This window comes from Orientia chuto str. Dubai (assembly GCF_000964595.1).
In the GTDB taxonomy this organism is placed as follows: Bacteria; Pseudomonadota; Alphaproteobacteria; order Rickettsiales; family Rickettsiaceae; genus Orientia; species Orientia mediorientalis.
The window spans coordinates 1-41,495 of the sequence record NZ_LANP01000010.1; the positions used below are offsets into that span (position 1 = coordinate 1).

29 protein-coding genes, 1 rRNA gene and 7 pseudogenes are annotated in these 41,495 nt (G+C 29.6%); 21 read left to right on the plus strand and 16 right to left on the minus strand.

What is annotated here, in order from left to right:
* Together OCHUTO_RS02020 and OCHUTO_RS02025 are read left to right on the plus strand one after the other, a co-directional pair.
* Positions 1-373: pseudogene (locus OCHUTO_RS02020) on the plus strand (hypothetical protein); the annotation flags it as partial.
* A pseudogene (locus tag OCHUTO_RS02025) lies at positions 292-561 on the plus strand (DDE-type integrase/transposase/recombinase); the annotation flags it as partial. The pseudogenes OCHUTO_RS02020 and OCHUTO_RS02025, both read left to right, overlap by 82 nt.
* A gap of 11 nt (positions 562-572) precedes the next feature.
* Here the strand turns inward: OCHUTO_RS02025 and OCHUTO_RS06330 are convergent.
* Together OCHUTO_RS06330 and OCHUTO_RS07050 are read right to left on the minus strand one after the other, a co-directional pair.
* The gene (locus OCHUTO_RS06330; protein ID WP_306305439.1) at positions 573-698 is read right to left on the minus strand and encodes a hypothetical protein; all 126 of its coding nucleotides are present in this window, start codon (positions 696-698) and stop codon (positions 573-575) included.
* On the minus strand, positions 698-802 hold the full coding sequence (locus OCHUTO_RS07050) for a hypothetical protein (protein ID WP_370664238.1): 105 nt from the start codon (positions 800-802) through the stop codon (positions 698-700). Before OCHUTO_RS07050 ends, OCHUTO_RS06330 begins: the two co-directional genes overlap by 1 nt.
* Positions 803-1,546: 744 nt before the next feature.
* Between OCHUTO_RS07050 and OCHUTO_RS02030 the strand changes: the two genes are divergently transcribed.
* The 6 genes and pseudogenes from OCHUTO_RS02030 to OCHUTO_RS02055 all read left to right on the plus strand — a co-directional run bounded on the left by OCHUTO_RS02030 (position 1,547) and on the right by OCHUTO_RS02055 (position 7,825).
* Positions 1,547-2,218, plus strand: coding sequence for a histidine phosphotransferase family protein (locus OCHUTO_RS02030; protein WP_045797187.1), 672 nt, complete (start codon positions 1,547-1,549; stop codon positions 2,216-2,218).
* A 36-nt stretch (positions 2,219-2,254) separates the two neighbouring features.
* Positions 2,255-3,657, plus strand: a pseudogene (gene fumC, locus OCHUTO_RS02035) (class II fumarate hydratase).
* A 683-nt stretch (positions 3,658-4,340) separates the two neighbouring features.
* Positions 4,341-4,712, plus strand: coding sequence for a succinate dehydrogenase, cytochrome b556 subunit (sdhC, locus tag OCHUTO_RS02040; protein ID WP_232296937.1), 372 nt, complete (start codon positions 4,341-4,343; stop codon positions 4,710-4,712).
* A gap of 61 nt (positions 4,713-4,773) precedes the next feature.
* Entirely contained in the window at positions 4,774-5,118 is a 345-nt protein-coding gene (sdhD, locus tag OCHUTO_RS02045; protein ID WP_232296938.1) for a succinate dehydrogenase, hydrophobic membrane anchor protein, read from the plus strand.
* A gap of 83 nt (positions 5,119-5,201) precedes the next feature.
* Positions 5,202-6,992 (plus strand): succinate dehydrogenase flavoprotein subunit, encoded by a 1,791-nt coding sequence (gene sdhA / locus OCHUTO_RS02050; RefSeq protein WP_045797212.1) that lies wholly within the window; start codon positions 5,202-5,204, stop codon positions 6,990-6,992.
* Between the two features lie 47 nt (positions 6,993-7,039).
* A complete protein-coding gene (locus OCHUTO_RS02055; RefSeq protein WP_045797190.1) occupies positions 7,040-7,825 on the plus strand; it encodes a succinate dehydrogenase iron-sulfur subunit in 786 nt (261 codons plus the stop codon).
* Positions 7,826-8,163: 338 nt separating this feature from the next.
* Here the strand turns inward: OCHUTO_RS02055 and OCHUTO_RS02060 are convergent, their stop codons facing one another.
* Positions 8,164-9,456 (minus strand): APC family permease, encoded by a 1,293-nt coding sequence (locus tag OCHUTO_RS02060; protein WP_045797191.1) that lies wholly within the window; start codon positions 9,454-9,456, stop codon positions 8,164-8,166.
* A 434-nt stretch (positions 9,457-9,890) separates the two neighbouring features.
* Between OCHUTO_RS02060 and OCHUTO_RS02065 the strand changes: the two genes are divergently transcribed.
* A 16S ribosomal RNA gene (locus OCHUTO_RS02065) occupies positions 9,891-11,393 on the plus strand.
* A gap of 805 nt (positions 11,394-12,198) precedes the next feature.
* On the opposite strand, the gene trxB is transcribed toward OCHUTO_RS02065, so the two are convergent.
* The 5 genes and pseudogenes from trxB to grxD all read right to left on the minus strand — a co-directional run bounded on the left by trxB (position 12,199) and on the right by grxD (position 16,889).
* Positions 12,199-13,185 carry a thioredoxin-disulfide reductase gene (gene trxB, locus OCHUTO_RS02070; RefSeq protein WP_045797192.1) on the minus strand — a complete coding sequence of 329 codons (987 nt, stop codon included), beginning with the start codon at positions 13,183-13,185 and terminating at the stop codon, positions 12,199-12,201.
* Positions 13,186-13,285: 100 nt separating this feature from the next.
* A complete protein-coding gene (locus OCHUTO_RS02075) occupies positions 13,286-14,209 on the minus strand; it encodes an AEC family transporter (protein WP_045797193.1) in 924 nt (307 codons plus the stop codon).
* A 177-nt stretch (positions 14,210-14,386) separates the two neighbouring features.
* Positions 14,387-15,708 (minus strand): annotated as a pseudogene (tolB, locus tag OCHUTO_RS02080) (Tol-Pal system beta propeller repeat protein TolB).
* 246 nt (positions 15,709-15,954) lie between these two features.
* Positions 15,955-16,503: a NifU family protein gene (locus OCHUTO_RS02085; RefSeq protein WP_045797194.1), complete on the minus strand. Its 549-nt coding sequence runs from the start codon at positions 16,501-16,503 to the stop codon at positions 15,955-15,957.
* Between the two features lie 32 nt (positions 16,504-16,535).
* The gene (grxD, locus tag OCHUTO_RS02090; RefSeq protein WP_045797195.1) at positions 16,536-16,889 is read right to left on the minus strand and encodes a Grx4 family monothiol glutaredoxin; all 354 of its coding nucleotides are present in this window, start codon (positions 16,887-16,889) and stop codon (positions 16,536-16,538) included.
* A gap of 77 nt (positions 16,890-16,966) precedes the next feature.
* Here grxD and nth point away from each other — a divergent pair, with 77 nt between their 5' ends.
* From nth to OCHUTO_RS02105, 3 genes are all read left to right on the plus strand, one after another.
* Entirely contained in the window at positions 16,967-17,611 is a 645-nt protein-coding gene (gene nth / locus OCHUTO_RS02095; protein ID WP_045797196.1) for an endonuclease III, read from the plus strand.
* On the plus strand, positions 17,599-18,231 hold the full coding sequence (locus OCHUTO_RS02100; protein ID WP_045797197.1) for an alpha/beta hydrolase: 633 nt from the start codon (positions 17,599-17,601) through the stop codon (positions 18,229-18,231). The genes nth and OCHUTO_RS02100 overlap by 13 nt, the downstream gene beginning before the upstream one ends.
* A 306-nt stretch (positions 18,232-18,537) precedes the next feature.
* Complete coding sequence (locus tag OCHUTO_RS02105; RefSeq protein WP_045797198.1) at positions 18,538-22,002, plus strand: acyl-[ACP]--phospholipid O-acyltransferase; 3,465 nt, start codon at positions 18,538-18,540, stop codon at positions 22,000-22,002.
* Positions 22,003-22,058: 56 nt separating this feature from the next.
* Here the strand turns inward: OCHUTO_RS02105 and OCHUTO_RS02110 are convergent, their stop codons facing one another.
* Positions 22,059-23,066, minus strand: coding sequence for an Mrp/NBP35 family ATP-binding protein (locus OCHUTO_RS02110; protein ID WP_045797199.1), 1,008 nt, complete (start codon positions 23,064-23,066; stop codon positions 22,059-22,061).
* 167 nt (positions 23,067-23,233) lie between these two features.
* Between OCHUTO_RS02110 and hflK the strand changes: the two genes are divergently transcribed.
* From hflK to pal, 4 genes are all read left to right on the plus strand, one after another.
* Positions 23,234-24,280, plus strand: a complete 1,047-nt coding sequence (hflK, locus tag OCHUTO_RS02115) for an FtsH protease activity modulator HflK (RefSeq protein ID WP_045797200.1) — start codon at positions 23,234-23,236, stop codon at positions 24,278-24,280.
* Between the two features lie 22 nt (positions 24,281-24,302).
* Complete coding sequence (gene hflC / locus OCHUTO_RS02120; RefSeq protein ID WP_045797201.1) at positions 24,303-25,184, plus strand: protease modulator HflC; 882 nt, start codon at positions 24,303-24,305, stop codon at positions 25,182-25,184.
* Between the two features lie 4 nt (positions 25,185-25,188).
* On the plus strand, positions 25,189-26,592 hold the full coding sequence (locus OCHUTO_RS02125; protein ID WP_045797202.1) for a trypsin-like peptidase domain-containing protein: 1,404 nt from the start codon (positions 25,189-25,191) through the stop codon (positions 26,590-26,592).
* Positions 26,593-26,754: 162 nt separating this feature from the next.
* Positions 26,755-27,360, plus strand: a complete 606-nt coding sequence (gene pal, locus OCHUTO_RS02130; RefSeq protein WP_045797203.1) for a peptidoglycan-associated lipoprotein Pal — start codon at positions 26,755-26,757, stop codon at positions 27,358-27,360.
* Between the two features lie 940 nt (positions 27,361-28,300).
* Here pal and trxA read toward each other — a convergent pair.
* The 4 genes from trxA to OCHUTO_RS02150 form a co-directional block, all read right to left on the minus strand.
* On the minus strand, positions 28,301-28,648 hold the full coding sequence (gene trxA, locus OCHUTO_RS02135; protein ID WP_232296939.1) for a thioredoxin: 348 nt from the start codon (positions 28,646-28,648) through the stop codon (positions 28,301-28,303).
* A gap of 11 nt (positions 28,649-28,659) precedes the next feature.
* A complete protein-coding gene (gene bamA, locus OCHUTO_RS02140; protein ID WP_045797205.1) occupies positions 28,660-31,023 on the minus strand; it encodes an outer membrane protein assembly factor BamA in 2,364 nt (787 codons plus the stop codon).
* An 11-nt stretch (positions 31,024-31,034) separates the two neighbouring features.
* Positions 31,035-32,093: a M50 family metallopeptidase gene (locus OCHUTO_RS02145; protein WP_045797206.1), complete on the minus strand. Its 1,059-nt coding sequence runs from the start codon at positions 32,091-32,093 to the stop codon at positions 31,035-31,037.
* A 435-nt stretch (positions 32,094-32,528) separates the two neighbouring features.
* Positions 32,529-35,069 carry an AsmA-like C-terminal region-containing protein gene (locus OCHUTO_RS02150; protein ID WP_045797207.1) on the minus strand — a complete coding sequence of 847 codons (2,541 nt, stop codon included), beginning with the start codon at positions 35,067-35,069 and terminating at the stop codon, positions 32,529-32,531.
* 215 nt (positions 35,070-35,284) lie between these two features.
* Between OCHUTO_RS02150 and rimM the strand changes: the two genes are divergently transcribed.
* From rimM to OCHUTO_RS02165, 3 genes are all read left to right on the plus strand, one after another.
* Positions 35,285-35,779, plus strand: coding sequence for a ribosome maturation factor RimM (gene rimM / locus OCHUTO_RS02155; RefSeq protein WP_045797208.1), 495 nt, complete (start codon positions 35,285-35,287; stop codon positions 35,777-35,779).
* Positions 35,780-36,376: 597 nt separating this feature from the next.
* The gene (locus tag OCHUTO_RS02160; protein WP_156961274.1) at positions 36,377-37,054 is read left to right on the plus strand and encodes an amino acid ABC transporter permease; all 678 of its coding nucleotides are present in this window, start codon (positions 36,377-36,379) and stop codon (positions 37,052-37,054) included.
* Positions 37,047-37,778, plus strand: a complete 732-nt coding sequence (locus tag OCHUTO_RS02165) for an amino acid ABC transporter ATP-binding protein (RefSeq protein ID WP_045797209.1) — start codon at positions 37,047-37,049, stop codon at positions 37,776-37,778. The genes OCHUTO_RS02160 and OCHUTO_RS02165 overlap by 8 nt, the downstream gene beginning before the upstream one ends.
* A 224-nt stretch (positions 37,779-38,002) precedes the next feature.
* Here OCHUTO_RS02165 and OCHUTO_RS07055 read toward each other — a convergent pair.
* Positions 38,003-38,173: pseudogene (locus tag OCHUTO_RS07055) on the minus strand (MobA/MobL family protein); the annotation flags it as partial.
* A 35-nt stretch (positions 38,174-38,208) separates the two neighbouring features.
* Here OCHUTO_RS07055 and OCHUTO_RS07060 point away from each other — a divergent pair.
* Positions 38,209-38,613, plus strand: a complete 405-nt coding sequence (locus tag OCHUTO_RS07060; RefSeq protein ID WP_370664239.1) for an HD domain-containing protein — start codon at positions 38,209-38,211, stop codon at positions 38,611-38,613.
* Positions 38,614-38,868: 255 nt separating this feature from the next.
* On the opposite strand, the gene OCHUTO_RS05135 is transcribed toward OCHUTO_RS07060, so the two are convergent.
* Together OCHUTO_RS05135 and OCHUTO_RS05980 are read right to left on the minus strand one after the other, a co-directional pair.
* Positions 38,869-39,825, minus strand: coding sequence for a tetratricopeptide repeat protein (locus OCHUTO_RS05135; protein WP_084215335.1), 957 nt, complete (start codon positions 39,823-39,825; stop codon positions 38,869-38,871).
* A gap of 251 nt (positions 39,826-40,076) precedes the next feature.
* Positions 40,077-40,514 (minus strand): annotated as a pseudogene (locus OCHUTO_RS05980) (conjugal transfer protein TraD).
* Positions 40,515-40,742: 228 nt separating this feature from the next.
* Here OCHUTO_RS05980 and OCHUTO_RS02185 point away from each other — a divergent pair.
* Positions 40,743-41,495: pseudogene (locus OCHUTO_RS02185) on the plus strand (MobA/MobL family protein); the annotation flags it as partial.

The window sequence follows — 41,495 nt, forward strand, 5'->3', positions numbered from 1 at the left end:
GTTACAACAAAGAAGATATTTAAGTATTCTAGAAAAAATGAGAAAAACCAAAAAATTACCAAATAAGTTTTATGAAACTAAACCTTTAATAGCCCTTGACAGATCTATTGATCTTTATGATCATCCTTTTAGAACAGGGGAATATAGCTTATATAGAGGAATGCCAGGTGAAAAAATGGAAGAAAAAGAATATAATTTTATCTATGGAACAAATGCTTTGCAAGCAAGCGTGATAAAATATGACTTTCTAAGTCAGATAGATGGGACAGCAAGGTTTTTGATACATAAAAGAGTAATACTTTCGCTCTTACTGACTTTAATAAAAACTTACCTCGGAAACAAAAGATACAAATACTTCAAAATAAATATCTGAACAATCTGATAGAGCAAGATCATAGATTTATTAAGAAACGAACTAAGCCAATGCTTGGTTTTAAGAGTTTTCGTAGTGCTAAGATTGCTGGTATAGAAAATGTTCGTATGATTCAAAAAGGACAAATAGTCAGAGTTAACAATCAGGTATTTACTTTTGAAAACTTTAAAATGTTAATGGCATCATAACGTCTGAAATCTTAGATTTGAGTGCGAATCCTGAATGATGTATAGATGCGATAAAGCCCATAAATGTCTCCTTGTCCTGATAAATAATTGTTCTTTGGCGACCTCAAAAATCCAAATCCACCATTTAAGATTTCAATTACTCCTTCTTCAACAACTGTACCATTATATGCCCTACTACTGTTTTTAAAATAGCTGATATTAGCTCATCTTTAGATAGTAAATTTGCATCATCGATTCCCAAACTTTCAGCATAGCATTGTAGTGCTTTAGGAGACTTTCCCTTTAATTCACTTAAGTGAATTGTTATTTCAACTGGGGAGGTTGCAGTTTCACTACTAGGAGTTTTCTATTAGTGATAGCTACAGCTATAGTGCTTTTTGGTAGAGTGCAGCAATAGATAGTTCTAGAAATGGTTAGATTAAAGCTTGGAAGTTGATTCAAAATGTAGATATTTAGTGCATTACAGTAGATAAAGCTTACAATACAAGTATCATAGTGGAATTTGCTCAAAGAGCAAACATAATTCCTAATAATACCATCAAAAAGGAGCGAAAAATTCAACGTATCATATATATAAACTAAGGTATATTATTAAAATATTTAAGAATAGTAGATTAGCAATTAAGATACAACAACAATAAATTATAACTAGGTCTTTTCCTGAGGGAATTACTGATGCAGCCTCAAATCTTGATAACATATGCTAGAAAACCTCTAAAGAAAGCAATTTAGTGACTGTTATGATTCTTTTTTAGCTAAAGAGATTTTATATCTAATATAATGCTTTGAAAAAGTATTTTAGACAAAGAATATGTTTAACATTATATATTATGGAATAAGCAATGGGTATAGTACTTACCATTTATGTATCCTAGCATATTTTGATATCAAACTTAGCTATTTATTAATAATTTCTTAATGTTATAATATTGATTTTTCTATAAGAGCATTTTATAATTTGAGTAGTATTATATAAGCTTAAAATATGAATAATGTTAAATTAGCTCAATTTATTAGTGTTAAGATTTTTCATGATTTTGCTGGTGGATTAGGAGCTATAGCAAATGGAATAAAGTACTGTATAGATAATCAGCACCAGTTTGATACTAAGTTATATGGTTTAGCTTTTGATACAATCAAAATTGGCAGTGCCAGTTTAATTGCTAAATTGCACTTATATCGTCAAATATATGGTTCATCATATGGAGATAATAAGTCATTCTGTCAAGCAAGTTTTGATGAAATAAAATCAGTACTTAAAGCTTATTTACAAAGCCTAGCTAATACTGGGATTAAATTTATCTTTAAAGATGAAATTTTTCATGTTAAAGATACTAATATTGATATTAATACTGCTAAATTACTAATGTGTTTGGTTATATCTGCTCAGGAGTCCTTACCTCATGGTGGAGAAATAACTGTTAAAATATATCGAGAGCAAGATAAAAGTCAGGTTAATATTTTAGCAAAAGGTGATTTTATAAAAAAGAATGAAGAACAGAATATGATATTAACTGCTGCTACTGATCTTGAAGACAAAGATATTACATTATTTAATGTTCATGCTTACTATACATACTATTTTAAAAAGATGGCAAATGCTTCAATTACATGTAAGCATGGTGATGATTATATTCATTATACCATTGAGCAATAATTTTATTTTTATAATACTTAATTTTGTTATAAAATAATGGAAATTCCTAAAAAAATTAGAGCCGAAAATGATTCATTAGGTAGAATTGATGTTGATGACCAATATTATTGGGGAGCTCAAACACAGCGCTCAATGTTAAATTTCAAGATTGGGCATGAAAAAATGCCTGTTAGATTGATACATGCACTTGCATTACAAAAGCAATGCTCAGCAGAAGTAAATAAAGAACTTGGATTGCTTGAACCTAAAATAGCAGATGCTATTTTTAATGCTGCAAAAAATATAAGTCAAGGTAAGTATGATAATAATTTTCCATTATCAGTATGGCAAACTGGTTCAGGTACTCAAACAAATATGAATATCAATGAAGTAATTGCTAATATCGCTAACGAACAATTAGGAAGTTATAAAGGAGCAAAATATCCAGTGCATCCAAATGATCACGTTAATATGAGCCAATCTTCTAATGATTCTTTTCCAACTGCTATGAATATTGCAACAGCGATAATACTAGTTGATAAGTTAATTCCCAATTTAAAAAAAATGCATGCAACGCTTGAAGATAAAATCAAGAAATGGAATTCAATAGTAAAAATTGGTAGGACGCATTTACAGGATGCTATACCTTTAACTTTAGGGCAAGAATTTTCATCATATAGTACACAAATTAATTATGCAATTATACGTATTACGTCTGTTTTGGATAGAGTATGCCAACTTGCTCAGGGTGGAACAGCAGTAGGTACAGGCATTAATTGCCATAAAGAATTTTCAATTAATTTTGTTGAAAAAATCTCAAAATTAACTGGCATAAAATTTTATTCAGCTCAAAATAAATTTGAGGCAATAGCATGCCATGATACTCTTGTAGAGCTATCAGGTATATTAAATGTATTAGCTGTTAGCTTGATGAAAATTGCAAATGATATTAGACTACTTGGATCGGGGCCACGATGTGGATTAGGTGAAATAATTTTACCAATAAATGAACCAGGATCATCAATTATGCCTGGTAAAGTTAATCCAACTCAAGCTGAAGCTCTTTCAATGCTTTGTGCTCAAGTTATGGGAAATCATGTTACAATTACCATTGCTGGTTCTAATGGCCAGCTTGAGCTTAATGCATTAAACCAGTTATTATCTATAATTTATTACAATCAATTCAATTATTATCAGATGGAATTCTAAGTTTTAATGATTATTGTTTATCCGGTATTCAACCTAATATAGAAAGAATCAAGAAATTATGCGAAGATTCTTTAATGCTAGTCACAGTACTTAATCCACATATTGGATATGATAATGCAGCTAAAATTGCAAAAATGGCTTATCAAAATAATATTACTTTGAAAGAAGCTGCAATATCATTAAAATTAGTAACAGCTGAAGAGTTTGATTTATATGTTAAAGTTGAACGTATGATAAGCAACAAGGAATAATTTCTTGCGTGTTTGTTATTTGTATTTTTTTTTAAATGGTGCACTAAAATAATGCTGTTGTACTAAATGAATATTATATAGTCAAGATGTTAGGAAATATTTGTATGACTAAATTATTTTCATAGTCTTGATTTGAGTGCATTCTTATGTACTGCAATATATTCAGTAAGATGTTATTTTAGTTTTTCTCCAATTTTATCACCTCTGGTAATCTTAATTTTTAAATAAGCAATGAATTATTAGGTAGAGGATTTTTAGAGAGGTAAATTAAGAGTAGAATAATTTTTAAGGAAATGGTTATTTTAAGCTCAAGTGTATGCAAAGATACAACTCAGTATGAAATACTTTCATCCATATATTTATTTGCCTTAATTGCTTATTGCCTTAGGCATACTAAACCACTTTTATTAATTCTAAATTCTTGATTCAAAAGTTATAGGACCTAATTAGAGAGTTCGGATATGCTAATTATTCATTTTTAGTTTTGTAACTAATATGCGTTAATACTTATTATTTTTATTGAGATTATATTAGCTCTTTCAGGGTCTTGATGCGTGATATTCAGTGATTAGAATTGAAATTTTTTAAAAAAACTGTATATTTTTATTATTAGCAGTAATTTTATTTAGTTATAGTGTAGCTAAGTGTCCTTTACTAATATAAATCAAATATAGGGTATAAAATTGAGCAATAACTTATCTGTTCGTCCTACTTCACCTCATGTTACGATTTATCATATGCAAATGAGCATGATATTATCAATTTTGCACCGTATAAGTGGAATAGCAGTTTTTGGTGGGGCTAGCATTGTTACTTGGTGGTTAATTTTATGCGTATATAGTGACTTTAATAATGATATTGTTGATATATTCTATAATATATGGTTTCAAATATTACTATACTTAGTAGTATTTGCTACTTGCTTTCATTTATGTACAGGTATTAGACATTTAATATGGAGTACTGGATATGGCTTTTCTATAAAATACATTAATATTTCAGGTTTGATAGCAGTTATTTTATCTATTATTATATTTTATATGTGCATTTCTTGATATTAGTTTTTGCTAACAAATTTATCAATTGGAAAAATTTATTTAAATAAGAGTTAAGAAATTGAGTACTAATAAGCATTGTATTAAACATTGGTGGTATCAAAGATTAAGTGCTATATTAATGTTACCATTATTAATATGGCTATTATATCTTAGTAAAGTAATAGTTCAGAAATCACCAGTGGAACTAGTGGAAGTAATAAAGTATCCATATAATATGTTAATGATAATTTTATTATTGATGATAATGTTTTCCCATGCTTCAATGGGAATGAAAGTAATAATAGAAGATTATGTTGCTAATCTTCTATTAAGGTATTTATTAATTGTTTTAGTACAATGTTTTATATTTGTAACTATCATTGCGGGCATTATATCTGTACTAGTACTATGTATTAATTATTAAAATAAGATTATCTTAAATATTGTAGATTTTAATTATTATGATAATGCTTACAAATATTTTATATTAATTTGGTATTAAAGGTAATTGTGAAGGCCTATAAAATTATAAAGCATGAGTTTGATGTAGTAGTAGTAGGAGCTGGTGGAGCAGGGTTAAGGGCTATAGTTGGTATGGCTGAAGCTGGTTTGCATGCAGCTTGCATTACAAAATTATTTCCTACTCGTAGTCATACTGTTGCAGCTCAAGGTGGTATTAGTGCTGCTTTAGGTAATATACAGCCAGATAAGTGGCAGTGGCATGCATATGATACTATAAAAGGGTCTGACTGGTTAGGAGACCAAGATGCAATTGCATATATGTGTAAAGAGGCTCCAGCTGCAATTATTGAGTTGGAACATTATGGAGTTCCATTTTCACGTACAGCTGATGGAAAAATTTATCAAAGGCCATTTGGTGGAATGACTACTGAGTTTGGAGATGGAGCAGCAGCAGTACGAACTTGCGCAGCAGCTGATAGAACTGGTCATGCCATGCTGCACACTTTATATCAACAAGCTTTAAAACATAAAGCTAATTTTTTTATCGAGTATGTAGCTCTTGATCTAATTATGGATAATGGTACTTGTAAAGGAATCGTAGCTTGGAATCTTGATGATGGCACTATTCATTCTTTTAGAGCTCATATAGTAGTCTTAGCAACTGGAGGATATGGTAAAGCTTATTTTTCAGCAACTTCAGCTCATAGTTGTACAGGTGATGGTAATGCTATGTGTGCTCGAGCAGGTATTGCATTGCAAGATATGGAGTTTGTTCAATTTCATCCTACAGGAATTTACGGCTCTGGTTGTTTAATTACTGAAGGAGCTAGAGGTGAGGGGGGATACTTAGTCAACTCTGAAGGTGAACGTTTTATGGAAAGATATGCTCCATCAGCTAAAGATCTTGCTTCACGAGATGTAGTTGCTCGCGCTATGACTATAGAAATTAATGCTGGACGTGGAGTAGGTATATATAAAGATCATATATTTTTGCATTTAAATCATCTTGATAGTAAAACTATACAGCAAAGGTTGCCTGGGATATATGAAACTGCTAAGATTTTTGCTGGAGTAGATATTACTAAGCAACCTATACCAGTAATTCCAACTGTGCACTATAATATGGGAGGTATACCAACTAACTGTCATGGTCAAGTAGTAAGAAAAATAAAAAGCGGAGCTATGGAAGTAGTACCTGGATTAATGGCTATTGGGGAAGCTGCTTGTGTATCGGTACATGGAGCTAATAGATTGGGGTCTAATTCATTGCTTGATCTAATAATTTTTGGTCGAGCTGCAGCAAATAAAGCAAAAGAAATTATTGTACCTTTTGCAAAGCATTCAGCTTTAGATAGTAATATTTTAAATGCTATTATAGCAAGATTTGATCAAACAAGATTTTTGAATGGTGATATGCCAGTTGCTGAGTTAAGATTAACTATGCAACGTGCTATGCAGAATTATGCTGGAGTATTTCGCAGCCAAGATAGACTAACAGAAGGTATGAGAGTAATAAAACAAAGTTTTAGTGCCAGGACAAATATTAAATTGACAGATAAATCACTTATTTGGAACACTGATTTAGTTGAAGCCATTGAATTACAAAATTTATTATATCAAGCTGTAATAACTATGTTTTGTGCTGCTAATCGTCAAGAAAGTAGAGGAGCTCATTCTCGGGAAGATTATCCTAATCGAGATGATGATAATTGGCTCAAACATACATTAGCAACAATTGATGAAGAAGGATTAGTAAGCATAGATTATAGAGATGTGGTATTAGATCCTAATGATGATGAGATGGTAGTTGTAGCTCCCCAAAAGCGGGTATATTAAGAATATGTTAACAAGTTAAATATAGTAACTAATAATGGGTAATGCAAATGGCAGAGTTTAGATTGCCACCAAATTCAAGAGTCAAAGCAGGTAAATACTACTCAGCTGGGGATAATGTTAAGCAAATAAAAAGAGTTGATATTTATCGCTATAATCCTGATACTGGTAATAATCCTTGCATAGATATTTTTGAAATTGATATAGAAAATTGTGGTCCTATGGTGCTTGATGCGTTAATTAAAATTAAAAACGAGATTGATCCTACCTTAACTTTTCGAAGATCATGCCGTGAAGGCATTTGTGGTAGCTGTTCAATGAATATTAATGGTACTAATGGACTAGCTTGTATTAAAGCTATTAACGATATTAAAGGTGATATCTTAATATATCCATTACCGCATATGAGCGTAATTAAAGATTTAGTATCTGATATGACTCATTTTTATGCTCAATATCAATTAATAGAGCCTTGGTTAAAAGCTGAAACTATAGATTCAATTAGTGGTGAAAGGTTACAGAGTCCAAAAAATAGAGATAAGTTAGATGGTATATATGAATGCATATTATGCGCTTGTTGTTCAACATCATGTCCAAGTTATTGGTGGAATGGAAACCAATATCTAGGTCCTGCAGTATTACTGCAAGCATACCGTTGGATTATTGATTCTAGGGATAAAGCTACTTCAGAAAGATTAGATCAACTTGATGATTCTTTTAAGCTTTACAGATGCCATACTATTATGAATTGTGCAAAAACTTGCCCAAAGGGGCTAAATCCAGCAAAAGCAATTAGTGAAATTAAAAAGAAAATGTTAGAACGATATGGAGTATAAGAAATTCTTGATAGAGGATATATGTTTTTAGAAAAAGAAAAATTTAATAAAAAAATACTATAGATTTAGGTTGCAAACTATTTTCTATGTTCCACATTTTTATTTGTGGATATATCTTATAGAATTTGTTCTGAAAAATATTCGTTTGATACAATTGTAGTTAGAAAGTAAAATCGCTTGAAATTATATGTGAACTAAAAAGATAAAAGAAAAATTGTGCTGTTGATTTTGAAATATTTGTTATACTGTTTTTTTTATTTGCTATATGTTATTGTGGTATAGCAAAACTAAAGAGCTATTTTTTTGCCAAAGCAGTTCTCTCTTAATTTTTTGAAATTTTATTTCTTATTTTGAACTGAAGTTGTATAGATATAGATTGGTATACCAGTAGCAGTAATAGATAAAGATGATAATAACATATTCCAGCCTGATCCTAGCATAATCCATATACAAAATATTAAAGCAATAACGCTGATGATGAAATTGTTGTAGTTAGTTTTAAGCTCTGAGGTAAATAGAATTTTTAAATAGCTAATAGTACAAATAGCATAAATCCATAAGAATGCAATAACAGATATATTTATTACGAAATTTATTTGCTCAATTAGATGAGAACTTGCGGTGCAAAGTATTAATACTATCATTCCTAGAGATGATATAATAACTCCCCATATTGGATCATTTTGTTGGTTTTTTTTTAAAAAAAATTGAGGAAATAGTTGGTCTTGAGCAGCTCCTAATGCTATTTGACCACTAGTTAAAATCCAAGCATTTAAAGTACTTAAACAGATTATTATTGCTGAGAATGCGATAATATTATTCCAATTATTGCCAAGGGTAATATTTGCTGCTTCAGCAAATGGAGCTATAGATGTTGCTAAAATATTATTTGGGACAGTGCCTAATATTGCTATACTGGATAGTAAATAAATAGCTATTACACAACTAGTACCTATAATAATTGCTTTTGGAATAGTTTTAGTTGGATTAATGACTGCTTCAGCTGGAGCTGTAGCTGTCTCAAAGCCAATAAATCCCCAAAAAGTTATAAAGGATGCAGCTTGCAAATTTTGCAAAAAAAGTGGCACAGTGTAATTGTTACTAGTAATAAAGTAATCATAATTAATTGAAGGAAGGCAGATAAGTGGTAAAATTACTAGTGGTAGTAGTTTAAGTAATGTAAATACAAAATCTAGCTGTCTGGAAATATGTAATCCATTTAGGTTTAATAACATTGAAGCAATAGTTATAGTTATTTTTAATATCATAGTAAGATATATATTGTGGCAATCGATTATATAATTAATGTAGCTAACTGCTGTTAATATAAGAGCTACAGAACTAATCCAAGATATTACCCAGTAAGTCCAAGCAGTAAAAAATGCGGCTTTTTTTCCAAAGGCTTGATACACAAAAGCATGTGGACCGCCAGTTTTAGGGAATTGTTTGCATAAATTTGAAAAAGTTAACGCTAAAAATATTGCTCCTAAACCAGTTAATAACCAGCTAAGAATGCTAATGTAACCAAATGGAGCTAAAGTACTTGGTAATAAAAATATACCTGAACCAACTTGGCTACTTACTACAATAGATAAAACTGACCAGAATCCTATATTTTTTGATGTTAACATTAAGATAAAGCTATTTTTAAGTTTATATTAAGTTTAGTAATGTTTTTTTTAGTTTATTTAAAAAGTATAATCATTTTCTTAAATAACACTAGTAATAATGCAATTAAAAGTAGATTTGCTGAAAATAAATTTGATTATTATGATTAATAAGTAATACTGTATTTATTTTTTAATCAAGCTTCAAAATTTTAGATATAATTAGTTGACAAGTTACAAAGAATAGCATATTAAATAACTTATGACTAAGTATGCTTTCAGATTTATAATAAGTTTAAAGGTATATATATTGTACATGCTGTTTATTCAAGTAAATAAAATTAGACAAAGGTAGTGACAAGTACATGCTTCGTAAATTAAAAAATGCGAAGTTAAGTTTATGTCTCGTCAAATTATATTTAATAAGTAATATTGAGGCAGATTAAACTTTAAGTTTCAAACTTAAGAGTTTGATCCTGGCTCAGAACGAACGCTGGCGGCATGCCTAACACATGCAAGTCGAACGAGTTAAAGCTAAGCTTGCTTAGTTTTGATTAGTGGCAAACGGGTGAGTAACACGTGGGAATCTACCCATCAGTACGGAATAACATTTAGAAATAAATGCTAATACCGTATGCCCTCTACAAGGAGGAAAGATTTATCGCTGATGGATGAGCCCGCGGCAGATTAGGTAGTTGGTAAGGTAATGGCTTACCAAGCCTGTGATCTGTAGCTGGTCTGAGAGGACGGACAGCCACACTGGGACTGAGATACGGCCCAGACTCCTACGGGGGGCAGCAGTGAGGAATATTGGACAATGGGCGAAAGCCTGATCCAGCAATGCCGCGTGAGTGATGAAGGCCTTAGGGTTGTAAAGCTCTTTTAGTAGGGATGATAATGACAGTACCTACAGAAAAAGCCCCGGCTAACTCCGTGCCAGCAGCCGCGGTAAGACGGAGGGGGCTAGCGTTGTTCGGAATTACTGGGCGTAAAGGGCGCGTAGGCGGTTTAATAAGTTAGGAGTGAAATCCCGGGGCTTAACCTCGGAACTGCTTCTAAAACTGTTAAGCTAGAGTGTGGTAGAGGATGATGGAATTTCTAGTGTAGAGGTAAAATTCTTAGATATTAGAAGGAACACCAGTGGCGAAAGCTGTCATCTGGGCCATTTACTGACGCTGAGGCGCGAAAGCGTGGGGAGCAAACAGGATTAGATACCCTGGTAGTCCACGCTGTAAACGATGAGTGCTAGATATTGGGATTTTTTTTTCAGTTTCGTAGCTAACGCGTTAAGCACTCCGCCTGGGGAGTACGGTCGCAAGATTAAAACTCAAAGGAATTGACGGGGGCCCGCACAAGCGGTGGAGCATGCGGTTTAATTCGATGCTACGCGAAGAACCTTACCAACTCTTGACATGGTAGTCGCGAGAAGCGGAGACGTTTTTCTTCAGTTTGGCTGGACTACACACAGGTGTTGCATGGCTGTCGTCAGCTCGTGTCGTGAGATGTTGGGTTAAGTCCCGCAACGAGCGCAACCCTTATTCTTATTTGCCAGCGGGTAATGCCGGGAACTATAAGAAAACTGCCGGTGCTAAACCGGAGGAAGGTGGGGATGAGGTCAAGTCATCATGGCCCTTATGAGTTGGGCTACACGCGTGCTACAATGGTACCTACAGAGTGATGCAATACGGTGACGTGGAGCAAATCATTAAAAGGTATCTCAGTTCGGATTGCACTCTGCAACTCGAGTGCATGAAGTCGGAATCGCTAGTAATCGCGGATCAGCATGCCGCGGTGAATACGTTCTCGGGCCTTGTACACACTGCCCGTCGCACCATGGGAGTCAGGTGTACCTGAAGTTGGTGAGCTAACGCAAGAGGCAGCTAACCACGGTAGAACTGATGACTGGGGTAAAGTCGTAACAAGGTAGCCGTAGGGGAACCTGCGGCTGGATTACCTCCTTTAAAGACGATCTTATTGCTCTTTATCCTTTGTTTTGTTTAAAACTTTGGAATTAGTGAGTATATTAGTAGTTAATTTTTAGTCACTACCTTTGTCTGATTTTTTTGCTCTGGCATAATTTATCTGGCATAATTTAAATGAATTAATAATTCATAGCTTGTCTAGGTTTATCTATCAGTAGATAGATTTTAATAATCATATAATCTAATAAAATGAAAGTTATAGTGAGTAAATAATATGGCTTCTGTTTCTTAATTATAATTGAGCTATATTATTGGTTTATTATTTGGTGATAGATAAAAGTTATTTAAAACAAGAATTATTTTCTGCTCTTTAATAATATTAGATTGAAGTTAGTAACTGGTTAAAGAAAAATATGAAAAATAAACTCTTGTTTTTAGTGAAAAAGTTTTTTTTGATGAAAACATATAAGATGAAAACATATAAATTGTATTAACAGGTTCCCCTTTTGGTTTCAAGCATACAACAATATTACTGCTAGGTATGGGAGGAATGCATATTATCTTTTTTTGCTGTACTTTTTGCCTTATAAGGCTCTGGCAATTCTATTAGTTCTTAAATTCTTAATCCAAAATTGAGGTAAAAAATATAGATTTTTTTTTCTGTTTGAATAAATTATTAATTTTGCTATCTCAGCTTTTTTAGGTTTATAGGATGATAGAGCTTAGAAGTTGACAATAATGCCAACTAAGTTTAATTTAGTGGGAATTTTTTTTATGCAAGTTCTTTTATCGTTTTCTGAGTGTGATAAAAAGAATATTAGTTGCTAATTATAAAAACTTAAAATTATTTATAGTTCAATTTTTTTAGAAAGCTCTGAACTTCTAAAGCTGCCATACAGCCGCTCGATGCTGCTGTTACTGCTTGTCTATATTTACTATCCTGAACATCTCCAGCAGCAAATATCCCTTCTATACTAGTCTTAGTTGAGTTAGGTTGAGTAATAATATAACCAAATGCATCTATATCAAGTTGATTGAAAAATAGTGATGTATTAGGTGCATGGCCTATAGCTATAAATACTCCATCAACTTTTATAATACTGGTAGTATTGTTCTGAGAGTTTTTTATTTTTACTCCAGTTACAGCTTTAGTACTATTATTATCATTGCCTAATATTTCTTCTATTGTACTATTCCACATTATAGTAATTTTATCTTTATTTTCTCCATTGAATAGTTCATCTTGCAATATTGCTTCAGCTCTTAGACCTTTTTTTTCATTTCCTCTATAAATTAGAATAACTTGACTAGCAAGATTAGCTAAATGTAATGCTTCTTCTACTGCAGTGTTACCACCTCCTATAACCACTACTTTTTTTCCACGAAAAAAATAGCCATCACAGGTTGCGCAACTAGATACACCATATCCTTTAAATTTAGTTTCTGATGGTATATTAAGCCATTTTGCCTGAGCGCCAGTGCATATTATTACACTGTTAGCATAATATAGTGTTTTATTACCTTTAGCTTCGAATGGATAAGTTTTAAAGTTAACTGCTTGAATATGATCATCTATAACTTCTACATTAAATTTTTTAGCTTGATTATGCATTTGATCCATTATATCTGGGCCGGAAACAGTATTTGCAAAACCGGGGTAATTTTCTACTTCAAGAGTAGTCATTAACTGTCCTCCAGGTTGATTGCCATGTAACAATACTGGCTTAGAGTAAGATCTAGCTAGATAAATAGCTGCAGTACTACCTGCTACCCCTGATCCCATAACTAAAACATTAACCTTCCGTGCTGCAATTGTTTGACTTATAGTCATATTCTATATTTCTATTAGTTGTAAATATTAAAAGTGATAAATATAAAAAAGCTATATATTTTTGTGATATTAATACATTTTTATAAGAATATAAATTAGATCATAGTTGTAGAGTTAAAGCAATCATTAGTGGTATATAAAATAATGCGAAAATACATGATAATAACACGGTAGCTGCTGATCTTTCTGGCTGAAATTTGATGATTGATGAAATTACTATAATATTAGTAGCCATTGGAGCTATAGATAAAAGTTTTAATGCGTTATAGTGTGAAATAGTGTATATAGAGAATGTGATTTTATCTAAGAGAATGAAGATATTGATGGCTAGAGGATAAAAAACAAACTTTGATATGAAAGCTGCTAATGTAAACTTTGAATCTATTGTAAACTTGACTAACTTTGAGACGCTTAATCCTACTATTATCATTCCTAATACTGAGTAAGATTTTATCATATCTTCAATAAAGCTGTCTAAAAATTTAGGTAAAGTTAATCCAGTTAAACTAAATATACATCCGAGAATAAATGCATTAAGATTCGGGAATTTTAGTACTTGAATTATACTTTCTCGAGTATTTTTTAAGCTTTTTACACAAATATAAAATCCTATTGATGATTCGTATATGCTTACTCCAATAATAGCCATCATATATAAGCTTAATGTATGTTCATCTAGTAGCTTGGCAGCTATTGGTAGCATAAAGTAGCCAGTATTAGCTGTTCCAGCCGCCATTGCTAAAATGTTATGAGTTGGATCATGCCAATATTTTTTAAAAACATAATTAGAGAAACCACATAATATGCTTGCAATAGTAAAAGTTACTATTGCAATACTTATTTCATGGAAGTTTAATTTTGTATGAGCTGGTATTGAAAAAAATACAATAGGAGCAATAAAGTAGAATAATAAACCAGCTATGCTGTCACGTTCTACCTTTGACCATTTACCAGCTAAAAATCCGATAACTACGTTGAGTAGAATAGCAATAATTTTAAAAAATACAAAATAAAAGATAGCCATTAAACTATTAGCTTTAAATAAGTTTGATAATTTGAGTTTTAATTTATGCAATACTATATTATAAAATTACTTATGGACTATACTATAATAAAACTAAACAATTATATGATAGTATATAGTAAAATAATTTGCATATACTTGCTTCTATACAATAATAATTTTTAGATTTTTTGATATTTAGTTTGACCAATTAGGATCTGAAGCGTTGTTAGGAGTATTAATTTTACACTCGTTATACCCTGTATAATCTATAGAATATAATTTTGCTTTAGCAGGAGTTGATTTTGTAGCTTTATAAGTACGCGAAAAAATAATAGTTTTACCATTTGGAGCCCATGAAGGGCCTTCTACTAAATTTCCTGTAGTAATTATTCTTTTATTACTGCCGTCTTCTTTTATTATTCCAATGCTAAATTCTCCTGCCTCGTTTTTAGTGAAGGCTATATAATTATTTATTGGGGACCAAGCTGGTGTTGTATGTGATCCAGGTTGAGAAGTAATACGTTTAACATTATTGCCCTGAGCGCTCATAACATATATTTGAGCTGAGCCGTTGCGATCTGATACAAAAGCAATTTTGGTACCATCTGGAGAGTAGCTAGGAGAAGTATTTATTGATTGTCCATTAGTTAGTTGCTTAACTTTTCCAGTCAAAAAATTAATTTCATATATATGTGTAACATTTTTTGTTGATGAATTAGAGACTAGAATTTTGGTACCATCTGGAGAAAATCTAGGTGAAAATGTAATGCCATTAAAACCTGCTAATGCTTTATTTTTTCCAGAATTAAGATCATGATACGTACTGTTGGTATTTTATTATGATATGATACATAAAGTATTTGATTGTTATTAGGTGAGAACACTGGAGTAATAACGTGGTTTTTGCCATTAGTTATATAGCTATGATTAGCACCATCATAATCCATTATAGCTATTTTTTTTATTTTTTTATCATAGGACTGGGTTTCAGAAACATACACTATTTTGGTGTCAAAAATTCCTTTATTTCCAGTAATATGTTGGTATATTTGATCTGATATTTTATGTGCTGTACTTCGCCATAGTTGTAAAGGAAATGTGAAAGATAGTCTATGAATTTCTTTAGCAGTAAAAATATCCCATATAATAACATCAACTTTAAATTCTGTAGAATTTAAAGTTGATATCTCTCCATTAATTAAAATATTGGCATTAATTTGACTCCAAGTAGTAAATAATGGTATATGAGTAGTACCTTGCTTAGCTTCTATAAATAAGTTACTGGATATAGGAGCAAAAATTTGAGATATATTGAGATCATTATTTATAATAGATACAATGTTTTTTGATAAATCTTGTTCTTCATTTGAGTTAGCAGCAAAGAAGTTTATTGCTATAGGAATTTGAGCAAGATTACCCTTAGTAATTTTAATTGGAGATAATGTATTATTAGCGGAGATTGGATTAAATAGGAAAATAATACTAATTACAAAAATAGCTTGTAGTGCTTTAGTCATTTTTAGTGATTTGATAGAATTGATTCATTATATATAATTATATTTATTGAATTTTACAATAAGCTTAACTATTTAACATAACTAGAGAGATTTACAAATGTTGCGCTTTGCAGACTTAAATAAAATAAGAATATAGAAGTTATAATTATAAACGAAAATTTTATAATTATAACTTCTAATTATTACACCTAGATTATCACACTTAGTGAAAAAATACTGGTATTGAACTGAAAATGACCAAATGTGCTAGATTTGCTCAACAGATACTACCTCTGGAATATAATATTTTAATAATGATTCAATACCTTGTTTTAAGGTTAAAGTAGAACTTGGACAACCTGCACAAGCTCCACGCATTTGGAGTTTTACTATTCCATCTTTAAAACTATGATACTCTATATCTCCACCATCCATTGCAACAGTAGGTCTGACCTTTGTATTGATAACTTCTATAATCTGTTTTTCTATCTCTGAAAGATTAGCTTGTTCTATATTTTTTTTATCAGCTGTAGATTCAAATACTGGTAATCCTGCTACAAAATGATCCATTAACATAGTTAATATTTCAGGCTTAATTACTTCCCAATCAGCACTATTAACTTTAGTAATTGTAATAAAATCTTCACCAAAAAATACCTCTTTAACATTTTCAACGGAGAATAATTTACGAGCTAAAATACTATGAGTACATTCTTCTCGATTACTAAAATGTATTGGGTTGCCAGGACTGATTTTTTGGTCAGGAAAAAATTTTAGTGAATTAGGATTTGGAGTTTGTTGAGTTTGAATAAACATAATGGTAAGTTATAAGATATATATAATGTGATTCAATTACCTTTAAAATCTTTGATTTTTTTTAATAATAGTGCTTTTAGTTCGCCACTTTTATACATTTCTTTAACTATATCACACCCTCCGATAAATTCTTCTTGAATATATAACTGTGGAATAGTGGGCCAGTTAGTGTATTCTTTTATACCTTGTCTTAAAGTATCATCGCACAATACATCTATATATTTGCAGCTAATATTTTTAAGATCTTTTGTAAGCTCTTGTATTATATTAGCAACGACTGCAGAAAATCCACATTGAGGAGTATGCACAGTTCCTTTCATATATAGTACTATATCGTGACTTTTGATCTGCTGTTCTATCAAGTGAAAAATATTATTTTTATTCATAGAATTATGTATAATAATTACCAATATCAAGTATTATATAAAATTTTAAAAGCAAAGTTAAGAGAGATTATAGCATTATGAATGATAAGATTGAAAGTATCTTTATAAAATTTTCTGAGCGCTGCTCTAATCCAAAGACTGAGCTAGAATATGACAATCATTTTACGTTATTGGTTGCTGTCATACTTTCAGCTCAATCGACTGATAATGCTGTTAATAGAGCTACTAGAGATCTGTTTAAAAGTTATAATACTCCTGAGCAATTTTTACAATTAGGAGAAGAAAATCTAAAAAAATATATTAAGTCTATTGGATTATATAATAATAAGGCTAAAAATATAATAAAACTTTCTGAAATTCTTGTGAAGGAGTATGATGGAAAAGTTCCAGATGCTATGGAAAAGCTTGTTGCGCTACCAGGTGTAGGTAGAAAAAGCGCTAATGTAGTGCTAAGTTGCGCTTTTGGAGTGGCAACTATGCCAGTAGATACTCATGTATTTCGGGTTGCAAAAAGACTTGGTTTAGCTAAAGGTACTACTCCATTAAAAGTTGAGCATGAATTGTTATCAGTTATTTCAGCTAAGTGGCTACTGCTAGCACATCATTGGTTAGTATTACATGGTAGATACATATGTAAAGCTCAGTCCCCAAAATGCTCGGATTGTTTTCTTAATGATGATTGTCAATACTTTTTATCAGAGCAGAATAAATGCATCAGTTAGAAATTACATCAAAGGAATCTGAAACTAAGCAATTAATAGTATTGTTGCATGGAGTAGGATCTAATGGGCATGATTTAATAAGTATTGCTCCTTTTATGCAACAGAGCTTTCCTGCTGCTCATTTTTTTGCTCCAAACGGAATAGAACCATATGATGGCGGATTATATGGTTACCAATGGTTTAGTTTAAAACAACGTGATCCTGCGATATTAAAAATTGAGCTAGAGCGAACTACTCCATTGATCATTGATTTAATTAATCAAAAGCAAAAACAGCTTGGACTTGCTAATCAAGATACTATATTAATTGGATTCTCACAAGGAGTTATGGCTTCGATATATTTGACTTTATCAGCTGAAATTCCTTTCAAAGCAACAGTTGGTTTTTCAGGAGCTATGATTTCTCCTAATTCTGTTACCTGCATTAAAACACCAATATGTTTAATACATGGTAAAGAAGATACAGTTGTGCCTTATGATATCAGCCTAAATATGTATCAAATTTTGCAATCTTATCAAGTAAAAGTAGAACATTATGTTATTGATAATTTAACTCATTCCATTGATATTAATGGAATTAATATAGCTAATAATTTTATAAGACAAATGATATTTGATTAATAATTGATTAACCTTGACAATTAAAGTCCTTATTATTATACTCCTGCGTGCTGAAGCTAGTTTCTATTTATTATGAATTATCAAGTTTATTAATTTTGAATAATTTATTATATTACACATAATCACTAAGTAATAGTTCATTATTATATTATAATAAAATCATAACTTTATATTTTTAAAATTTTATTTGCGCACACTTAATTTATTAACAGATATGTTAAGAGTAGCCAATATTAACCTAATATAAATAGTTTTTTTTTAGGCTTATATTTACCATAAGTCGAGGTTTTAATTAAGGAGAAATTAATGAATGATAATAAGCTATATCTATTTAAAGATAGAAGGTTTATGCCTTTGTTTATTACTCAGTTTTGTGGTTGCCTAAATGATAATATATTAAAGAGTGCATTAGTAATTTTGATTGTGTATAAGTTAGCTGATGCTAATTTATTACTAATAGTAAATGCAATATTTATTTTGCCATTTATTATTTTGGCTGGTATTGCTGGGCAGATTGCTGACAAATTCGAAAAATCTTGCTTGATTAGCATTATAAAAATATCAGAAATAGCTATTATAGTGCTAGCAATATATGGGTTTCATATCAATAATTTTATGATTTTGCTAGCTGCAATAGGGTTAATGGGTGTGCATTCGGTATTTTTTGGTCCATTAAAATATAGTATGTTGTCGGATCAGCTTTGTAAGAGTGAATTATTAGGGGCAAATGGTTATGTTGAAGCTGGTACTTTTTTTGCTATATTACTTGGTAATATTTTGGGAGCAATTTATATTACTAGCCCAATAGTTGTTATTTTATTAATGGTAGTAGTTGCAGTTAGTGGATTAGTTTCAAGTTTTTTTATACCTAAATCTCGTAACTATGATTTATCACTAAAAATAAATTATAATGTACTTTATGAAGTTCTTAGCATTATTAAATATTCATGTAGTAAAAATAATGTTTTCCTATCAATATTAGGAATATCATGGTTTTGGTTTATTGGAACAGTTTTTTTATCACAAATACCGTTGTTAGCTAAAGATACTCTAGGAGCTGATGAAAATGTTGCAAATCTTTTTTTAGCAGTATTTTCTATTGGAATTGCTATTGGTTCATTTGGATGTAATAAACTGTTGGATAATGAAATTACTACGGAGTATGTTTTTATTGCTGCTATAGGAATTAGTATTTTTGGAATAGACCTCTTTTTTACTAGTAAAATGCTTAGTACTGTTAATTCAGAGCATAATCAGCTTAGCAGTATAATGTTTTTTTTATCCGAAAATCATAATTGGAGAATATTGTTTGATTTATTAGCTATTTCAATAATTGGAGGGTTATATGTAGTTCCACTTTATACTGTAATGCAATATTTCACTGCTCCTAGTTATCGATCAAGAGTAGTTGCTGCTAACAATCTTATTACCTCAATTTTTATGATTGTTTCGACCATTATTCTTTCCATATTATTTAAATTAGAGTGTTCTATACCTTTTATAATATTATTTATTAGTTTATTAAATCTTGTTGTAGCAGGATATATCTATCAGTTTTTGCCTTCAGTTAAAATTATTCCTTTCGTTATATTAAGAGCAATATTTAAATTCATTTTTGATAAGTTTTATAGAGTTGAAATTCATGGACTGCAGAATTTTATTAATGCTGGAAAAAGGGTAGTAATTATAGCTAACCACATTTCATATCTAGATTCTGCAATACTAACTGTTTATTTACCAGGAAAATTAATTTTTGCTGTTAATACATATGTAGCTCAAAAGTTTTGGGTTAAGCCTTTTTTAACAATAGTTAAAGTTTATTTTGTTGATACTAGTAATGCAATAGCAATTAGGTCTTTAATTTCTGAAGTTAAAAAAAATCGAAAAATTGTAATATTTCCTGAAGGAAGAATTAGTATTACTGGCTCTTTAATGAAAATATATGAGGGGCCAGGTATGATTGCTGATAAATCTAAGGCTGCAATTTTACCAATTCGTATTGATGGGCTACAATATACTGTTTTCTCAAAATTAGAAAAGCGTCCTAAAACTACAATATTCCCTAAAGTTAAAATTACTATATTACCTCCTGTACGTATTAGACCATTGCCAGAGCTTGATTTTTCTGATCGTAGAAAATTTATTAGTCATAAATTATATGATATAATGACAGAGATGATTTTTAGAAGCTCTGATTATAATCAAACTATTTTTCATTCTTTGATTGATGCATCAAGACGTTACGGGGCCAATAAATTAATTTTGCAAGATATTACTAATAATAGCTTAACTTATAGACAATGCTTAGTTCGTTCGTTTTTATTAGGTAGATTACTTAGTAATGTTATAAGTCCTGGTAATTATATTGGAGTAATGCTACCAAATAGCACTACTACTACCATAACTTTATTTGCTTGTATGGCATATAACTTTATACCAACTATGATAAATTTTACTCTTGGAATAAAAAGTATTATTTCTTCATGTCGCACTGTTGGTATAAATATTATCTGTACTTCGAGGTTATTTATCGAAAAGGCTAGATTACAAGAGCTTAATTATCAATTGAATAAGTATTTTAGAATAATATATTTAGAGGATTTGAGAAGTAACTTAAAATTCACAACTAAAATTGTATGTTGGTTAGCAGGTTTTTTTCCTAGAGCATATTACAGCTTTATTAATAAGAATAACAATGGTAATTCTAGAGCAATAGTATTGTTTACTGCTGGAACAGAACAGGCTCCTAAAGCAGTAGTATTATCACACAACAATTTATTAGCTAATAAAAATCAGGTATCTGCAGTTACAGATTTGTCAACTTCAGATATAGCATTTAATGCATTACCTATGTTTCATACATTCGGATTAACAGGAACTATATTGATGGTGCTTAGTGGAGTAAGAACATTTCTTTATCCATCACCATTAGATTATAGAATAATTCCCGAGGTAATTTATGATGTTGGAGCAACTATTATGTTTAGTACTAGTACTTTTTTAAACAATTATGCTAAATATGCTCATCCATATGATTTTTATTCTTTAAGAAGAATATATGCAGGGGCAGAGAAGTTAAGACCTGAAACCAGAGAATTATGGTTTAAAAAACATGGGATTAAAATTTTTGAAGGCTATGGTGCAACTGAAGCTTCACCAGTAATTAGTGCTAATACTCCAATGCATGATAAACCTGATACAGTAGGAAGAATAATGCCTGGACTTAAATATGCAGCTTTAGAAGTTGAAGGCATTAGTAATGGTAAAAAGTTGTGCATAAAAGGACCAAACGTTATGCTTGGTTACATTTTATCAAGTAATCCAGGAGTGATAGTGCCGCCAAAAGTTGATGGATTAGGTGATAGATGGTATGATACTGGAGATATAGTTTCAATTGATGAAGAGGGGTATATTACAATTAAGGGGAGAGCAAGAAGATTTGCTAAAATTGCAGGAGAAATGGTTTCACTTGTTGTAATTGAAGATATTGCTACTGCTATCGATAAAAATGGTAAACATGCAGCAGTTTGTGTTGACGATGAATATAAAGGCGAGCAGATTATATTATGTACTGACAGTAATATAGTTGATCAAGCAAAATTTGCAAGATATATTCTTAACTCTGGCCTGAGTAAACTATATATTCCTAGAGATATTATTCATGTTGTGGAGATTCCATATTTTACTACTGGTAAGACAGATTATGTATCTGTTAGTATTATGGTAAAAGATTTATTATCTGTTTCAGTGAATAAATTAGATAAAACTTGATACTATAAATTTCACTTAGTGTTTGTATTTGGGGTTGAAAATTTGAGCTTTTTAGACTATAAAATATATTTTAGCCAGTCTATATTGATTATGTGGTTAATAGGTTGACCTTGATCACATTTAGCAGAAATTTCTGAGTTAAGTGGTATTTGCGTTAAAAGTGGTATTTGAAATTCACGTGCTATACTTTGAGCCCCACTTTTACCAAATGGAAAAATAGTATTGTTATCACTATTTGTTAGGTAGCTCATATTTTCTACTATGCCTAAAATATTAATTTCTAGCTTTCTATATAAAATTAATGATTTTCGGACTTCAGATGTAGAAACTAACTGAGGAGTAGTAACTGCTATAACACCAAATATTTCATAGTTTGTTGTTAATGTAATATGAATGTCACCTGTACCAGGTGGCATATCGAGAATTAAGTAATCAATATTGTTCCACTGAGCCATTAATAATTGATGTAGTGCTTTAGAGGTCATAGCTCCACGCCAAGCTAATGGTGAATCATTATTAACTAATAAACTTAATGATAAAACATCTATACCATTCTTATTAATTGGTACTATCTTATTTTGAATTAGTTGAATATTTTGGCTAATACCAAACATTATTGGAATAGATGGGCCATAAAAATCTGCATCTAATAATCCAACTCTAAATCCTTGATCTTTAAGCTCTTGAGCAAGAGCTGAGCTAATAGTGGATTTGCCTACACCGCCTTTACCTGAAATAATAGGGATAATATGTCTTACTCCAGATATTTTGATTTTTTCCTTAGGAATATTATTATTTTGATTTTTGTAGTACGAATTATCTTTATTACTAACAACTATATTAACCTTTTTAATGTTAGGTATTTCTTGTTGAAGGATTATTGTAGCTTTTTTTTGCAGTAGTAATGCTTCATTATATTGATTTTTATTAATAAATAACACAAAACTTATTTGTTGGTTATTAACTATAGGACTAGAAATAACATCTATAAATTTTGTTCCATCAGAAAAAGTTAAAGTAATTAATTTATTGGTTATTTCATTGATAATGTGATTAATACTCATATCAGTATTGAATTTTAGTAAATAAGATATATATTCTGCTTAACTAGTATGTTGTTTTTAATTATGTAAAAACAAGCTATTATTTTAACTTAACTATTAAGTAATATATTCACAACAGTAACAAGTGTTAATTATAAAATGTTTCTAGAATATTTAAATAGGTTCTTATGAAATCACCTTGGGACAGTATGGATGATGCAAAAAATATATTTTTGAAAGGAAAAAATAATTTTTTCTTTTCTAATAATTTTAATTTTAGCATTAAAGCTATACTAATTTTAATATTTACCTTGATTCTAATTTGGTTATTATCTGGTATTTATAAAGTTAATGAGGGTGAGGAAGCTATAGTTATTAGATTTGGTGAATATGTTCGTAAAGCACATCCAGGATTGAATTATCATCTTCCTGATCCTTTAGAAAGGGTAGTAATTGAAAGGGTGAGGATGTCAAGACAAACAGAAGTTGGATATAGCTCTGTACAATCTAGAAAAGAAGCTTACAATAGTAATTATAGGAAACATTCTTATCCACTAAATAACAGAACTATCAGTAATCAGCATTTAGGTGAAAGCAGTACTATGTTGACAGGGGATGAAAATATAGTTGAATTAAATTGTAATGTTAGATGGCATATTAAAGATTTATATTCGTTTGTCTTTAATGTTGCATTTCCAGAGGAAACTGTCAAAATAGTTGCGGAGAGTGCTATCAGAGAAGTAATTAGTGAAACTCCAATTGCTTCAATTTTATCAAATCAAAAACAAGAAATAGCTGATAAAATTGAAAAGTTAATTCAGCAGATTTTAAATCAATATTCTATTGGTATTGAAATAGAGAGAGTGCAGTTGCTGAAGGCTGAGCCACCATCAGAAGTTATTGATGCTTATCGTGATGTACAAACATCAAGAGCTGATAAGGAAAGAGAAATAAATCAGGCTCAAGCTTATAGAAATGATAAAATACCTGAAGCTAGAGGAAAAGCTGCAAAATTAGTTGAAGAAGCAAAGGGGTATAAGCAAGCTATTGTTGCTAAAGCTTTAGGTGATGTTCAGAAATTTAATGCAATATTAGTAGAATATAGATTAAATAAGGAAATTACTAAAGAGCGTTTATATCTTAATACAATTGAAACAATATTGCGTGGTAGTAAAAAAATTATTATAAGTGATGAGAGTAAGTTATTACCTCATATGGGTATATCACTTAAATAATTAAGTAGTAAGGTTTTAAGTTATGACGATAAAAAAAGTATATTTGATAAAAATTATTGCGATTACTGTAATAGTGCTTGCTCTATTTAATTCTATATTTCAGGTGATGCAACATCAGTATGCGGTAGTTTTTCAATTCGGAGAAGCAATAAAAGTTATATCAGAGCCAGGATTAAAGTTTAAGATACCGTTTATTCAAAATGTGTTGTATTTTGATAAAAGATTAGTTTCTGTTGAAGTATCAGCTAAAGAGCTTACAGCATCTGATGGGAAAAGAGTGATTGTTAATGCATTTGCTAAATTTAAAATTATTGACCCTATTACTTTTTTTAAAACAGTGTATAATCATAATGGAGTAAAAGTTAGATTGAATAAAATTATTGAGTCTGCAATGCGAAAAGTTATTGGGCGAGCTACTTTTATTACTTTATTATCTAAGCAAAGATCTGAGATAATGGCTGATATTTATGATTTAGTTAATAAGGAAGGAAAATCATTTGGTGTTGATGTAATTGATGTTAGAATTTCAAGAACTGATTTACCAAAAGAAAATAGTGCAGCAATCTATCAGAGAATGCAAACAGAGAGAGAAAAAGAAGCTAAGCAGATTAGAGCTGAAGGAAAAGAAGAAGCTGTTAGAATAAGATCAAAAGCTGATAAAGAATGTGATATTATTTTGGCAGATTCTTATAAGCAGGCAAAGATATTAGAAGGGGATGGAGATGCTGAGGCTTCTCGTATATACAATAGTGTATATAGTCAAGACCCAGAATTTTATCGGTTTTACCAATCGTTATTAACTTATTCTAAGGTGTTAAGCAAGGATGATACTACCTTCGTAGTATCTCCTAATAGCGAATTGTTTAAGTTTTTAAATTTAAGTAACATTAATATTAAAGGTTGAATTTATGAAAAAAGTATTTTATCTACACTTAATGGTATTTGCATTACAAGGTATAAGTAATGTGCATTCTAAAGTACAGCTCTTAAATCAAAAAGCAGCTTTACCTCAACAGAAATCAGCAGAATATGTTAATGTAAGTAGTTTATCAGATATAGTTGAATCATTAGTGCCGACTGTAGTAAGTATTTATGCTGTAGAAACTAATATTGGAGTTAACTTTAATAATAAGTTTTCTAAATCTCAACAAGAAGTATTTTTAGGTTCTGGTATTATAATAGATAGCTCTGGATATATTGTGACTAATGATAATGTTATAGCAGGAGCTAATAATATAAAGGTAAAATTGCATGATGGTTCAGAACTAATAGCAGAATTAGTTGGTGGAGATAGTAAAATTAATATAGCTTTGTTAAAAGTTAATTCTTCAACTGTATTACCGTATGCTAGTTTTGGTGACTCAAATCAATCTAGAATCGGAGATCAGGTTATTGTGATAGGAAGTCCTTTTGGATTAGAAGGGACAGTAACTAATGGTATTATTTCTGCTAAGGGGCGGGATATAGGTAGTTCAATAGTAAATGATTTTATTCAAACTAATGCTGTTGTGCATATGGGTAGCTTTGGTGGGCCAATGTTCAATCTTGATGGAAAAGTTATCGGAATAAATTCTCTTCATGTATCACACTCGGGTGTAAGCTTTGCTATCCCATCCAACACTGTATTAGAAGCAGTTGAACACTTAAAAAAAGGAGAAAAGATTCGCCGTGGTATGTTAAATATTATGCTTAATGAATTAACTCCAGAATTAAATGAAAGTTTAGGCTTAAAGCAAGATCAAACTGGAGTTTTAATAACTGAAGTTATAAAGGATGGTTCTGCTGCACGATGCGGAATTATTCCTGGGGATATCATTACTAAATTCCATGATAAGGAAGTAAAAAAAGGCAGAGATTTGCAGGTAGCTGTGTCCTCTACTATGCTTAATTCTGAGAGGGAGGTATCTCTTTTACGTAATGGGAAACCTATTTCTTTGAAATGTAAAATTATTGGTAATAAAGGTGAAGATAGTGAGCAGCAGAGTAATGACCAAAGCATTGTAGTTAATGGTGTAAAATTTGTTGATCTTACTTCTGATGTAATGAAGAAATATAATATTTCTTCTAATGCTACTGGTGGCCTACTTGTTCTTGAAGTTTCGCCTAACTCTTCTTGGGGAAGACAAGGATTTAGAATTGGTTTGAGACCTAGAGATATAATTTTATCAGTTAAGCATGATGATAATAAAAAGGATATTTCTGTTAAAACATTAAGGGAAGTAGTGACAAATATAAAGCATGATGAAATTTTTTTGACAGTGCAAAGACAAGATAGAATGCTTTACATTGCTTTACCTAACATTAATAAGTAAACTTTTTAAATATAAAAAAAATCTAAAGTCAATTTTTTAATTGACTTTATTAGACATGGTATTAACTTTAGAAATATTTTAATTAGCTAGTTTTTTATTAAAAATTTTATAGTATTATTGTAATCAATATAGTTTATTAAGTATTGTTATGGGTAAGTAATTATGGTTAAAAAGTTAGTTGTTAGCATATGTGTATTAGTATTACTTTCTGGTTATAAGTGGAAATGTTTATGGTCAAGTTCTAAGTCAGCATTTTTTTCTCTGGGATCAGGAACTAAGGGTTTTCAAGAAGATGAGGATGATATGTCAGAAATTGTTACAAATATTAATTTTGAAAATAGAGATCAGGTAGCAGATAATAATTTACAGCAAGGGGAATATTTTGATATAAAGAATGAGGAATTTTTACAGGCTGTAGATGGAAACCATAAGGTATATTTTGCAACTGAAAAATTTGATATCTCTGAAGAAAGTAAAAAGGTTTTAAAAAAACAGAGTGATTGGCTGAAAAGTAATTCTGAAGTCAGAGTAATGATCGAAGGGCACTGCGATGAGCGTGGAACTAGAGAGTATAATCTTGCTCTTGGAAAAAAAAGAGCTGATGCTGTTAAGCAATTTTTAATTACATTAGGTGTAAGCAAAGATAAGATAGAAACTACTTCTTATGGAAAAGACAAGCCTGAGGTTGAAGTTACTAAAAATAATAAAGAAGAAGCTTATAGACGAAACCGTAGAGCTGTGACCATTATTAGGAGTTCTGTTCTCTGAAAAAAAAGGAAGGAAAGCGTGCTTTTAAGGATAAAATTTTTGCTTGTGCGCTTTTTTCTATAACTATAAAAAAATTTTTTTTATCCCTCATACAGACTAAAATAAATGTTTTCTGCTATCCATCAGCATAATTTTATTTTCATCTATAGATAGATTTTGATGTGTGAGATCCAAATGTACTCTTACTTTAAAAAGAGAAATTTTTTTAAAAGCTCTTTTTTTTCTTTTGAATAAAAAAAACAAAGATGGTATTATATGTACGTGTGTGAGAGTAGAAGAGTTGAAAAAATTGATCAGTAAAATAAATACTACAATTTATTATCATTAAATAATTATATATCGTGTTATTGCGCTTATAAGCGCTTGAATAAAATTATATATAAAGTTTATTTCACTATATGGTTCGTAAAAAAAAATTTAAATAATTTTTTTAAGCTTCTGCTATAGCTAGCATATAGTATGTAGATTTCTATAATATGTGTTACAGAAATTTGCAAGCTATCAATTTTTTTGGAAATTTTCTTCTAGCAAAGAAAGTAATGTAGAAAAGTTTTTACTACTTGCTTTTGGATAATGGAAAGACGTTTTTAAGAAAAACTTTTGAGGATAGCCTTTTTTTTTATCCGTTTATTATATAGAGATAAGTTATAGGTTTGATTTCTACACTCGATAGTAAGGTACCTTGAAGTTAGGTTATATTTTTTATATTAAACTTTTAAAAATTTTTGCCCCCAAAAAACTTTAAAAAAATTTCCTCTAGTGGACCTAAAACTTTTTTTTCAGAGCTATATATAACTAATAGATCTAGATCTAAGTTAAAAACAATACTTTGACAAATAACATGGTAACTAGAAAAAATAACAACCTTGGCAGAAAAAAGCATATTTGCTAAAAAATAGCCAATATATAAAATTTAAGCCATAATGCTATAATAATTAGTTCATTTATATGGTGTTACATAATTACTAATCCAATCTATAATATCTTGTTTGCTTTTGCCTCCTACTTCTCTAGAAACTGCGTCTCCATTACTAAATAATATTAATGTTGGAATACTTTGTATTTTAAAATCAGTAGCAACTTGAACATTTTTTTCTATGTTGATTTTTACTATTTTTATCTTATCTGATAATTCTTCAGATATTTCTACTAAAATTGGAGAAAGCTGACGGCATGGCCCACACCAATCAGCATAAAAATCTACTAATATTAGCTTATTCTTAGATAGAAGAACTTCTTGTTTAAAATTTTCTTCATCATTAATCTCTATAATATTTTTAGTCATCATAATCTCCTATATTAACTATAAAAATCTAGTGAAAATCCAAACCTTTCCACTTCATCATATTTTTCGCTTTTAATAGGTATAGCATAGAAAAATTTTATTGGTTGTCCTATTATATCAAAAGTTAATCCAACACCAATAGACGCTCTTAGGCTGAATTTTTCACTATCAGCAAAGCAATTATTATTACCAACAACACCTATTATTTTTTTGCTAATTCCCCAAATACTACCTATATCCATAAAAACTGATCCTCTAGCATTTAACTCTTCTGGTACCCCTATTGGAAAAAATAACTCAGAACTTGCTGTAAAACTATTAGTTCCTCCTATTCTTAAGTCTATAGCTTGTATTCTAGGACCTATGCCATTATTATTAAACCCTCTAAGGTGGTCTTGACTACTTTTCAGCAAATCATAAACATTAATTTCTTCACCAAAAATTCCTTTAATATTGCTAAACCTGGTAACAAACATTAATGTTACTTTATTATCAAGAAATGACTTATAAAACTTTGCCATTACTGTATTTTTAAGATATTTTACTGTTCCTCCTAAACCAGAGAATGATATTCCATAACGCATAAAATATCCATTTTTAGGTTTACGAAAGTTATCAGTTCTGTTGTATGTAACAGCTCCATCAACTATTGAATAAATAAAATCGTGGTTTTCACCATATATATTTTGAATAACTTTATCAGATACTGTATCTCCCTTATCGAACTTAAGGGTATACCCTAATGTGCCAATAAGATGCTCTGTTAGATTACGATCTACCTCAATACCAATTCCATAAACATTATGTGAATAATAATCCTCTCCCTTGTATTTTTTCATAACTGTATATTGATTATTATTTTCTTTTGTCTGACTTTTACTTTTCAAATCAGAAGGCTCTTTCCCAAGATGGAAAAGATGCAATTTTCCTAAAAAACCGCTACCAATAAAATTGGGATCCATAATACTGATAGATTGTATTGAATTTTTTTTAGCAATTGATAGCTCCGCACTGATTAATTTTCCGGTCCCTATAAAATTGTCCCAACTAAAACCAAAACTTCCAGTTAATCCAGTTAAGCTATTGTAGCCAGCACTGAGGTTAAGACCACGCAGTCTTTTCCCCTCTTTTATCTCAACTAAAACATCACAATAATCACTATCTGCAACTGGCACTATACTTACAATAACATCCTCTATAAAGTTTAACCCTATAATGTTTTTTTTGGTTATTTCTAATTTTTTTTCATCTAACACATCACCTTCAATTAACTTTATTTCTCTTCTAATAACATAGTCTTGTGTAATCTCATTGCCTAGAATGTTGATATTACGTATATAAGCTTCTTTTGCAAAATCAATAACAAATACTACATCTATAATGGATGAGTTCTCGCTACGATATTTTATCTTAGGATAAAGCTGAACTTGATGTAATCCTTTTTTATGTAAAGCATCTGTAATTTCCTGGCTAATATTATTTAATCTTACATTATTAAAGAGCGTATTTGAACCTAATTTTAAAAATTTACTAAATTCTTCAGTATTAATAGATGGAATATTAGTTTCTAAACTTACTTTTCCAAAGTTAAATCTTTTATCTTCATCAATAATATAAGTAATAACTACAAAGTCTTTAGCTGGACTAAGTTCAATACTAGATGAAATATTACAATGCGCAAAGCCGTTATTTCGATAAAATTGTTGTAGTAATGCTTTATCATGCTCGATATACATAACATTATAAAATGTTAAAGGTGATGCAAAGTTGGTCCAACGCTTCTCTTTACATAAAGTTACTGAGTGTAATTTTTCATCACTATAATGGTTGTTACCAACAAATAAAATTTTCTTGATAAAAACTCTAGGACCTTCATTTATCTTAAAAGTTACAACAACTTCTCCATTATTGGTAGTACTAATTTCAGATGTAACTTGTGCTAAAAAGAAACCTGCTGCCTTATATTCTTCAACTAATCTTGTAATATTTTCCTGTAATTCTGAATCAATAAGCATATTGCCAGCTTTAATAGTAATCATTGCAAGCAAGGCTTTTTTAGATATAGATCCTGAATCATTGACTAGCTTAACTTCTGTTATCAATGGGGCTTCTTGTACTTTTACTGTTAGCTTACTATCAATAAAACTTATGCTTACATCTTTAAAAAATTTTGTATAATGTAGAGCTAGTAAAATATCATTTTCTTTGCTATAGTTTAACTCATCTCCAATAGATACTCCCAATTTACTGATAATTGTTTCACTTTCAATGCGTTGATTACCTATTACTTCTATATTCTTAATTTTATCAGCTACAACAATGCTGCATAAATTAGCAAATAATATACCAGCTAAGCTATACCATATAAATTTATTCACAGTTCTTAATCCTAAAATTTAAACAATAAATTCTTTATATCATTTGATACAGAAATTACAATTAAAAAAATAATAATTGCAGTGCCTAGTTGCATAGTAATATTATAAACAGTCAAATTTATGGATCTCCTACCAGCAATTATTTCATACATAAGATAAAGAAGCCTTCCTCCATCTAATGGAGGAATAGGTAATAAGTTCATCAAACCTAAGCTAATTGATAAATTTACTAAAAAGTATAAAAAATTGCTTCCACCGCGACTAATTGCTTTACTAGATTCATATGCTATACCTACTATACCTACAACCTCTGCTGCAGAATTTTGTCCTGTTAATTTTTGCCATAGTGTTATAAATATTAACTTAGATAATTTCACAGTATAACTAACTGATTCTAACATACTATTAAGTAAAGTGCCACGAATATGTACTAACTTTCCTCTAATTCCTAAGTCTCCAATTTTAATTTCACCACCATTCAATTTATATAATTTTGTCTGTGGAACTATATTTTTTTCTATTAATTGATTATCTCTTTCTAAGATTACATTTATTGGTACATCTGGATAATTAAAAGCTATCAGCATTGTATCTAAAAAATTATAAACTTTAACACCAGCGACCTCAGTTATCAGATCGCCCTCATAGATACCAGCTTTATGTGCTGCAGAACCTGGAATTACACGATCTACAATAGATGAAATTGTGTATTTACCATAGGTACTACCTAAAAATGTAAGTGCTGCAAGTGCAAAAATAAAATTTGCTGCTGGACCAGCTAGTACTATAAGTATTTTATTAATGATAGGTTGATTATTATAATTTTTTTTATCCTTAGAATTTTGCGAATGCTGCTGCATGCGAACAAATCCACCTAATGGAAGTATGCATACCTTCCATCTAGTAAGATTTTTATCAAGAAATGAAAATAATTCTTTTCCTAAACCTATTGAAAATTCTTGAACATAAACTCCACACCATCTAGCACAAAAGTAATGACCAAATTCATGCACGAAAATTAAAAAGTTTGTAGTAATAATAAATGATAATATTGTTGTTACTAAAAACATTACTTCTTACACAATGTAAATATAAAAATTTAATAAAAATCAAGCAACAATTACAGTGTAAGTTAATATAAAAGTTTATTCAACACAATATAACTTAATTTATGAAATTGATTAGGAAAAAACTTAGAGAGGTAAATTAGTGGCGAACAATATCACTTAACAAAATGATTTACAAAGGATAAGATATGCTACATAGAAGATTAAACAAAATTATCAAAGAAAGAATCTTATGAAAAAAGACATAGATATCCTCATTACTATTTTATAGATAATTTCGTCAAAATTAGCAATAAAAAGGAAAATCAACTTTGCTGTGCTTCTTTTTGAAGTCTATAGTTTTTTAGTAAAAAAATGCTAAGTATAATATTTACTCTCTTTTTATACTTAAATATGTTTCTTATATCAAACTCAGATTAAAAAAGCTAATTTTTTAAGTTAGCGATAAAACTGAATGGTTTTAACAGGTTTATGGTAGTCACCATAAAACTTTAAATGCAATTTTTGATTTGATAAATTATTTCTATCTTTAGTACTATTAATTTTAAAATAAGAATTAAACTCTAATTTTTTTTGATCTAACATTACTACTCCTGTCCCTTCACCATTTAGTTGTTCAGTATTTAGCTTATACTTACTAAACTGTAATACACCTTTATTAAACTGAAAGTCTCCTTCTACTGTCTGAAAAATTGTCTTACCATGATCTGTAGCTATATTAATATCTTGTTGTAAGTTATCGTAGATATAATTATTATGTGTAACTTTATCAATTAAGTAATCAAGAGACATATTATTGATTTCAATATCTTTAGCTATAAATTTAGCTGTGACATTAAGGTTATTTATTAACTCAGTTAGATTTTCTCCATTTGTAGTTATAGTACCTTGCATACTAGCTAATCCCTGTGGTAAGAAAGTTGCGTTATTTTGTAATGAAAAAGAAAAAGTAGGTATATGAAATGAATTATAAGCATACACTAATGTTGTAGATAACGGAGACATTAATATACCACCTTTAGCTTTAAATTCACTATTATCAATGTGTGCATTAAAATCCTTTACCTCGATAATTTGGCTTTGAACTGCTAATTTAGCAGCCAAGTCTTGTATTAATTTGTTATTGTATAAAAGTTTCTGTAAATTAGCATTTAAATTAACAACAACTTTTTGATACTTTAGCTTATCAATGAGCTTTTTTATATTATTAAAAATCTGATTACTATTATTCTCATTATTAAGATATAACTCCCCTTGATCAATTGTAACATTAATTTTAGGCTTTATATCCTTGGTATGAAAGCTTACCTTGCCTATAAGATTATTTTTTCCATTTCTATAATAAAAATTATCAATATTAATTTGTCCTGGAAACAAATATGCAAGTATAAAAAGCTTACTAGGTTTTTCCTGATTTTGAAAAGTAATTGACTTAAAATTTAGATTAAGGCATGCATTATAATTAATAGTATTTAAAGGTACAAATTTCATCACGTAATCCTGTTTTTCTATACCAGTACTTAAGCTTTGATAATACTCTAATAATGAAGAAATTAATGGATAATTTGATTTATTTAAATCAAAATCAAATAATGTTAATCTAGCAAAAACCCTTGATAGATTACTTCCAACTAACTTATTATACATGCTACCTTGAATTTTAGCACTTCCTATTTGCATATTTATATCATATAGCTGGTGATCGATAATTGTTGATCTAATATTGCTTTCAAACAATAGAGATTGTACTTCATTTACTGCTATATTTTTAAAATTTAATAGAGATAGCAAGTTATTAATATTGTTATGCTCTAATCTTATTTTACCTTCAAATAATGATCGATATTGATTTTGTTTTACTTTTCCTGCGATTTTAAAACTACCGCCAGAACTAATAGTGCCAGAGAAATCATGAATGTTCATAATCTGATCTCTAACTTTGCTAATAAAAGATATATTTGTAAGCTTTTCTTCACATATAAGAACATTCTTAGCAGTAATTGTAATATCGCTATTATCAGTGGAAAGTTTTATTATATTTTTTTTGCCTTGAAAATTGACAATATTATCACTATTTCTACCGAAAAATAATTGATTCAGTGCTAATTTACTAAATGTTATATTAATTATATCAGCAGTCTGTGGATTATTAAAGTGTGTAATACTGCCTACAGCCTCTATAGAGGCTGAATTGATTTTTAGATTTTTAATTGATACCATTTGGTCTATAATATTGGTATCAAAAATTAATTCAACCTGCTCATTAGTGTTAAATTTATTTAGTATGGAATCAATATCATAGTAATAGCTATTAATAAAATGGCTTAAGTCTTTGATTAGCAATCTACAACTACCTACCGGCAATTGATGCTCATTTAGCGAACCTTTAAATATTAGGGAATAGTTTTCAGAAGAAAATTCCAAATTAATTTCCTGTTGGCTATCACATGGTAGAGTTCCTTTCACTCGATGAATATCATCTAAAACACCTTGAATCAGATATTGATCATTTACTAAACTTGCTGTTAATGCATTAACTGTGTGTGTTATATTTTTGTGTAAATTAATACAGTTAACATTCATCATTTGTATGTCATATCTTCCAGGTAAAAATTCATAAATACTATCAATCAAATTTATCATATAATCAAATCGTGATCTGCCAATTGTAATATTGGCATCTTCAATTACCAGGTGAGATACTTTTGGCTGAAAAGTAAGCAATGACAATGGTGAAAAATATATTTTTACTTTTTTGATGAGAAAATTTTTATTATCTACTGATAAATTATCAACACTAATTTGAGGTATTGGAAATTTTTTTGCTACTAGTTTAGTATTAAAGGATAGTTTTTTATTTGACAGTACAAGTTGTTGTACATGTTTTGAAAGCTTATTATAGTTAAATAGATATATTATTAATATTAAGCATATAAATAATAGCAAGAAAATGGCAGAAAAATAGAGTTTTTTCTTCATAAGGTTTACTTTAAATAATATATTCTATATAATTTATTGCTGTACATTAATGAAATTATATAACTGTTATTTTAATATTCCTAAGCAGATCATAGATTTGCATATTGTACAAATAAAAAAATTCTTAATGTTTTCAAGAATATAATCAACTTAATGCTTTATAGTTTTTTTGAAAAAATACTATAAAAATTACACATATTAATACATTCTTTATTATGTCAAGTAAAAGTAAATTGATTGCTGTTGGTATCATATCATCCCCTTATGGAATTAGAGGGCAGGTAGCTGTTAAATCTTTTACTGATCCTGCAGGTAATATTTTGAACTATGAATTAAAAGACTGTCACAAAAATATTATAAAAATTCACTCAGCAAAAATATTAGCAAAAAAAATTATATGTAATATTGATAAAATTACAACTCGTACTGCAGCTGAGCAATTAGTACATAAAAAATTATATATTTATAAGTATGAACTACCTCAGTTGCAAGAATCAGAATATTATATTGAAGATCTTAAGGGAAAGAAAGTTAAGAACTTAGCAGGAGAAATTATCGGTAAAATTTGCAATATTTGTAATTATAATGCTGGAGATATCATTGAAATAGAATATAATAATGGAACAAAGATTATGTATCCGTTTACTAAAGAAATATTTCCTCAAATAACAGAGGGTTTTGTTATTGTAAACCTTCCTGAGATTATATAGCATAACAAAAAATTTACTTTTATTAAGATTAATTTGCAATATTTAAATATATGCTTTTAACTTGAAGAGTTGAAAAAATTATCAGTAAAAAAAACTATAAGTTGATCTTTTATTAAAGATTCTAATATAGTTCTTAAAATTTAGGAATATTTGCAAAAAAACTGCTATAGAGAATTGGGAAATGATTCAAAATTAGCACAAATTTATTATATAGCTAAACTAGTATAAAACAGTTAGTAATAAATTGTGAAAAATAGTTCACAGGTGGTGAGAGATATCTATAAGAGAGGATCTCAGGAAAATATATAACAGCTCTATACTGTTTTATAGATACTTTTATTAAAATAAATGGATTATATAGCTTATATATTTATCTTATAATACTAGAAAGCCTTAAAATATCTAGAATAAGATATTTTCATAATTGACCTCTCTAGCTTCCATACATAATTCTATTTCTAATCTAAAACTGAGGTAGTAACATAGGTTTTTCCATAGAAAAATTATTTTGCTATATTATTAAGGTTATTCTATGTTAGATGTATTATTTGAGCTATAGAATAAAGTATTGATTTTTCTGAATCTTTTAATTTATAAATGTACTTATGCAGATCAATAAAGGAGGTTTTTATTATAATAACTAATAATTTATGGCAAGTATTCAGTAATGTAGCTTTAGGAATTCCTATAACTTTACAATATGCTTTTAGTGCGGTTTGCTTAGGGTTTATTATTGCTGTATTGTTAACAGTAAGCAGAATGTCTAAGTATAAAATATTAAGATTTGGATCTAATACTTATATATCAGTTTTTCGTGGTACTCCATTAATAATACAGTTATACATAATATATTTTTCTTTTAAAATAAGTAATATATTCTTTGCTGGGGTGCTTGTATTTTCACTGAATTCTGGAGCTTACGTTGCAGAGATTATCAAGTCTGGAATTAATTCAGTCGATAAAGGTCAGATTGAGGCCGGTTTAGCTCTTAATATACCTTATTTTTATATTATGAAAGATATTATTTTACCTCAAGCTCTGAGAAAAATTATTCCTGCATTAGTTAATGAAGTTATTAACCTTCTTAAGGAGTCATCTATTATTTCAGTATTAGGAGGAATGGATTTAATGGGTAGAGCTAAAATTTTATCTCAGACAACCTATGATTTTTTTACTCCTATGATTAGTGTTGCATTATGTTATTATATTTTAGTATTAATTTTAAGTTTTATTGCACAAATTTTAGAAAAAAAATTAAAATTGAAGTATGACTAGCGTAATAAAATTAGAAAATGTTTCAAAAAAATTTGGCAAATTTTCGGCTCTTTATAATGTTAATTTTGAGCTTTTTAAAAATGAATCTGTTATTATTTTAGGGCCATCAGGAAGTGGAAAGTCAACTTTATTAAGATGCATTTGTCAATTAGAAAATATTAGTAGTGGTAAAATCTTTGTTGATGGTCAACAAATTAACTCCTCAAATAAGAAGGAATTGCTATCTAAAGTTAGTATAGTTTTTCAACATTTTAATTTATTTTCTCATTTTACAGTGCTACAAAACTTAATCTATGCTGCGCAAATAGTTTTGAATATGTCTACACAAGATGCAATAACAAAAGCTGATGAATTATTACTATCATTTGGTTTAAAAAATAAAAAGAATGATATGCCTGCTAAACTTTCAGGAGGGCAGAAGCAAAGAGTAGCAATTTGTAGAGCACTAATGATGAGCCCAGAAGTTATGTTATTTGACGAACCAACTTCAGCTCTAGATCCAGAATCAATTATCGAAGTAGTTAACACTATTACAAAATTAAAACATAGTATGAGTGTCGTCATTGTAACCCATAACATTGCCTTTGCTAAAGTTATTGCTGATCGAATAATTTTTATGGATAAAGGACATATTTTAGCCTGTCAAAGTGTATTAGATTTTTTTAACGAACCTAAGTCACATAGAGCAAGATTATTTCTTGAAAATTTGCATAACTTTTATTAAAGTTTTAAAATAAAAATTATTAGCATTAAATCATTTGAAATTGTTATACCTTTGTATAGCAAGGATGCTGTAACTTTACATACAATCTAGACTATTAATATCTATCTTCAGGTGTACTTGAAGTACAATGTAATAGTATGATTCTGATAAGAGAAACCTTTCTTTAATTACTTATCTTCCACAGTTTCTAGAGCATGTTGTTACTACAAGGTATAATTTGTACAATTCTTAAATTTTGGATTTACATAAGTTGGTAGCAGCACTGTATGGTATACATTATCTTTCTTGCGAGAAAAATTATAACTCATATTTGTTTGTTCGTTTTTAACAAAAATTCGTGCATTATACGCTGCTTTACAACAACTATCTCCTCCTTTGCTTCTACTTAATGTTATGTTACTACAGTGAGAGCTTACTAAATAAGCTGTTTATGTTCAATGTGAGATTTAATGCAAAAATTGATCTCGATAATGTTGAAAAAGCTATTTTTTTTGCTAAGGAATATCATGGACAGCAAATGAGGGATACAGGAGAACCATATTATACGCATCCATTGGAAGTAGCATGTATGGTAGCAGACTATAGCTTTGAAACTGACACCATTATTACAGCAATATTACATGACACTATCGAAGATACAAGTCTTACACAAGAAGATATTGCTGAGGCATTTAGTATAAAAATTGCAGAACAGGTTTCTGATCTTACTAGAATTAGTGATAACAAAAAAATTAGTTCTAGGCAAATGATTAAAACATTGCGTCTGCAAAATAAAAAGGATTTGTTATTAATAAAATTATGCGACCGCTACATAATATTAAAACTATATCAATAAAACCTTATGATAAAAGACAAGAATAGTCATTGAAACGAGCAAGAATTTGTACCTCTTGCTCGATACCTTAAACTATCAGAGATTGCTGATGAGCTAAGTGGATATTGTTTCTTTCATACTGATTTTGATAATGAGTGCTGGTTAAAAGAACTTTTAAATGAGATAGTTTTAAAAAAACAGCATTTGTTTCTTTAACCTAGGATCACAACTAGATCCTTAATGTTAATGCTTTTTAATGTTATCAAAATAATTTTTTTAAATGTAAGCTTGTTCAAAATCAGGTTTATATTTAATAGCTGTATCGTAATTTTTAATTGCCTCTTGATATTGTCCTAATTCGAACAAGGCATTTCCCTTATTATTATAAGTCTTTGCATCATTTGGGTTGTATTTAATAGCTGTATCGTAATTTTTAATTGCCTCCTTATATTGTCCTAAATGGCTTAAAGCAATTCCTTTATTATAATAAGCCTCTGCATAATTTGGGTTATATTTAATAGCTGTATCGTAATTTTTAATTGCCTCTTGATATTGTCCTAAATGGCTTAAAGCAATTCCTTTATTATTATAAGCATCTGCATCATTTGGGTTGTATTTAATAGCTGTATCATAACTTTTAATTGCCTCTTGATATTGGCCTAATTCGAACAAGGCAATTCCCTTATTATAATAAGCATCGGTATAATTTGGGTTATATTTAATAGCTGTATCATAACTTTTAATTGCCTCTTGATATTGGCCTAATGTTTTTAAAGCAACTCCTTTGTTATTATAAGCACCTACATTATTTGGGTTGTATTTAATAGCTGTATCGTAATTTTTAATTGCCTCCTTATATTGTCCTAATTTAAACAAAGCAATTCCTTTATTATAATAAGCCTCTGCATCATTTGGGTTGTATTTAATAGCTGTATCGTAATTTTTAATTGTCTCTTGATATTGGCCTAAATCGCTTAAAGCAAGTCCTTTAGCACAATAAGCCTCTGCATCATTTGGGTTGTATTTAATAGCTGTATCGTAATTTTTAATTGCCTCCTTATATTGTCCTAAATGGCTTAAAGCAAGTCCTTTATTATTATAAGCTTGTTCAAAATCAGGTTTATACTGAATAGCTGTATCATAATTTTTAATTGCCTCCTTATATTGTCCTAAATGGCTTAAAGTAAGTCCTTTATTATAATAGGCCTCTGCAAAATTTGGGCTGTATTTAATAGCTGTACATAACTTTTAATTGCTTTTTGATACTTTCTTAACTTAAAAAAGAATTTCCTTTATTCAAATATTTTTCTGCTGCTAATATATCTTTATTCTGAATTAAATTCTGTTGTTAGCTGATTATTTTGTTCTGATGCAATAGCTGTATTTGAGATTTTATAATAAAACAGCTTACATTTATAAATTTCATATAATTACTTTTAACTTTTGCCTGTATTGAATGTTATCAGAAAATTTGTCAAGATTCTTTATTTTGCATTATTTCTATTTAAATTATTGAGATACAAGCTCAAGTCATATTGAAATGGAGTAGGCCTGTTTAAGGAGTTTACATGGCCATTCCATTCATTACGGTAATTTAGCCATGATTCTAATGTGGCTTAGTGTTTCATCTGGTTCAGAGATAAAATCACGTGGCTTTGTTTTTTTGCTCCTTATCAAAAATATCTTACCAATTTAGTCCAATGATCTTGAACAGTTGGATGTTGTGTAAAGTATCCTTTAGATAACAAAAGCACCAAATAGATGTTAGTAGGTAAATGATCTATTTTAGCTTTAACAGCTAAACCACCAATTTCTATAAGACGACTAGTACGCATTCTACGCTCTTTATCTTTTAGATTAAGTTCTTCCATTATAATTTTAGCTTTTTTTTGCTGAAGACTATGCTGCATAAGATTTACCATGTTAGTAATGAAGAAAAATAAAAAAAAATCAGGCCAGAATATATCAAAATAAAATTCCAGTAAAGAAACCGAACCTACCAAACCAACATCAAATAAATACAGTAAAAAACGATAATCCAAGTTATAAGCTTCATTGTAAGATAAGCTTATACACGATAAGTGCTTGAAAAAAATATACTGGCAAAATTAAAAAACTCATGTTACTGTGAAAGTCAGGTGAGAATTAGGATGGCGATACAGTTTCAAGAATAGAATTTTAAGTAGAAGCAAAGGAGGAGATAGTTGTTGTAAAGCAGCGTATAATGCACGAATTTTTGTTAAAAATGAACAAACAAATACGAGTTATAACTTTTCTCGCAAGAAAGATAATGTATACCATACAGTGCTGCTACCAACTTATGTAAATCCAAAATTCAAGAATGTACAAACATTAATGAATGAGGTGGAACGAACTGAAACAAGAAGAAATAGCCAATTGTTAAAAGATGTAGTAATAGCTTTACCAGATGATAAAGAGTTGAATTTAGACGATAGAATAGAGATTACACACAGAATAGTTAAGAAGATGGAATGGGTGAAACACGGACTTGGAGTACAAATAGATATTCATAAGCCTCACAGAGGTGATAAAAACTGGCATGCACATGTATTGGTTACTACTAGAAGATTTGAAAAGAATGGTGAAAAATTAGGTGTTAAGGCGGTAAACTCAAATCCTCAGTTTAGAACAGTTAATGGAAAACATTATATAATTCCAGAATCTAAAATGATTCATGAAAAGGTAAAGGAAGTAATAAACGAATATTTTGCTGAATTAGGATTGGATAACAAAGTAGATCAGATAAGTACAGTTCCACAAATGCATGTTGGTCCTGTTAGGATAAGAAGTTTTATTAATGAAATAGCTAATGCAAATGAGTTACGCAAAGAGGCTCATCTTCAGATTATTAGCGATGCTGATGAAGTATTAAATCATATAAA

Coding starts and splice junctions, on each gene's coding strand:
- OCHUTO_RS02150 (WP_045797207.1), bottom strand. CDS start 35,069: ATGAAGAAAAAACTCTATTTTTCTGCCATTTTCTTGCTATTATTTATA.
- OCHUTO_RS02055 (WP_045797190.1), top strand. CDS start 7,040: ATGGCAGAGTTTAGATTGCCACCAAATTCAAGAGTCAAAGCAGGTAAA.
- trxB (WP_045797192.1), bottom strand. CDS start 13,185: ATGACTATAAGTCAAACAATTGCAGCACGGAAGGTTAATGTTTTAGTT.
- grxD (WP_045797195.1), bottom strand. CDS start 16,889: ATGAATAAAAATAATATTTTTCACTTGATAGAACAGCAGATCAAAAGT.
- OCHUTO_RS02085 (WP_045797194.1), bottom strand. CDS start 16,503: ATGTTTATTCAAACTCAACAAACTCCAAATCCTAATTCACTAAAATTT.
- pal (WP_045797203.1), top strand. CDS start 26,755: ATGGTTAAAAAGTTAGTTGTTAGCATATGTGTATTAGTATTACTTTCT.
- OCHUTO_RS02160 (WP_156961274.1), top strand. CDS start 36,377: ATGTACTTATGCAGATCAATAAAGGAGGTTTTTATTATAATAACTAAT.
- OCHUTO_RS02165 (WP_045797209.1), top strand. CDS start 37,047: ATGACTAGCGTAATAAAATTAGAAAATGTTTCAAAAAAATTTGGCAAA.
- rimM (WP_045797208.1), top strand. CDS start 35,285: ATGTCAAGTAAAAGTAAATTGATTGCTGTTGGTATCATATCATCCCCT.
- OCHUTO_RS02075 (WP_045797193.1), bottom strand. CDS start 14,209: ATGGCTATCTTTTATTTTGTATTTTTTAAAATTATTGCTATTCTACTC.
- OCHUTO_RS07060 (WP_370664239.1), top strand. CDS start 38,209: ATGTTCAATGTGAGATTTAATGCAAAAATTGATCTCGATAATGTTGAA.
- OCHUTO_RS02100 (WP_045797197.1), top strand. CDS start 17,599: ATGCATCAGTTAGAAATTACATCAAAGGAATCTGAAACTAAGCAATTA.
- OCHUTO_RS02125 (WP_045797202.1), top strand. CDS start 25,189: ATGAAAAAAGTATTTTATCTACACTTAATGGTATTTGCATTACAAGGT.
- nth (WP_045797196.1), top strand. CDS start 16,967: ATGAATGATAAGATTGAAAGTATCTTTATAAAATTTTCTGAGCGCTGC.
- OCHUTO_RS02060 (WP_045797191.1), bottom strand. CDS start 9,456: ATGTTAACATCAAAAAATATAGGATTCTGGTCAGTTTTATCTATTGTA.
- OCHUTO_RS02030 (WP_045797187.1), top strand. CDS start 1,547: ATGAATAATGTTAAATTAGCTCAATTTATTAGTGTTAAGATTTTTCAT.
- OCHUTO_RS02110 (WP_045797199.1), bottom strand. CDS start 23,066: ATGAGTATTAATCACATTATCAATGAAATAACCAATAAATTAATTACT.
- hflK (WP_045797200.1), top strand. CDS start 23,234: ATGAAATCACCTTGGGACAGTATGGATGATGCAAAAAATATATTTTTG.
- trxA (WP_232296939.1), bottom strand. CDS start 28,648: ATGATGACTAAAAATATTATAGAGATTAATGATGAAGAAAATTTTAAA.
- OCHUTO_RS02105 (WP_045797198.1), top strand. CDS start 18,538: ATGAATGATAATAAGCTATATCTATTTAAAGATAGAAGGTTTATGCCT.
- OCHUTO_RS02145 (WP_045797206.1), bottom strand. CDS start 32,093: ATGTTTTTAGTAACAACAATATTATCATTTATTATTACTACAAACTTT.
- hflC (WP_045797201.1), top strand. CDS start 24,303: ATGACGATAAAAAAAGTATATTTGATAAAAATTATTGCGATTACTGTA.